Here is a 57,671-nt window from a genome sequence, read left to right on the forward strand (position 1 = left end):
AACGGTCATGAAAAGCAGCTGATATGGATCAAATTATGAGGTCTTTCGTTGATGGTCGATCGATTGCGAATGTATTCCCTGAAGGCGGTCGGCCGACAGGATCCTGGAAGCTGCCGTCATCGGGGAGGTGGGGGAGGTGGCGGCGGCAGTGACCTTTGCATAACGCTGCCGAGAAAGGCAGGTCACTTGGTTCGATGGATAAACTCCTCCCTGATTGCGTTTACACCGGTGCTTCTAATAATCATCCGAAAGCAAAGTATAGCACCGAAACTGCGGCTGTCTACATCTAGCGGTCTATACTGAACAGCGTAACCAAAGTGAATACACTCATGCTTCCGACGGTATGGAGGGGGGGATCAAGAAAGCCAGTGAGAGTGGATTGCTTAGATGCCAGGAAATCTTGATCGGCCGTTACATCTCTCCACAGTGGTACAGATGACTCCTTTTCGGGAAAAACCAACCCGACTTTTCATGGAGGAGGAGGTAAACGGAGTTGTCCGGCACATACGAACAGATCGTGCCGAGGACGGCCTTGAACACTCTTTTTTCCGGATAGGGGTTGGCGTTGAATTCATGCATGGTCCATGCGTTCAAATTAAGGAGCGCTTCGCCCTCCCGCTCGGTCACAAATCGAGAAAGCGCTGCGGGCAGCTTGCGTGCCGCCTCGGGCTGCATCCGTATTTGGGCATAGTCGACATTCCCCGTATACACGTTGAAGGAGAGGGCCGAATCCCAGCGATTTACATTGTTGAAAAGCGGCAGGATTCCGATAAAGAGAAGCGCACCCGCCTGCGGGAGGTTATAGAGAGGGGGCGCATCGAACATTTTTTTAAATGAGAACGGAGGTGCTTTGTAAAAAAGAACCCAGACGAGTACCGCCATCGTCTGGCCCCAGATCCAGGCGCTGTCATTCCAGTCATTTCGGATCGGTCCGATGCAAAAGAAGATCAGCACATGCATCAAGATCGCATCGTAAAGCGCAATGACGCGAAATCGCTTCGTCAGCAGTCCGATTCCGAACAATACTTCGAAGACTGCGGCAAAAACACCGAGGGCCGGCAAATAGGGAATATCGAATGGAAGAAGGTGGGTCAGCGGTTGGACGAACCAGGGGAATTCCTCGTTAAAAAAATGCGGGTTCAGCTTCTGGACGCCGCCCCAGAAATAAATGGCAGCGATGATGAACCGGAATCCGTCGAGGATGCGACGTGCCTCGTCTTCTCCCGCGTCGTTTCTATCAGTCAGCAGAAGGAGAAAAAGGAAAAAGAATTCATAAAACGACGGCCAAAGGCGGCTCTGGTCCTGTAGAAAGAAAAGGGTGAAAGCCGCAACGATCAATCGAACCAATATTTTCGACCGAGGCCAAATGACCAGGGCGAGAAGAAGTGCGGAGAAGAGTGCGAGAAAAAGATAGTCGAACGGATACGGAAAGGCCGGAATGAGCTTAAAGAGAGGAACCAGGGGATAGAGCCGGGTGGAAACCCAGAGTTTCCAGGAGAAACCGAGGCAGAGTAAAACGAACACCGCCAGAAGACGGATCGAAACGGTCAGCCGTTTTTGTTCGCTTGTGAAGATCGACCCGGGGCGCTCCGGCGCCGATCTTTCCCCCCCGCGCGGAGACGACCGAAGTCCCTTCAGAACAAGGCCCGGTTTGCGCCTTGCTTTCATCCTCTGCGATCTCCTCTCTATGATATTGCTGAAAGAATCAAACACCGACCGGGGCAAGGACCACGACGCTGAACCCGACCGCCTTCTCTCTGCCGGTATTCTGGTAAGAGTGGGCTTGGTCTCCGGGAAACGCCAGAACATCGCCGGATCGCACGCAAAAGGCCTCCCCGGCGACATGAACCGTGATTTCGCTTTGAACCACCGTTAGATACTCCTTCGTCCCTCCGACGTGCGGCACCCCGCCGATTCTTCCTCCGAGCGCGATCTCCATCCGGTCCATTTCCATTCCGGGAATGGCGTCGGGAAGAAGTTTGTAAATTGCAGAGACCCCTTGCCGGCTCCGCCGCGCAGGCATTTCGTCCGCCCGAATCAGCTTGCAGTTCGCCCGAGGAGCCGCCAGGAGCTCTTCGACCGAAACCCGCAGCGCCGCCGCAATCCGGACGAGATTGATGAGCGAAGGATTCCCGGCTCCCGATTCCAAATGGGTGACCGTGGAGCGGGGAACGTCTGCCAAGCGGGCGAGCGCCGCCTGGGTCAAGCCTCTCTTGCCCCGTAATGTGACGATGCTGAGGGCAAGATTCTTTGAAACCTGATTCAATCCATTGGCCATATGACAATATATTAGCATAAATGATGACGCACTGCCGGAAATGAGAGAGAATCGGATTCCATAAGGAGGAGAAAAGTATGGAAACCATTTTGAATCAGAAACGGGTTATGATCACCGGTGGAACGTCCGGCCTGGGACGCGCGCTGGCACTGACGCTGGCCGACCAGGGAGCCCGGGTGGCGATCGTCGCACGACATCGCGTCGCCCTCGACGAAACGGTCACGGCGGCGCACCCCGCCGAGCTGATTGCCATTCAGGCCGATGTCTCAGCCAAAGAGGAGGTCTACCGGATCTCATCCGAAGCGATCGCACGGCTGGGCGGGGTCGATCTGTTGATCAACAATGCAAGTTACCTCGGAGTGACCCCGTTAAGGACCCTGCTCGATACAGAATGCGAAGAGTTTCAGCAGGTCCTTGAAACGAACCTCCTCGGCCCGTTTCGGCTGACGAAGGCGATCTTGCCGACGATGCTCCTTCAAGGAGGGGGCCTTGTCATCAACATCTCGAGTGACGCCGCGGAGAGCGCTTATCCAGGCTGGGGCGCTTATGGATCTTCGAAAGCGGCGCTGGCGCATCTCTCCCGGATCTGGGATGAGGAACTCAAAACGCATCGGGTTCGATTTTTTGCAATCGACCCCGGAGAGATCGACACCCCGATGCATGCGGCGGCCCTTCCGGAGGCCGACCCCGCCACGCTCCGGAGCCCGAAAGCGGCGGCGCTGTTGTTGCTGGAGCCGATCTCGAACGCCTTTCAGGAGATGCTGACGGGGGAGACCGATGACCGCCGCTGATACCAAAAGAGGTCCCCGATCGGAGACAAAACTTTTGGCGATCTCAAAGGAGGGGCCCTTCCTCCGAACGCGCCACCTGAACTTCTCTGCGCTTCCAACCTGTCTGCATGCCGGCGATCTGTTGGTCGTGAACGATGCCGCCACGCTGCCGGCCAGCCTCTCGGGGGTTCATTTGCCGACGGGAGATCCCATCGAGATGCGGCTAGGCGGTTCTCGGTCGGAAGCGGTCGAGGACCTTTCCCGGTGGTTTGCAATCTTCTTCGGCGCCGGCGACTGGCGCACCCCGACAGAGAATCGGCCCTTGCCGCCGCCGCTCCGCCGCGGAGATCGACTCGCATTCCAATGCGGGCTTGAGGCCGCTGTGGAAGGTCTCTTATCTCCAGACGGAAAGCTCGCTGAAATTAATTTTCTCGGACCGCCGTCGTCTCTTTGGAGGAAGGTCTATGCAGCGGGAAAGCCGGTCCAGTATTCTCATCTTCGCGAAGATTTGGCGCTCTGGGATGTCCAGACGATTTTCTCCGGCGCGCCCGTCTCTTTGGAGGCCCCTTCCGCCGCTTTCCCGTTCAATTGGGAGAGGATATTCGCGCTGGAGAAAAAAGGGGTCAGGCTGGCCCGGTTGACCCATGCGGCGGGACTCTCCAGCACCGGCGACGAAAGGCTCGATCGACGGCTGCCTTTCCCGGAGCGCTACTCGATTCCAAATTCGACGGCGGCGGCCGTCCGGCGCGCCCGCTCCGAAGGCCGTTGTGTCATTGCGGTCGGAACGACGGTAACGCGTGCGCTCGAAAGCGCGGTGCAACCCGACGGCACGGTCCGTCCCGGAAGCGAAATAACCTCCCTGAAAATTTCGCCGGTATATCGGCGGCGGATCGTGAGTGGGATTCTGAGCGGATTTCATGAAAGCGGCGCCTCTCATCTGAGCCTGCTGGGGAGTTTCATAGAGCCGGAGAACCTTGAAGCAATCTATAATGATGCGGAAGTAAGAGGATACTTCGCACATGAATTCGGAGATGTCTGTCTGCTTCTTTCAGAAAATTTCTAAAAAGATTTGACATCGAAACCTTCACAGATGTATAGTTCACGTATGAATCATATGTCGATATTCTGAAATGAAATACTTCAGCCGGGTGCGGCCTCCGACCTATGAGTGGGAGCCGTTTGCTCGCAGTGATAAAGAAGTATTGAACGAGAACAGTGGAGGCATCTCATGGCGAATGGCATCCCAACGTTGAAACTGATGGCTCTTTTGGCATGCGCCGGAATGGCGCTGGCAGGCTGCGAAAAAAAGGCGGCCTCCGCCCCCCCCCCGCCCGTCCCTGAGGTCGCGGTGGTGACGGTGCAGCCGCAAGCGATGCCGGCGACGTTCGAATATGTCGGTCAGACCGTCGGTTCGCGTGAAGTTGAAGTGCGCGCGCGGGTCTCCGGAATCTTGGAGCATTGGAACTATCGGGAAGGGGCGAAGGTGACGGCGGGAGAGAGCCTCTTCACGATTGACCCCGCCCCCTTTCGCGCCGCCTTGGCGAAAGCGGAGGCCGCCCTGGCGAGCGCCGAGGCGACCCTTTCGATGACCTCGCGCAACGCCGCCCGAATCAAACCGTTGTGGGAAGCGCAGTCGGTGAGTCAAAAAGAATATGAAGACATCCTCTCCGGCGAGCAGATTGCCGCCGCAAATGTAAAGGCGGCTCAGGCCGCGGTTACCGAAGCGCGGCTCAACCTCTCCTACAGCCGGGTCGAGGCGCCGATTTCCGGCGTCACCAGCCGCGCGCTCAAATCGGAGGGGAGTCTGGTAGAGGCGCAGCAGACCTTGCTCACCACGATTTCGCAGAACGACCCGATTCATGTCATTTTCAGCTTCACCGAGGCGGAGCATTTGAAGTTCACCCGCGCCATGTCGGAGGGACGGCTGACCCTGCCGAAGGATGGGAAGTTCGATGTGACGTTAAAGCTGGCCGACGGGAATGATTATGCGCAGGCGGGCAAAGTCGACTTTACCGATGTCCGGGTCGATTCCACCACCGGAACGATCCAAGCGCGGGCCGTGGTTCCGAACCCGCAGCAGATCCTCCGCTCCGGTCAGTTCGTCCGGGTGCGGCTCTCCGGCGCGACCCGTCCCGGCGCGATCGTCATCCCGCAGCGGGCGGTCCTCGAAGGACCGAGCAGCAAGATCGTCCTGACGGTGAACGGACAAGGGATGGTCGAGCCGCGTCCGGTGCAGGTCGGCGATTGGTCGGGCGAAGATTGGCTGATCACCGGCGGTCTCAACCCGGGGGATAAGGTGATCGTCGACGGCATGGTCAAGGCCCGTCCCGGCGCACCGGTGAAGATTGCACCGGCGACCGCAGCACCCCCGGCGCTTGCGGCCGGCGCGGCTCCCGCAAACCCGGAACCGAAAGGGAACAAGAAACCGGACGAGGCCAGAACGCCCTAGATCGGACCGTCTCCCTTTATTCGTCATCCCCACATCAGCGGGAATAATAATAGAAGCGTTCGCTTAGGAGCCGATCATGTTCTCACGGTTTTTTATCAATCGTCCGATCTTTGCCGCGGTGCTCTCCATCTTTATCGTATTGGCCGGATTGGCCTCTATTCGGAATCTGCCGATTGCCCAATACCCGGAGATCGCGCCGCCGGTGGTGACGGTCCGTGCCATCTATCCGGGCGCCTCCTCCGAGGTGCTCGAGCAGACCGTTGCCGCGCCGATCGAGAACCAGATCAACGGCGTCGAGAACATGCTCTACATGAGCTCCAACTCCGGCTCCAACGGCGTCGTCGAGATCAACGTCTCTTTTGAGATTGGCAGCGACGTCGATCAGGCGGCATTAAACGTCAACAATCGGGTCAAGCAGGCGGAGGCCCGGCTGCCGCAGGAGGTTCGCCGGCAGGGGGTCACGGTCGAGAAAAACTCATCGGCCTTTCTCCAGGTGCTTGCGTTTTACTCCCCCGACGCAACGCTCGATGATCTCCGGATCAGCAACTATGTGACGCTGAACATCCTCGATACCCTCAAGCGGATTCCGGGGACAACGAATGTCCAGATCTTCGGCGCGAAAGATTATGCGATGCGGATCTGGCTTCGACCCGATCGGATGGCGCAGCTGAAGCTGACGACGTCCGATCTCCTCCGATCGTTAAACGAGCAGAACGCCCAGTTCGCCGCGGGGAAGGTCGGCCAAGCGCCGACCGGCGGACCGCAGGAGCTGGTTTATACCATCACGACCCGGGGCCGGCTCTCCGAAGCCCGAGAGTTCGAGAATGTCATCGTCCGATCGAACCCCGACGGCTCGGCGCTTCGGCTGAAAGATGTGGCGCGGGTCGAGCTTGCTTCCAAAGACTACGACTTCATCGGCCGGGTCAACGGCAAAGAGGCGGCGTTGGTCGGCATTTTCCTCCAGCCCGGGGCGAACGCCCTCGATGTCGCGAAGGAGATCGGGAAGACCCTCAAGGGGCTCTCGGCGCGCTTTCCGGCGGGGCTGACCTATTCGATTCCGTACGACACCACCCGATTCGTTGAAGTCTCGATCCGGGAAGTGGTCAAGACGCTCGGCGAAGCGATGGTCCTCGTCTTTCTCGTCGTTTTCCTCTTCTTGCAGGACTGGCGCGCCACCCTGATTCCGTTCGCGGCGGTGCCGGTGTCGCTGATCGGCGCTTTTGCCGGCCTTTACCTGCTCGGCTACTCGATCAACACCCTGACCCTCTTTGGGATGGTGCTGGCCATCGGGATTGTCGTCGATGACGCCATCGTGGTCTTGGAGAATGTCGAGCGGATCATGCACGAGGAGCACCTCTCGGCGCGGGAGGCGGCGATCAAGGCGATGGAAGAGGTGACCGGTCCGGTCATCGCGATCGTCTTGACCCTTTGCGCCGTCTTCGTGCCGATCGCTTTCTTGGGCGGGCTGACCGGCCAGCTCTACCGGCAGTTTGCCGTCACGATCACGATCGCCGTCGTCCTTTCCGGGATCGTGGCGCTGACCCTCACCCCCTCGCTCTGCGTGATGGTCCTCAAGCGGAAAAACAAATCGCCCAACCGTTTCTTCGGCGCGTTCAATAACTGGTTCGCCCGGATTACCGGTCGGTATGCCGACGGCGTCGCCTGGATCATCCGCCGGGGCGCCATCGGGATGTTCCTCTTCATCGGGATGGTGGCGATTACCGCCGGGCTCTGGCGGTGGACGCCGGGCGGCCTGGTGCCGGATGAGGACCAAGGCTACTATATCGGCGTCGTCTTCCTGCCGGACGGGGCGACGCTGCAGCGGACCGACAAGGTGGTCGGCGAGGTGGTGAAGGCGGTCCAGTCGAATCCCGACAACGAATTCGTGATCGCGTTTACCGGGATGGACTTCATCGGCGGCGGCTTCCGGAACAATGCCGCGACGATGTTCGTCACCCAGAAACATTGGGATGAACGGAAATCGAATACCCATCAGCTGGTCGGCGAGTATTATATGAAGACCGGCCAGATCAAAGAGGCGTTGGTGCTCGCCTTCGGCCCGCCGCCGATCTTCGGCCTCGGGAACTCGGGCGGTTTCGAATTTTACATTCAGAACCGGGGCGAAGGGGGACCGCATCGTCTGGCCGAGGTGATGGGGCAGTTTCTCGCCGCCGCGAACAAAGACCCGCAACTCGCCGGCGTGCAGACCCTCTGGCGGGTGAACACCCCGCAGCTCTTCGTCGACGTCGACCGTGAGAAAGCGAAGGCGCTCGGTGTCCCGATCAACGACGTGTTCGATACCCTCTCGGCGACCCTCGGCTCGGCCTATGTGAACGACTTTAACCGGTTCGGCCGGACCTGGCAGGTGCTGATGTCGGCGGAGCCGTCGTTCCGGAACCGTCCCGACTCGATCGGCGAGCTCTACGTCCGGTCCGAAAAGGGGGGGATGGTGCCGGTGAAAGCGCTTGCGACAGTCACCCATACCTCCGGTCCCGATTCGATCGACCGGTTCAACAACCTCCCCTCGGTGAAGCTGATCGGGCAGGGGGCGCCCGGCGTCTCCTCCGGCCAGGCGATTGCGGTCGTCGAGCGGATTGCCAATGAGGTCTTGCCGGCCGACTTTAGCTTCGATTGGGGGGGCGCCTCTTTCCAGGAAAAGAAATCGAGCGGGACCTCCGGGATCGCGCTCGGCTTGGCGGTCGTCATGGTCTTCTTGATCCTGGCCGCACAATACGAAAAATGGTCGCTGCCGTTTTCCGTCGTAATGGCGCTGCCGTTCGGGACGTTCGGGGCGTTGGCGGCGGTCTGGATCCGGGGGATGACCAACGATGTCTATTTTCAGATCGGGCTGGTCACGCTGCTTGGTCTCGCCGCGAAGAACGCGATCTTGATCGTTGAATACGCGGTGATGAAGAACCATGAGGGGCTCTCTCCTTCGGCGGCCGCCTTGGAGGCGGCGCGGCTTCGATTCCGGCCGATCTTGATGACCTCGCTTGCGTTCATATTGGGCGTCGTTCCGCTCGCCTTCTCGCACGGCGCGGGGGCGGGGGCGCGGATCTCCGTCGGGACCGGCGTTATGGGGGGGATGCTGGCGGCGACCTTCCTGGCCATCTTTTTTGTCCCGATGTTCTTTAAGCTGATCGCCGACCGGCACCTGACCGAGCGGCGCTCGACGGCGCAGATCCGGGCCGAGATTGCGCAGCACAAAGCGCGCCACGAGATGACGCCGGGCGAGGTTCCGATCGACGGAGCGGAAGCGGTGACCGTCGGAGACGCCGGACCGGCAAGGGAGGGGAAATGAAGAGAGCGATCCACCTGTCAGCGGTTTTTCTGATCTCCCTGCTTGTCCTGCTGGGCGCCGGACGATATACCGAAGCGGCGGAGGGAGAAGCTCCCCTCGAGCTCCGTTTGAGCCTTCATGATGCGATCGCGGCGGCGATGGAGAGCAATCCGACCCTCCAGTTGTCGAGGGAGCGGGCGGAGGAGGCGGAAGGGGTGGTCCAGGTCAGCCGGGGTGCGTTTCTTCCCAATCTCTCCGGAACGGTCAGCCGGACCAATGAAACCATCTTTTTCGGGGCGATCGGCTTGAGCGGAACGTCCGACCCGATCGATCTGTTCGATGCGCGGGTTCAGCTGACCCAAAATCTATTTAGCCTGAGCCTCATTCAGCAGTGGCGGGCCAGCAAAGTCGGGGCGAAGGCCGCCTCGCTCGATGCCGAGGTCAGTCGGCGCGACACGATGGCGCTGATCGGCCTGCTCTATATGGAGGCGCTTCGCGCCGAGGCGGCGGTCAAGGCGAGCGAGGCCAACGTCGATCTCAGCCGGCAGCTGCTGGCTCTGGCACGGGATCGAAAAGCGGCCGGTCTGGCGACCAACCTCGACGTGACCCGTGCGGAAGTCCAGCTGGAGAGCGAGAAGCAACGTCTCCTGGTGGCGCAGAACCAGCAGGACCGGACGAAGTTAAATCTCCTCCGAAGCCTCGGAATCAGCCGGGAAGTCGCCCTCGTCCTGACCGATACCCTCACGCTGGTGGAGGTGGATCGACAATCTCCTGCGGAGGCGCTCGTCGCGGCGCGGGCGCAGCGGGTGGAATTGCAGACGCAGGCGATGCGGGAGAAGTTTGCTTCGCTCACTTTGCGATCGATTCGAAATGAGATTATTCCGTCGTTGAGGTTGAACGCGAACTACGGACGGATCGGGACCCGTTTCGATGACACGGTCAGCACCCGGTTCGTCGGCCTCGTCTTGTCGGTCCCGATCTTCGAGGGGGGATCGCGCCAGGGCCGGATCTCGCAGAGCCTGAGCCGAATTCGCCAGGAGGAGATTCGAACACGCGACCTCGTCCAACAGATCAACCTGGAAGTGCGCGATGCGCTCTTGACCCTCGCCTCCGCGAGACAGCAGGTTGCGGTCTCGGAGGTCGGTCTTCAACTTGCCCTCAAAGAGCTGGAGCTGGCCCGCCAACGGTTTGAGGCCGGTTTTATCAATAACATCGAAGTGACCAATGCCCAGACCTCCGTCGTCCGCGCCCGGGACAATGAGATTGAAGCGCTGTTTAATTTTAACGCCGCCCGGATTAACCTGGCGCGGGCGAAAGGGGAGATTGATACCCTGAACTGAGGCGTAAAAACCGTCACTTGGACACTCAAGAGCCATGGCCACATATCCCGCTCAGTTAGAATTCCGCAGCGTTGTTAAATCGTACTACCGCCTCTCACGTTATCCTGCCGATAGGATTGGCCGAATGGCCCTTCTTCTATTCCGAATCGTCGTTTGTATTTGAGCTTTAATTCGCATTTCGGATGAGCCGTGATGAAACAATAACGGCCGGTTTTATGAAGAAAGCTTTGACCGGCTGGACACGTACCTGAAAGAACTTCAAAAAAAAGAGAAGAAACATGGCCGAAAAAAGAAGTAATCCAGAGGCGCAGGGGGAGCAGGGGGAGATAGAGCCGTTTGTAATCTCGCGGGTGTTCGATGCACCGCGCGATCTCGTTTGGAAGGCCTGGACCGAGGCGGACCGTCTCAAGGAATGGTTTGGACCGAAAGGTTTCACGATGGGAACCTGCAGGCTCGATTTTCGACCCGGCGGGACCTTTCACTACTCCATGCGGGGACCGGACGGCAAAGAGATGTGGGGCAAGTTCGTTTATCGCGAGATCGTCGCGCCGGAGCGGATCGTCCTCGTCAATTCCTTTTCGGATGAAAAGGGGGGAATCACCCGTCACCCTTTCAGCGCCACCTGGCCGTTGGAAATGCTCTCGACGACGACGCTCGCCGAGCATCAGGGAAAGACGACCATGACGATACAGTGGCGCCCACTCCATCCAACAGAGGCCGAGCTCAAAACCTTTGAAGCGGGTCGCAAGGGAATGGAGCAGGGCTGGACCGGCACCTTCGACCAGCTCGCTGAATACCTCGCGAAGGGATGAGGTCTCCCGTGAAATCGTGAAGTGCGCCGACCCACGAAGGAGAAGCACAGATCTGCAAAAAAACAAAAAACTTGCCGAGCCTAATAATAGACTAAAGGAACCGGCATGATGACGCGAAAACATCGGACTCAAACCGCTGCTGACGTAGGGAGACAAGAGATCTTTATCACACGTGAGAAACTGGGATGAGCGGGGTGACACAGACGGTTGACCACCGGAAGCGCTGGCTGGCACTGATGGTCCTCTGCCTTGGAGATCTGATGATCGTCCTCGACAGCACGATTGTGAATGTCGCCCTGCCGTCGATCCGGACCGATCTCGGATTCTCCGAGACGTCGCTCGCCTGGGTCGTGAATGCTTATCTCCTCACCTTCGGCGGGTTTCTCCTGCTCGGCGGTCGTCTGGGGGACCTCTTCGGCCGGCGCCGGCTCTTTCTGATCGGGATTGCCCTCTTTACCCTGGCATCGCTTGCTTGCGGCGTGGCAACCTCGCAGGCGTTCCTCATCGGGGCGCGGGCGGTGCAGGGGCTCGGCGGCGCCGTCCTTTCGGCGGTGGCCCTCTCCCTGATCACCGATCTCTTTGCCGAGCCGGCCGACCGGGCTAAGGCGATGGGTTTTTTCGGATTTGTCTCGGCCGGCGGCGGATCGATCGGCGTCTTGATGGGGGGATTGCTCACTCACACGCTCGACTGGCACTGGATTTTTCTGGTGAACCTCCCGATTGGGGTCGCCGTCTTCGTCCTCTGCTTTTTTTTGCTCCCCGCCGGGCCCGGCGCGGCGGCAGGCGGGCGCCTCGATGTCGCCGGCGCCGTAACGGTGACCGCTTCCCTCATGCTTGCGGTCTACGCCATCGTGAACGGAAACGAGGTCGGTTGGAGGTCGGGCCGGACGATCGGGCTCCTTGCCGCGGCGTCGATGCTCTTGACGCTTTTTCTCTTGATCGAAGCCCGGGTCCGCTCACCGCTCATGCCGCTGGGGCTCTTCCGGCTCTGGAACGTCACGGTGGCAAATGTCGTCAGCATTCTTTGGGCCGCCGCCATGTTCGCCTGGTTCTTCCTCTCCGCGCTCTATCTCCAGTCGGTGCTCGGATACAGCCCGATGCAGGTCGGTCTCTCCTTTTTGCCGGCCAACCTGATCATGGGTGCTTTCTCGCTCGGGCTTTCCGCGAAGCTCGTCACCCGTTTCGGCTTTAGGCCGCCATTGGCGGTCGGGATGCTGCTGGTGGCAGCCGGCCTGGCCCTCTTTGGGCTGACGCCGGTGGAGGGGGGCTTCGTTCGTTATGTCCTGCCCGGCATGACCCTTCTCGGTCTCGGCGCCGGCATCGCGTTCAACCCGGTGCTGCTGGCCGCCCTGAGCGACGTTGCGCCGAGCGAGTCGGGGCTGGCCTCGGGGGTCGTCAATACCGCCTTCATGATGGGGGGAGCGCTCGGCCTGGCCGTCCTGGCCAGCATTGCCGCCGCGCGCACTGACTACCTGCTGGCTTCCGGCGACAGCCGCCTCGCCGCTCTCAATAGCGGCTATCATGCCGCATTCCTCGTCGGAGCGCTCTTCGCCTTGGCGGCGGTCGTTGCCGCCTCGCTTCTCCATCCGACGGCCGCAGCGATTTCAGGCAGCGTCGAGACCGCTTAATCGGGCGGCTCCTGGGTGGATGCACAAGAGAGAGGGTCGGTAGATCGGTTTAAATTTCGGAGGAATCGGTGAGAGGATCTAGCATTATGTCAGGGATCTTTTTGTTCCAAAAAAGAGGGTATCGAATAGCGCGGATGCTTTCTCCAATGAATAACTTAAGGCAAAAACAAAGCAGAGATAGAGAAGGAAAAAGAGATAGAGCGGTTTTCGGAAGAGGATAAAATCGTAATAGACCATGAAGGGGAGATGAATCAGAAATATTTCGAATGAGTACCGTCCCAACCAGATCAGGAATTTTGAACTTACCCCCAACGTGTCGATCAGAGAAGAGATCATGACCAATGCGATAATCATCGGGATCGGCTGAAGGGTAATGACCAAATATGTATAGATCTCAGAATTAATGAGATGGGATAACTTGTAGATGCCTATTCCGGAACAGTAGAGAGATAAGCAGATGCAGAGGGTCAGGAGATAGAGGCTCCGTGCTCTTTTGAAAAAAAGATCAAGAGCGCGCTTCATCTCTTTACTGTAAAGTCCGACGGCGACCGCGATTGGAAATACGATGGTATGCCGAATCCAAAGGCCCATCACCGTCACGCTGGTCAATGAGGGAAAGTTCGAGATGATCCAGGTCGTTCCATAGGAGAGGGCCAGTAAAAGTGTAACGCGCCCCGCGTTCTTGAGCGGGATTTTCGAGACCCAATAATAAAGAAGGTATAAATAGAGTATGTAGGTGATAAACCAGGCCGGCGAGTTCGGGGGATTGGGTGTAATAATTCCTAGAAAATTCAGCGCGATCTTCGTTGCGCTATGCGTCTCCTTCCGAAGGACGAGATCCAACAGATAAAAGACGATCAGCGCGATCCATGTTGCAGGAAGAACCCTTCGAATCCGCTTCAGAAGAAATGTTTTTTCTAAGCCGGTGAACCCATAGGTTTTTATCAATGCAATTCCCGAGATGAACAGAAAGATGGTCACCGCCCAAGTTCCCGCCTCATCAAAGAAGTGATCCCCCTCCACACAAAATTGCCAAAAATGACCCAGGATCAACAGGAGGACTGCAAACCCTCTTAAAAGAAGACCCGTTTCCGGCGTGAGAAACTCCGCGTCGAGAGCGGACTTTTTATCCCGTTGGTGCAAAACAAAGGAAGCAATGAGTACGAGTGTTAAAATACAGAGTAATGCAAGGAGGGCATCATAAACCGGTATTTGATTCTGACTGTTTAAATAGGTGACAAACACGTTTTCCCTCAATGCGCTGCTTCCGTATATGAATGCTGATCAGTGTTAGTGTAGCATGAAGTGCGCTTTAGCGCGGTAGGTATCCAAGCAAAGTTGATGCGGGAAACCTCTGAAAAGGATATGCGATCGAATCGCGGTTGTGGCCGCTTTGATGGATCAAGCGATTGCAACCGAATCGGCCCTCTGCGGGTTGCGTCCTTCGGAAAGATTGTCTTAAAATTAAATCCGGTAAATATAGGGGCGATAAAAGGAGCGAGACGGCCCCGCTCATGAACTTGGAATCTCTCACAAAAGGTGTTGATCGGTGAAAGTTTTTCATTGTGACCATTGTCAGCAGTTGGTTTTCTTCGAGAACACCCGATGTGTCCAGTGTGATCGCCTATTGGCTTTTCTGCCCGACCTCGGCGTCGTTGGATCGCTCGACCCCGCCGGCGGGAACCAATGGCGGTCGCCGCTTCCTGAAGCCGAGGGAAAGGGGTATCGCCTCTGCGCAAACTACAGTCAGGAAAGCGTCTGTAATTGGGCCGTCCCGTCCGACGACCCACATCCGTTCTGCCAATCGTGCCGGCTCACCCAGGTGATTCCGAACCTCTCCCAGCCGGGACACAAAGAGGCGTGGTTCAAGCTGGAGTCGGCGAAGCGGCGGCTCGTCTACAGCCTCGTGACGCTCGGATGTCCTATCAACAGTAAGAGCGACGACCCGGAACGGGGCCTCTCTTATCAGTTTTTAGCCGATCTGGAGACGCCGGGCGCCGATCCGGTCCTTACCGGCCATGCCGACGGCGTCATCACCATCAACGTGGCGGAGGCCGACGATGCAGAACGGGAGCGGCGCCGGCAGCAGCTGCATGAGCCGTATCGTACCCTTCTTGGCCATTTTCGCCATGAGGTCGGTCACTATTATTGGGACCGGCTGGTTCAAAACAGCCCCCGGATCGACCCGTTTCGAAAATTATTTGGAGACGAGCGGAAGGATTACAAGCGGTCTCTCCAAGAATATTATCAGCAAGGTCCGCCGACCGACTGGCAGCAGCGCTTTGTCAGCGCCTATGCCGGCGCCCACCCCTGGGAGGACTGGGCGGAAACCTGGGCGCATTACCTCCATATGACCGACACCCTTGAGACGGCGGCCGACTGCGGGCTGTCGCTCCGGCCGAAGCGCCCAAACGAGCCGGTGCTCAAGGCGACCTTTTCTCCGGCTCCTTCCGGGGAGTTTGATCAGTTGATCGACCACTGGTTCCCCTTAACCTACCTGCTCAATAACCTCAATCGCGGCCTTGGATTGCCGGATGGGTATCCCTTCGTTCTCTCCACCCCGGCGATCGACAAGTTGCGGTTCGTTCATGAGACGATTCGTGCGACATCGATTACGACCGTTCAGCGGTAACAGATCGCCGCTTTTTATGGCGTGTTTTACACAAAAATGTCGTTCAATGTCCCATTTTGGGATTCTCTATTTCGCCCGCTTTTTATTCTAGTTATCGAGGCGATAGGCATTTGTTTCTAAAAATCGATTGAATCGGGTGTGCTCAGCGTAAAAAAGCAACCTCTATCTATTGGGCATACAGTTTGCTCTTTTGAGAAGCAGCGGTGTCGCATTTGATTATGAGCAAGGGCGCTCTTCACTTCAGGGATGTGGGGGCGCTTTTTTATTTCCAAATCAGGATCCCTGCTTTTTCTCCTTTTACGATTGACAGAAAAAATCAATATTGCTACGTTGTGGATCTCTATCGCTGGAATAGATTCAGACCGCCGGCGGTTCCGGTTTAAAAGATTAAGATCGCTCCCCGACCCGGTCGGGCATTTCTTTTTGTATAAGGACCTGGCTCATGAGCATTGATTGGAAGCGTTACGACCCCTGCGGTTTTTATGATGAGATGATCGATTTCCCCGGAGAGCCGCGCACCTTGGCGTCGGGGATGGTTGCCCATCTCCAGTCGCTCAGCTCCGACGAAATCCGCGCCCGTCAAAAGGCGGCCGAATCTGCGATCTTGGAAATGGGAATCACCTTTACGGTCTATAGTGAAGGGTCGAATATCGACCGTGCCTGGCCTTTCGACATCATTCCGCGGATTATCTCCCCGAAAGAGTGGAGCATGACCGAGGCGGGCCTGCAGCAACGGGTGCGTGCCCTCAATCTCTTCATCGGCGACCTTTACGGGAAGCAGCGGATTATCCGAGACGGCATTTTTCCGGCGGAGCTGCTCGCCCATTCCAAAAATTTCCGCCGCGAATGTGTCGGCATCCAACCTCCCCGGGAGGTCTGGGCGCATATTTGCGGCAGCGACCTGATCCGCGACGAGCAGGGAACCTTCTACGTTCTCGAAGACAACCTCCGGGTGCCCTCCGGGGTCTCGTACATGCTGGAGAACCGGGTCCTGACCAAGCAGGTCTTCGGCGAATTGTTCGAAAATTATAGCATTCAGCCGGTAGACGATTATCCAAGCCACCTCTTCGACATGCTCTCTTCGATCGCCCCGCACACCGATGAATTTCCAAAGATCGTCGTCCTCACCCCCGGGATCTATAATTCGGCTTATTTCGAACACTCCTTCCTGGCGCAGCAAATGGGCGCGGAGTTGGTGAGCGGTCCCGATCTGGTCGTCGGCGACGATGACTGCGTCTACATGAGCACCATCGACGGCTGGCAGAAGGTCGATGTCATCTACCGCCGAATCGACGACCTCTTTCTCGATCCGGAGGTCTTCAACAAAGACTCGGTCCTCGGGGTGCCGGGCCTGATGCGTGCCTGGCGCAAGGGGAATGTGGGCCTGGCGAACGCACCGGGCGCGGGGGTGGCGGACGACAAAGTGGTCTACGCCTTTGTGCCGCAGATTATCCGATACTATCTCGGTGAAGAGCCGATCATCCCCAACGTCCCGACTTATGTTTGCCTGAATGACCAAGACCGCAAATATGTCCTCGATTCTCTCGATCAGCTGGTCGTGAAGCCGGCCAATGAATCGGGCGGGTACGGCATGCTGATCGGGCCGACCGCCAGCAAGAAAGAGCTGGCGGAGTTCGCCGAGCGGATCAAGGCCGACCCCCGCAACTATATCGCTCAACCGCTGATCAAGCTCTCCACGGTGCCGACCCTCTGCGAGGATCGTGTGGAGCCGCGTCATGTCGATCTGCGCCCGTTTATCCTGCAGGGGGAGCGGATGTATGTGACGCCGGGCGGACTGACCCGCGTCGCTTTGCGGAAAGGGTCGACGGTGGTGAACTCCTCCCAGGGGGGCGGCAGCAAAGATACCTGGGTGGCGAATACGGAGGCGGTATGATGCTCTCCCGGGTGGCGGAGCGGGTCTATTGGGTGGCGCGCTACATCGAACGCGCCGAGAACAGCGCGCGTCTCGTCAACGCCTGCACCCACCAAATGCTCGATCTTCCCAAGGGGCTGGCGCCCGGCTGGCGGCAGCTCGTCGAGATCATCGGCGGCGGTCCCGGTTTCGAAGAAAACTATCAGACCTACAACGAGCACAATACCGTCAGCTTTTTGGTCGCCGACCGCTTCAGCCCCAGCTCCATCCTCGCGTCGGTCTCCTCGGCCAGAGAGAACATGCGGACCACCCGCGAGCTGTTGCCGACCGAGGCCTGGCTCCATTGCAACGAGCTTTATTTGTACGTCAACACCCACTCGCGCGAGGGGGTGCCGCGCCGCGGCCGCCACGCTTTCTTAAAAGAGGTCATCTTTCGCTGCCAGCAATTAAGCGGTCTCCTGGCCGGCACCATGAGCCACGATGTCGCCTACGACCTGGTCTGCTTGGGACGCAATCTGGAACGGGCCGACATGACGTCGCGCATCGTCGACAGCGCCATCTCCATCCTGATGCCGGGCCGGCGGACACCCGATCGGTATGACTCCCTTCTCTGGGTAAACGTGCTCAAATCCTCGAGCGGCTATCAGATGTATCGCCAACACATGCGCGGCCGGGTGGAGGGGACCGGGGTGGTGAAGTTCCTGCTGCAGGATCGGTATTTCCCGCGCGCCGTCGCCCACACCGTCGCCGCGGCGGAGGTGAATCTGCGAAATCTGCCGCGAAATGAGGCGCCGCTCGACCGTCTCTTGGTTTTGCGGGACCGGATCGATCGGGCCGACATCTATGAGATGAACTTTGTCGAAATGCATGAATTTATCGATCGGCTCCAGCTGACCCTCAATGAGATCCACAGCCAGATTTTTCATACCTGGTTCCATATTCAATACCCCATGCGCCGCGGCCAGACCCAAACGGCCAGGAGCTGATAAGGAGCTGAAATAGATGGCCATCAGGGTCGCACTCAATCACGTAACGTCGTATCGGTATGACCGCCCGGTCCACATTTCTCCGCATGTCATCCGCCTGCGGCCGGCCGTCCATACGCGAACGCCGATCGAGGCCTATTCGCTCCGCATTCGTCCGGAGAAACATTTTATCAACTGGCAGCAGGACCCCTTCGGCAATTATATGGCGCGGGTCGTCTTCTTGGAGCCGGCCGACGAGCTCTCTCTCGAAGTGGATGTCGTCGCCGAGATGACGGTGATCAATCCGTTCGACTTTTTCATCGAGGCCGAGTCGGAATACTATCCGTTCGTCTACCCGCCGCAGCTGCGGAAAGAATTGGTTCCCTATTTCGAAACGGAGGAAGTGGGCCCGCTGCTGCAGCTCTGGCTGAAAAAGGTCAGCGCCGAACGGGAAAAGACGGTCGACTTCCTCGTCCGATTGAATCAATCGCTCCAGCGCGACATCGCCTACCAGGTCCGGATGGAAACCGGCATTCAAAGCTGTGAAGAGACGCTCGGCAAGGCGATCGGATCGTGTCGCGACAGCGCCTGGCTGCTGGTGCAGATCTTGCGCCATCTGGGACTCGCGGCCCGCTTTGTTTCCGGTTATCTCGTACAGTTGGTGCCCGATGTGAAGAGCCTCGACGGGCCGGCCGGTCCTTCGGCCGACTTTACCGATCTGCACGCCTGGGCCGAGGTCTACCTCCCGGGCGCCGGCTGGGTCGGGCTGGATGCCACCTCCGGTCTCTTCACCGGCGAAGGGCACATTCCGCTCGCCTGCACCCCCGACCCGGCCAGCGCCGCGCCGCTGACCGGTTACACCGATCCCTGTAAAGTCACCTTCCACCATCGGAACAGGGTCACGCGGATTCATGAAGACCCGCGCGTGACCAAGCCGTATCGCGAGGAGCAGTGGTCGGCGATCGTGGCCGTCGGCCGTAAGGTCGACGAAGCGCTGACCGCACAGGATGTCCGCCTGACGATGGGGGGAGAGCCGACCTTCGTGTCGATCGACGAGACCAATTCGCCCGAATGGAACAGTGCCGCGCTCGGGGAGAACAAACGTCTCCTCTCCGGCCAGCTGCTCCGCCGGCTGGCGGGACGATTTGCCCCCGGCGCCGCGCTCCATTGCGGCCAGGGAAAGTGGTATCCCGGGGAGCCGCTGCCGCGCTGGGCGCTCGGCTGCTTCTGGCGGAAAGATGGAAACCCGGTCTGGCGGCGCGCCGAGCTGCTCTCTCTCGGGGAGAAGGACCACGGCCATGGAATTAAGGAGGCGCACCGCTTCGCGCTGGCGCTGACCCGGCGACTCGGCGCCGATCCGGAACATCTGTCGCCCGGTTATGAGGACACGTTGTATCACCTTTGGCGTGAGAGCGCCGTGCCGGTCAACCTCGACCCCCTCAAGGCGACCCTTCGCGATCCGCTGGAGCGCCGCTCCCTCGCCGGGATCTTGTCGCGCGGCCTCGACACACCGGTCGGGTATGTTCTTCCGCTCCATTGGGACCACGACAGTCAGGGATGGGAGAGCGCCCGGTGGACCTTCCGCCGCGAACAGCTCTTTTTGTTGCCGGGTGATTCCCCGATGGGGCTTCGGCTGCCGCTCGATTCCCTGCCGTGGGTCGCCAAAGAAGCGCGCGAAAAGCCGCGAGAGCGGAGCCTCTTCGAGCCCCCACCGCCGCTGAAAGAGTCCTATGGGAGCGGGGCCGGCCGCGGCAGGGGGGCGTCTTCCACCCCTCCGCCGGCGGCTGAGAGGGTGAATGAGAACGAAACCGATCGAGCGGCTGCGGTGCCGCATACCGCTCTCTGTATCGAGCCGCGGGGGGGCGGCCTCCATCTCTTTTTGCCGCCGCTGGAATATCTCGAGCATTATCTCGATCTGCTCGCTTCGATCGAGGAGACGGCGGGGGAGTTGGGCCTCCCGGTCGTGCTGGAAGGATATGATCCGCCCCGCGACCTCCGGCTGCAGCGGCTTCAGGTGACCCCCGATCCCGGCGTGATCGAGGTCAACATCCATCCCGCCCAATCGTGGGACGAGCTGGTCGCCCACACGACGGCGCTCTATGAAGAGGCCCGCCTCACCCGGCTCGGCACCGAGAAGTTCCTGCTCGACGGCCGGCACACCGGGACCGGCGGAGGCAACCATGTCACCCTCGGCGGGGCGACGCCGGCCGACAGCCCCGTCTTGCGGCGGCCCGATCTGCTGCGCAGTCTGGTGAGCTACTGGCAGCACCACCCGGGGCTCTCCTATCTCTTCTCCGGAATGTTCATCGGCCCGACGAGCCAGGCGCCCCGGGTCGACGAGGCGCGCGATGAGCTGTTGTATGAATTGGAAATCGCCTTTCAACAGATGCCGAAGGAGGGCGCACCCCCCCCTCCGTGGCTCGCCGATCGTCTGATGCGCCATCTGCTGGTCGATCTGACCGGCAACACCCATCGCGCGGAGTTCTGCATCGACAAGCTCTACTCTCCTGACTCGGCGCACGGCCGCCTCGGGCTGGTGGAGTTCCGCGCTTTCGAGATGCCGCCGCACAGCCGGATGAGCCTCGTGCAGATGTTGCTGCTGCGCGCGCTGGTCGCGCGCTTCTGGCGCACCCCCTATAAGAAGAAATTGGTCCGATGGGGAACGGAGCTCCATGATCGCTTCATGCTGCCGCACTATGTTTGGGCCGACCTGGGAGACGTGATCGGGGAGTTGAATGAGGACGGTACCCCCTTTCAGGGCGAGTGGCTCGATCCATTTTTTGAGTTCCGCTTCCCCCACTACGGCACGGTGACGATCCGGGACATCCGGCTGGAGCTGCGGATGGCGCTGGAGCCGTGGCCGGTGTTGGGCGAGGAGGTGACCGCCGTCGGCACGGCGCGCTACGTCGACTCTTCGGTCGAGCGCCTCCAGGTCAAAGTGACCGGCCTTACCGACGGGCGGTATCTGGTCGCCTGCAACGGCCGGCGGGTTCCCTTACATGGAACCGGGACCCACGGCGAATATGTCGCCGGCGTCCGCTATCGGGCCTGGCAGCCTCCTTCCGCGCTCCATCCGACGATCGGAATCCATGCGCCGCTGGTGTTCGATCTTATCGACAGTTGGAACGGGCGGTCGATCGGCGGCTGCACCTATCATGTCGATCACCCCGGCGGGCTCGGCTATACCGTCCTTCCGGTCAACGCTTACGAAGCCGAAGCGCGCCGCGCGACCCGGTTCTGGGGCTACGGTCACACCCCGGGCCCGCTGCAGCCGCTGCCCGACTTCGTTGCGCTGGGGCGGTTTTTCTCGGAAGGCGATCCCCCCGCCCCGATGGCTCCCCCGGCGGAGGAGCGCAATCGAGAATATCCCTACACGCTCGATTTGCGCCGGGCGCCGCTGTAGATGTCAATGTGTGATGAGAATGCAGCGTAAAGAAACAGAGATCCCGCACTATCAGCCTTATATGGCCGGGTATGATGAAATGTGCATGCCCGATGGGGAGGTCCGTCCGCATTGGGCCTATCTCGCGCGCGTGCTCGCCGGACTGAATCAAAGCGAGCTCGATCAGCGGCGGGCCGAAGCGAACCGGCTGCTGCGGGAAAACGGCGTCACCTATAATGTCTACGGGGATCCGGCGGGAGGCCAACGTCCCTGGCCGCTCGATCTCATCCCTTTTTTGATCCCGAGCGAGGAGTGGCGCCGGATCGAGTCGGGCCTCGCCCAGCGGGCCGAGGTGCTCAACCTTTTACTGCGCGATATTTACGGACCGCGCGACCTGATCCGCCGCGGCCTGCTGCCCTCCGAGCTGGTCTATGGCCACCCCGGCTTTCTCCGGCCCTGCTCTCCTTTGACCGGTCGCAAACCGCACGCGCTCATCCTCTATGCCGCCGATCTGGCGCGGGGCCCCGACGGCCGGATGTGGGTCTTGAGCGACCGGACTCAGGCGCCCTCCGGCACCGGCTATGCCCTGGAGAACCGGACGGTCCTGTCGCAGGTCTTCCCGAGTCTCTACCGCGATTCCCATGTCCATCGTCTCGCCGTCTTCTTTCGGGAGCTGCGGGCGAGCCTCGCCGGATATGCGCCGGCGGGGACCGACGAGCCCCGCGTCGTCATCCTGACGCCGGGCCCGTTGAACGAAACCTATTTCGAGCATGCCTACCTCGCCAACTATCTCGGTTACAACCTCGTGCGGGGGGACGACTTGATGGTGCGCAACGGACGGGTCTGGATCCGCTCGCTGAAACGGCTTGAGCAGGTCGACGTCATCTGGCGCCGTGTCGATGACACTTACTGCGATCCGCTCGAGCTCCTTCCCGACTCCGATCTCGGTATTCCGGGCCTGGTGGAAGCGGTGCGGCAAGGCCATGTCACCGTCGTCAATCCGCTCGGCGCCAGCGTGCTGGAGAACCCCGCGCTCAATGCCTTTCTCCCCGGCATCGCACAATATTTTCTCGGTCAACCGCTGGAGCTGCCGACGGTGGCGACCTGGTGGTGCGGGAGAGCGCGGGAGCGCCGTCATGTGCTCGCCCATCTCGACCGGATGGTGGTCCGGACGATCCACCGGCGGGTGGGGGCCCGGCCGATCTACGGCCCCCTCCTAAGCAGTGAGGAGCGGCGGGAGGTCGCCCACCGGATCCAGACGCAGCCCCACCTCTATGTCGGCCAGGAACAGATCGCCCTCTCCTGCGCGCCGACCCTGGTGGAGGGAAAATTGGCGGCGCACCATGCGGTTCTCCGGGCCTTTCTCATCGCGCGGGATGACGGCTATGTCGTCATGCCGGGCGGCCTGACCCGGGTCGGCTCCTCGGGGGACAACCTGATCGTTTCGAACCAGGCCGGCGGCATCGCCAAAGACACCTGGATCATCGCGTCGGAGCCGGAGAAGCAGACCTCTCTGTTGCCGCCGGCGACCGCCGCAATCGTGTCGACGCAGCCGCCGTCGCTTCCCCCGCGCGCGGCGGACAATCTCTTCTGGTTCGCCCGTTATGCGGAGCGGGCCGAGCAGAGCATGCGCTTGATGCGGACGGTTCTGACCGCTTATCAGAGCAGCACCCGATTTGAAGAGCCGCACCATCCGGAAACGCTGGAAGCGCTGCGGCAAACCCTCAGTCGGGTCACCGGCCTCTTGCCGGGCGGGATGCCGGTGAGCGACTCCGCCTCGGAGCTCCTCGCAATCCTGGCCGATTCTCAGCTGCGCGGCGGGATTGCTTTCAATCTTAGGGTGATGTTGGAGGCGGCCCAGGGGGTCCGCGACCCTCTCTCCAGCGATGCCCGGCAGCTGGTCAACGACCTGCGGGAGCGGCTGACAACCCTTGAACGGCTTTCCCTCGACCAGCTCGTGGAAGCGGAGGAACATCTGAACCATCTGGTTACCGCGCTGGCGGGGTTGTCGGGTCTGGTCATGGAGAGCATGTTTCGGGGCGAGGCGTGGCTCTTTTGGGAGATCGGCCGCCGGCTGGAACGAGGACTATCACTGGTCTCGCTGTTGCGCGGCTCCCTCGTTCCGGCGCGACCCCGTCCGGTGGAGACGAACGTGCTGGAGGCGGTCCTCCGGACCTGCGACAACCTGATGGCTTATCGGCGCCTTCATAACGGCGCGCCGGAAGTCCTCCCCACCCTTGCCCTGTTGCTCCTGGATGAATTGAGCCCACGGTCGCTGAAATTTCAGCTCTCTCGCCTGGAGAAACATACCCTGGCGCTTCCCCGCGATTCCGACCCGCTCGAACTCAGCGAAGAGATCCGTTGCGTGCTGGAAGCGGCCGCTGCGATGCGACTTTTAGACCTCACGCTGCTGGCCTCGCCCGATCCGGCCATGGGGAGACGACAGGCACTCGATGAATTTCTTCGCCAAATCGAGCGTCTGCTGCGCGCCACTTCGGATGCCCTCAGCCGGGACTACTTTACCGACGGCCGCGGTCCCCGGCAACTTCTCCGGGCGGAGATGCCGACATGAAATACCGGATCATCCACGCCACCACCTATACGTACGAGCAAGCCGTCATCAGCTGTCAAGACGAAGCGCACCTCATCCCTCGCAACAGCCCGGACCAACGCCGTCTTCGCTATCAGGTCGAGATCGATCCCAAGCCGGGCTGCCTTACCGAACGGGACGACTTCTTCGGCAATCGGGTCCTCTATTTCGCCATTGATGAGCCGCACGAGCGGCTGGTGGTCACCGCCACGAGCGAGGTGTCGGTGGAGGAGAAACCCGCTCTGAGCGCGTTGTATATCGGTGTGTCGTGGCAGGAGGGGGTGCGCCGCCTCCACGCAGAGCGGAGCGCCGCCCATCTGGAGGCATGTCAATATCTGCCCGACTCGCCGATGATCACCATCACCCCCGAGATCCGGCGCTACGCGGCCCCCTCGTTTCGGAAAAACCGCCCGATGGCGGAGGTGGTGCACGATCTGATGGCGCGCATCCATCGCGATTTTACCTATGAGCCGGGGTCGACCACCGTCGCCACCCCCCTCTCGACCGTCTTGAAACACCGCCGGGGGGTCTGTCAGGATTTCTCCCACTTTGCGATCGCCTGTCTCCGCAGCCGCGGTATTCCGGCGCGCTATGTCTCCGGTTATCTCGAAACGATGCCGCTTCCCGGACAGACCAAGCTGCAGGGGGCCGATGCCTCGCACGCCTGGTTTTCCGCTTACGACTCGGCCTTCGGCTGGATCGATTATGATCCGACGAACAACCAGCTGCCGACCGTTCGCCACATCACGACCGCCTGGGGCCGCGATTATTCCGATGTGACCCCCCTCAAAGGGGTGATCTACGGCGGCGGCAAGCATCGTGCCGAGGTTGCGGTCGACGTGGTTGCCCTGTCGGCGACCCCCTAGCCAGACCGGACCTTTCAGCACGTTGCGTCGGGCCTCTTTCCTATTGTATCGACCTTGCGGATAGATCGATTCCGACCGCTCTATTCCCCTTTTTCCCATCCGCCCTCCGCCATTCATCTATTTTGATGTTTTCATGCAGTGCTTTGGTATCGATCTTTTCCAGCGGCTTGATTTTCAGATTTAAATGATGTGAATCTAGAGGAAGGACCAACCGGCGCAGGAAACAAGGGATCGGGCGAGAGGGGTAAAACGATGTCGGGCGAATCAATGCGGATTCTCACGATCAACAGCGGCTCATCCAGTCTGAAGTTCGCCCTTTATCGGACCGGCTCCTCCGAAACGTTGCTGCAAGCGGGAAGGATCGAGCGGATCGGTCATCGCCCCGCGCTCTTTCGCGTTCGGGATGCTGCCGGCCAGACCTTGATTGACGAATCTCCTTCCATGCCGGATCATGACGCTGCATTGAACCGGCTCTTTGAGTGGTTGAAAAGCGGCGGCCCGGCGCCCGATTTAGAGGCCGTCGGACACCGGGTTGTCCATGGCGGAATGCAATACGATCGGCCCCATCGGATCACGTCGTCCCTCTGCGACGTGCTTGAAGCGCTGCGGCCGCTCGCGCCGGATCACCTTCCCCACGAGATCAAAGCGATCCGGTCGGTGGGGATCGCGTATCCCACGCTCCCTCAGGTCGCCTGTTTTGATACCGCTTTTCATCGGCAGATGCCTCCGAGCGCGCAGCACCCGGCCCTGCCGCGGGAGCTTTGGAAAGAGGGGGTCCTTCGCTACGGCTTTCACGGCCTCTCCTACGAGTACATCGTCGATGCGCTGAGGAGGGAACGAGGAAAAACGGCCGACGGCCGCCTCGTTATTGCCCATCTCGGAAATGGCGCGAGCATGGCGGCGGTCGATCATGGCAGAAGCGTCGATACCACGATGGGAATGACCCCCACCGGCGGACTGGTCATGAGCAGCCGCTCGGGCGATCTTGATCCGGGAATGCTCCTTTATCTTCTTCAGGAGAAAGGGATGAAGCCGGCTGAGGTCGATGAGATGGTCAACCAGAAAAGCGGGCTGCTCGGAATCTCGGGAGCCTATTCAGATATGCAGGAGCTCCTCGATCGCGAGCAGGAAAATCCCCACGCCGCAGAGGCGGTCGCGCTCTTCTGCTACCAGGCGAAGAAGTTCTTGGGCGCGCTGGCCGCCGTTTTAGGGGGGGTTGAGACGCTTGTCTTTACCGGAGGGATCGGTGAGAACGCCCCCGCCGTTCGAGAGCGGATCTGCGCCGGAATGGGATTTTTGGGGATCGCGCTCGATCCGACGCGGAATCGGGCGAACGCTTCGGTGATCTCCCAAGAGGGGAGTCCGACGCAGGTCTTGGTGATGAAGACCAACGAAGAGCTGATGATCGCAAGACAGACGCATGCCCTGCTTCGCGGGGGAGAAACAAAGGAGACGGAATAAAAATGACAGATCTCGATTCTGATGCATTTGTTTTTTTCGGCGCCACGGGGGACTTGGCCTACAAGCAGATCTTCCCGGCCCTTCAGGCGATGATCCGGAGGGGGCATTTCAATATCCCGATTATCGGTGTCGCCAAATCGACCGAAGGGCTCGATGCCCTGCGGGCCCGCGCGCGGGAGAGCGTCGAGGAGCACGGCGGAGTCGACCGGCGCGCATTCGAGGTCCTTTCGTCCAAGCTCCAATTCGTCAATGGGGATTACAACGCGCCGGAGACCTTCCGTCAGCTGCGAAAGGCTTTGAACGGCGCGTCCCGGCCGCTCTATTACCTGGCGATCCCGCCCGATCTGTTTGCAACCGTCGCCCAAGGGCTGAGCCACTCGGGATGCGACACCGGCGCGCGCCTCGTCGTAGAGAAGCCGTTCGGCCGGGACCTCGCCTCGGCGCAGGCGCTCAGCCGGACGCTGCATCAGGCCTTCCCGGAATCGTCCGTTTTCCGGATCGATCATTTTCTCGGCAAGGAGCCGGTCCAGAATCTCCTTTATTTCCGTTTTGCCAATTCATTCCTGGAGCCGATCTGGAACAGCAACTATGTGCGGAGTGTTCAGATTACGATGGCGGAGAACTTCGGCGTGCAGGGCCGCGGTTTTTTTTATGAGGAGGTCGGCGCGATCCGCGATGTCGTCCAAAACCATATCTTGGAGATCGTCGCGCTGCTGGCGATGGCGGCACCGAGCGGCCGTGATCCAGACGCGTTGCGGGACGAGAAGAAGCGGGCCTTTCGCGCGATGCGTCCGCTCGTGCCGACCGACGTCGTCCGCGGCCAATTCCGCGGCTACCGAAGCGAAAAAGGGGTGGCGCCCGATTCCCAGGTCGAGACCTTCGCCGCGATCAAGCTCTCTATCGACACCTGGCGATGGGCCGGGGTTCCCTTCTACATCCGGACCGGGAAGCGGATGGCGGTGACGGCGACCGAGGTCTTGGTCGAGCTCAAGCAGCCGCCCCTGGCCGTCTTCGATCCAATCAGCCAGGAGCATGCGAACTATTTTCGCTTCCGCCTCGGTCCCGATGTGTCGATCTCTCTCGGCGCCCGCGCCAAGCTGCCGGGAGAAGCGATGGTCGGGGAGGGGATCGAGCTGATCGTCCGGCAAGCCCCCGGCGATGAGATGACGCCGTACGAACGGCTCCTGGGCGACGCCCTCCGGGGGGATCGGATGCTCTTTGTCGACGAGGAGAGTGTGGAGGCGGCGTGGAATGTGGTCGATCCGATCCTGGGGAACGCGACGCCGGTCCATGAATACGCGCCGGACAGCTGGGGGCCGGCGGAGGCCGATCGACTCATCGCGGGGGATGGCGGCTGGCACAACCCCCAGCCGTCGGCGGAAAAGCCGCCGGTCTAAGACGAACTGCTTTCGCTGTTGTAGAAATAAATCAGGAGGAGAGCTGCCATGAATAAATCGGCCACGCACCTGTCGGATACCGCCCTCGGAGAAACCCCCCTCTCTAGCGAAGCGCTTGACCGGATCGATGCCTACTGGCGCGCGTGCAACTATCTCTCCCTCGGGATGTTGTATCTCCAAGAAAATCCGCTGCTGCGGGAGCCGCTCAAGGCCGAGCATATCAAACGCCGCCTGGTCGGCCATTGGGGATCGGACCCCGGTCAGAGCTTTGTCTGGGTTCACCTCAATCGGCTGATCAAGAAAGACGACCTGAACATGATTTATCTCTCCGGCCCCGGACATGGCGCCCCGGCGGTGCTCGCAAATGCGTATCTCGAGGGGCGGTACTCCGAAGTCTATCCCGAGAAGAGCGAAGATCTGGAAGGGATGCGGCGGTTCTTCAAGGAATTTTCTTTTCCGGGCGGGGTCGGCAGCCATTGTACCCCCGAGACGCCCGGGTCCATCCACGAAGGGGGCGAGCTCGGGTATAGTGTCTCGCACGCGTTCGGCGCCGCCTTCGACAATCCCGACCTGATCGCCGCGGTCGTCATCGGGGATGGTGAAGCCGAGACCGGGCCGCTGATGGGATCGCTCCACTCCAACAAATTTCTCAATCCGATTCGCGATGGCGCCGTCTTGCCGATCCTTCACTTAAACGGCTACAAGATCGCCAACCCGACGGTCCTGGCGCGGATCTCGTCGGAGGAGCTGCATCAACTCTTTTCCGGGCTCGGCTGGAGCCCTTCCATTGTCGCGGGAGAAGATCCTCTGATCATGCACCAGAAAATGGCGGCGACGCTCGAAGCGTGCATTGGTCAAATTCGCTCTATTCAAGCGGAGGCGCGCCGGAGCGGCACCCCTACCCGGCCGCGGTGGCCGATGATCGTCCTCCGGACCCCGAAAGGCTGGACCGCTCCCAAAGAATTAGACGGTCACAAGCTTGAAGGCTCCTGGCGGGCGCACCAGATCCCGATCGCCGATGTCGCGACGAATTCGGCCCATCTCAAAATCCTGGAGGATTGGATGCGGAGCTACCGGCCGGAAGCGCTGTTCGATGAGAAGGGAAGGCTTGTGCCGGAGCTGAAGGCGCTCGCCCCCGCCGGCAATCGGAGAATGAGCGCCAATCCGCATGCGAACGGCGGGCTGCTGCGAAGAGCGCTTCAGCTTCCCGATTTTCGGAGCTATGCCGTAGCGGTCTCCCGGCCGGGCGCGCTGGAGGCCGCGCCGACCTACCTTCTCGGACAATTTCTGCGCGACGTGATGCGCCGGAATACCGATAACTTCCGGCTCTTCGGGCCGGACGAAACGGCCTCCAACCGTCTGGAGGCGGTTTATGAAGCCACCAAGAAAACCTGGCTGGAGGATTACAGACCGGAGGATGCCGACGGGGGGGAGCTCTCTCCCGACGGCCGCGTGATGGAGATACTGAGCGAGCATACCCTCGAAGGGTGGGCGGAGGGGTATGTCTTGACCGGCCGTCACGCCCTCTTTGCCTCTTATGAAGCCTTTCTCCATGTGATCGACTCGATGGTCAATCAGCATGCGAAGTGGCTGGAGAAATGTAAAACCGAGGTCGCCTGGCGCGCCTCCATCCCTTCGTTGAACTTCTTGGTCACCTCGACCGTCTGGCGGCAGGACCACAACGGCTTTACCCACCAGGACCCCGGCTTTATCGATGTCGTCACCAATAAAAGCGCGACGGTCACCCGGATCTATCTCCCGCCCGACGCGAACTGCCTTTTGAGCACGGCCGATCACTGTTTGAGGAGCGTCGATTATATCAATCTGATCGTGGCCGACAAACAGTCCCATCTGCAATATCTCGACATGGAAGCGGCCGTAAAGCATTGCGAAAAGGGGGTCGGCGTCTGGTCCTGGGCGAGCAATGATCAGGGGGGCGAGCCGGAGGTCGTCATGGCGAGCGCAGGGGATATCGTCACCGCGGAAGCGCTGGCGGCCACCGCCCTTCTGCGCGAGAAGTTCCCCGATCTAAAGATCCGCTTCGTGAACGTCGTCGACCTCTTCCGGCTCCAGCCCGACACCGAGCACCCGCATGGGCTATCGGACGACGACTTCGATACCCTCTTTACGACCGATCAGCCGGTGATCTTTGCCTTTCACGGCTATCCCGCGCTCATCCACAAGCTCGCCTATCGCCGCGCCAACCACGACAACATGCATGTGCACGGCTACAAGGAAAAGGGGAGCATCAATACCCCGCTCGGGCTGATGATCCTAAACCAGGTCGACCGATTCAGCCTGGCGATCGACGCGATTAATCGGGTTCCCCGATTACAGGCCTCCGGCGCTTCCGTAAAAACCTGGCTGGAAGACCAAATTCGTCAGAATCTCGATTACATCAACGGATACGGCATCGACCAGGAGGAGATCCGGAAATGGAAGTGGCCCGGTGTGTAGCGGACGGCTATTGTGAAGCGGGGCGCAATAAGGCGGCGAGGTCGTAGTCGATCAGGTCGGAAATTTGATCGATCGTAATGTCCGCCGTGGGATAAGCGGCGGTCACTTGCGGGTCGAGCGCGTAATGTCCCTGGCGCGGCCAGACGGTCGTCAGTTTTTCCTTCCAGATCTTTTTCATTGCCGTCAAAATCCGTAGCTTATCATCGACCATAATATAATGATGCGCGGGAAAACGGCGCTCAACGTCATCCAACATCTCTTCTTTGTGGATGTAGATCAGCACCCGCCCTTCGGTCGCCTCCCAAAGCCCCGCGCGCTGCACTTTCCGCGGCTGGAAGACGACATCTCCATCCGACAGGATGACCGTCGGACCCCATACCCGCAGACGCTCCAGGACGTCGAGCGCGCCGGGGTAGAGTCGATTCGCAAAGGGGTAGTCGACCAGGAACGACGAAACGAGAAGGAGCCGCGGGTCACACTTCGCTTCGAGCCGATAGCGCTGTAAGGCGCCGAGATAATCGGCATAACCGAGCTCGGCGCGCAGCGCTTCGAAGATCGCACGGTACCGATCCCGGTTCTCCGCCCCGAATGCGCGTTCGAGGTGGTTCAGCAGATCGTCATTGACCCGGTCGTTGTTGAGCAGGGTGTTGTCGACATCGAAAAGAAAAACCACCTGATTCGGCTGTCTCATCTCACCTTTCCATCATCTCTTCCGCCATCGTCTTCCGCAGCACCGAGAGAGATCTCTTGCGTTAAGCCGAATGTATCAAGAGTGACCCCCCATAAACAACGGAAAAAACGATCGGTTCTTGTTTAGCCGGTTTGACTCAGCCAAATTAAATCCCATAAAATAATTCTAACCAGATTAAGTGAAGGTGGATACATGAGAAGCGCGCCATCCATAGGGGGAATCTGCCTCGCCGGTGGGCTCGGCCGGCGCATCGGCGGCCGGTTCAAGGCCTTTCTTCCCCTTCAAGAAGAGAGGATCTTTGATCGGCTCTATCGACTGCTCTCCTCCCTCTTTGACGAGATCGTGGTCGTCACCGATCGGTCGGAGGCCTTTGCTCCTTTTGAGGTGAAGGCGGTCTCCGATCGTCTGAGAGGAATCGGACCGCTCGGCGGGATCGATGCCGGATTGAGATCGCTGAAAAGCGATAAAGGATTCGTTGTCGCATCCGATATGCCGGGGCTCTCCGCCGATGCGATTCGGTGGATGATGGCGCAGAGCGGCCCCGAAGAGGTCTTGGCGCCGGTATTTCAAGGCCGGCCGCAGCCGCTGCATGCCATTTATGCGGTTGGATGCGCGCCGCAGATCGAGCCGTTTGCTGCCCGGGGTGGAAGGGCGCTCCACCGTTTTCTCTCTGAGGTTCGGACCACTTATCTCCCCCCAGAGGCCTTTCCCGCTGAAATCGATCTGAGCCGGGCTTTTTTCAACGTCAACACCCCTGAGGATCTGGAGGGGTGGCAGCGCCGCTGATTTTGTTCGGCCTCTCCTCGGGACCGAACGACCGGTTCCGTTTGAAATGGGTGATGAGGGATCAAGATGAAGCAGACACGGGACAGCATTGCAGATGTTTGGGGTCCTCGGACGCCGTATCGTGGAAGCTGGCCGGTCCGGGTCGATGAGCATCTCGTCGAGGCGCCGGAGCGCTGGGTGCAGTCGGCTTGTGTCCTCTGCTCCAATGGATGTGCGCTGGACATCGGCGTAAAAGGGGGGAAGATTGTCGGCGTCCGGGGGAGGGGAGCCGACCGGGTGAACCACGGCCGGCTTGGCCCGAAAGGATTGCATGGCTGGGTGGCGAACAGCAGTGCCGACCGGTTGACCCGGCCGCTGATTCGAAAAGAGGGCCACCTGCAAGAAGCCTCCTGGGAGGAGGCGATGGCGTTGATCGTCCGGCGCTCGAAAGAGATCCGCGATCAGCATACCAGCGGCGCCATCGGTTTTTACACGAGCGGACAGCTCTTTTTGGAAGAGTATTATACCCTCGGCGTCATCGGGAAGGCGGGCCTCGGCACACCGCACATGGATGGGAATACCCGGCTCTGCACGGCGACGGCGGCCGCGGCCCTCAAAGAGAGCTTCGGCTCCGACGGACAGCCCGGCTCTTACACCGACCTCGATACAACCGATGCGATCTTCGATGTCGGACACAACATGGCGGAGCAGCAGACGGTCCTCTACATGCGGCTTCTCGATCGGCGGCGCGGGCCGAATCCCCCTAAATTCGTCATCATTGATCCTCGGGCGATTCCCGCCGCCAAAGAGGCCGATGTCCATCTGCAGCTGAAGGTCGGGAGCAATGTGGCGGTGATGAACGGCCTGCTCCATCTGATTATCAAAAATAAATGGATCGACTCGGGATACATCGGGGCGCATACGATCGGCTTTGACGACCTCGAGAAGACGGTGCAGGCCTGGACCCCGGCGCGGGTGGAGCAAATTTCCACCGTGCCGGCCAAGAAACTCCAAGAAGCAGCCGAGATTCTCGGGACGGCGCCGACCCTCGTCTCGGCCGTCCTCCAGGGGTTTTACCAATCGATGCAGGCGACCGCCGCATCGTGCCAGGTGAACAACCTCCATCTGATCCGAGGATTGATCGGGCGCCCCGGCTGCGGCATCTATCAGATGAACGGCCAGCCGACGGCGCAGAACACCCGGGAGTGCGGCGCCGACGGCGATCTGCCGGCGTTTCGAAATTGGGACAACCCGAAGCATATCGACGAGCTCGCCCGTCTTTGGAACGTCGATCGGGGGATCATTCCGCACTGGACCCCGCCGACCCACGCGATGCAGATCTTCCGATACGCCGAGCAGGGATCTATTAAAATGCTCTGGATCAGCGCCACCAACCCGGCGGTTTCCCTGCCCGACCTGTCTCGCGTCCGGCCTATCTTAAAGAAAGAGGGGCTCTTCGTCGTCGTTCAGGATGCTTTTATGACCGAGACCGCCGCGCTGGCCGATGTCGTCCTCCCGGCGGCGATCTGGGGGGAGAAGACCGGCTGCTTTACCAATGTCGATCGGACCGTTCATCTTTCTCAAAGGGCGATCAAGCCGCCGGGTGAGGCGCGGGCCGACCTCGATATTTTCCTCGATTATGCGCGGCGAATGGATTTTCGCGACAAAGACGGCGCGCCGCTGATTAAATGGAAGACACCCGAAGAGGCTTTCAATGCCTGGAGAGAGTGCACGCGGGGCCGCCCCTGCGACTACACCGGAATCAGCTATGCCAAGCTGACCGGCGGGTCGGGGATTCAGTGGCCCTGCAACGAGGAGCACCCCGACGGCGCCACCCATCTTTACGCCGGAGGAGTATTTGCCACCGATCCGGAGCAATGTGAAACCTACGGGCATGACCTGCTGACCGGGGGGGCGGTGACACCGGAGAAGTATCGCGCCAAGGAGCCGAATGGGCGGGCGTTTATCAAACCGGCGGAATATCTTCCCCCGCACGAAGCGCCCGATGAAGCGTATCCCTTCTGGTTGACGACCGGCCGGATCATCTACCATTTTCACACCCGGACGAAGACCGGCCGCTCCAAGGCGCTGAACGATGCGGCGCCCGACGGCTTCGTCGAGATCGCGCCGACCGATGCCGAGCGGCTGGGGATTCAAGAGGGAGATTGGCTGGAGGTGACCTCCCGCCGAGGAAGGGTTCAGGAGCGGGCCCGGATCACCGGCATTCATCCGGGGCACCTCTTTATTCCTTTTCATTATGGATATTGGGACGAGCCGGGCCGACCGCGCGCCGCCAATGAATTAACCCTTACCGAGTGGGACCCGGTCAGCAAGCAGCCGCAATTCAAGTATGCCGCGGTCCAGATTCGGAAAATCGAACCGCCGGGGGAAGGAAAGCCAGAGGGCATCATCGGCAAAGCGGCCTCGGCGATCAAAGAATCGGCGAAGGAGATCAAGGAGACCTTGACGCCCGACCTGTCTAAGCGGGACGAACAAGGGCTGCATGTCGGCAATTACCTCGGCCTGCTTCATGGCAGCGAAGGGCAGCTCGCGCAGGCATTGTTGACCGTCGCGGAGCACCATCGCGACGAGCCCGATGTCCATTCTGAATGCAAGCTGCTCGCCGCTTGGTCTCATCAACACACCGCGGCGCTCCGTCCATTGGTACAGCGGTATGGCGAGGAGAAAAGCAGCGCGCCGGAGAATCTTCAGAAAGCGCTCTTTCATGGGCCTCGGACCGGCGGGATCGGCCTGCTGCGCGACCTGCATGACCTCTGGCTGCTCGCCAATGAGGTCCATCTCTGTTGGACCGTTCTGCTGCAGGCGGCCAGGGCGCTCCATGATGAGGAGTTGAAATCGGTCTGCAAGAAGCTCGACGGCGAGACCGAGCGGCAGATCGCCTGGCTGCTGACCCGAATCAAGCAGGCCGCCGCCCAAGCGCTCGCGGTGAAATAAAAAGATCAAAAGAGAGGGTGATTAGAAAATGAAAACCGAGAGGTTATCAGAGAACAGCGGCGGCAGGGGGCGCCGGTGAAAAAGGGGGTTGCCGCCCTTCCCGATCTGGTCTGGGCCCCGGTCGGCGCGGCCGTTCTGACCCTGATCGTCGGCCTTGCAGGGTTGGCGGTGGGTCAGCCGTGGCTCTTTCCGAGCCTGGGGCCGACCGCTTTTTTGCAGGTGGAATATCCGGAGCTTCCCTCTTCCCGCTTTTACAACACGGTGGTCGGCCACCTGGTCGGATTGGCGGCCGGCGTGGTGGCGGTGGTTCTGCTCCATGCCGGCGCGGCCCCGCCGGTCCTCTCGACAGGAGCGCTTACGCCGGTTCGCGTACGGCGCGGCCGTACTCGCCACCGGACTGATGTTGCTCGGCGTCCTCTTGCTGCGGGCCTCTCATCCCCCCGCCGCAGCAACGACCCTGCTGGTGGCCCTCGGCGGATTCAAGGTCTCCCTGCATACACTCACCGTGGTTGTCTCCGGCGTTTTAATCGTCGCGCTGGTGGGGGAGGGGCTCCGGCGCCTCCGTCTCGGAAGCCATTTATTTAGAGGAAAGGGCTGATTCAGGCCGTTTGCTCTTCCGGACGCCGGCGACGCGGCACGGACCTTCCTGTCCCTCGGTCTCCTCCCTTTGATGTCCGTCCGCTTCAATTCACTCTCCGAACGCCTTATCCCTTCGTATGATTTTGTTGCCCGATCCCGTTTCTCTACAATGGAAGAGGCGTCTCCAATAGGTGCGTCCTCTCAGAACGGTCGATCCCGTTGCGAAGAGGACGAAAAATAGGGATCTCATGAAGAGGGCGATTGATGTACAAACCGGATGAGGACAAAACGGATAGAAGAACGATTCATCGACCTCTCCCTCGGACGGCGCGCAAGCCGCTGGGGTTAGGTGTGATTACGGGGGCGGCGGCCGATGATCCGGCCGCCATCGGCGTCTTTGCCAGTGCAGGCGCGAAGATCGGCCAGAGACAAATAATAATGCAAATATCCTTCCATAATGAGCTCCGGCAAAATCGAGGTGAAGCGGGGGCTTGTAAACCCCGGTCCGATTATCTATCATTAGGATAATGAATGATGATCCTAAAATAAATATTTTAATCGTCGACGATCATCCTGAGAATTTGCTCGCTCTGGAAGCCACCTTGGAATCCCCCTCGTATCATTTAATCAGGGCGAGTTCCGGACAGGAAGCGTTAAGGCAGGCGAGAAGTTACAACTTCGCCGTCATCCTGATGGATGTGCAGATGCCGGGCCTCGACGGATTTGCCACCGCAAGACTGATCAGAGAGTTAAAAAACGCCGAGCACACCCCCGTTATTTTTATGAGCGCCATTCATAAGGCCCACCAGCATATCTACAAGGGGTACTCGGCCGGCGCGGTCGACTATCTCTTCACCCCTTTTGATCCAGATATCGTCCGATCAAAAGTGGCCGTCTTCGTCGATCTGTTTAAAAAAAGCGAGCAGATCGCACAGCAAGCGCATCTCTTGCAGCAGCGGGAGCAGAGTAACTTACTAGAGTTGGATCTGGCGATCGAGCGGCGCCGGAACTTGGCCGAGGCGATGCCGCTGATCGTCTTTACCGCCCGGCCGGATGGGACGATTGATTACATCAATCAAAAGTGGTTTACCTATACGGGGCTCACCTTTAAAGAGAGTGTGGGGTGGGAGTGGACGAAGGCGATCCACCCGGACGATCTTCAAAAATGTCTGGATCGATTGACGGAGAGCATCCGGATCGGAGGGGGGGCCGACATGCGATGTCGGCTGAGAAACAAAGAAGCGGTCTACCGCTGGCACCTCATTCAAACGACCCCCGAGCGGGACCCCTCAGGGGAGATCATCGCCTGGCTCGGCTCCGCGCTCGACATCCATGATCAGAACCAGGAAGGGGAGAGGCCTGTAGAAAAGAGTGAAGCGTCTCCATGAAATTGGACTTTCCCAAAGGACTAGATCGTTCTTTCGAATAATCTCCCGAGAAGAAACGAAAGCTCCCAGTCGTCAAACGGCTTTTTCAAATAATCCGATGCCCCCATCTTAACCGCTTGCACAATCGTGCCGGTCTGCCCAATGGCAGAGAGAACGATAATCGGCACCGTCTTATCGATCTCCCTTATTTTTCGAAGCGTCTCGAAGCCATCCACCCTCGGCATCATAATATCCAAAATAACGGCATCCGGGGAGACCTTCTGCTTGATCTGGGCGAGCGCCTCCTCTCCGCCGGAAGCCAAGCAGACGGCGTATCCCTCCGAAGAGAGCAGGTCGGCCAAGTAGTGCCGAATGGACGGATCATCATCGACGACCAAGATCATTTTTTTCTGCTCGGATTCCATATGAATGGCTGCTCCCGGTTGGATAAAGATCGTTTATCGTTTCTTCTCTTGGCGTTCCGCCGCCTGAATGAATCGGCAACGTTCGATCGGTGAATTCATTTGTCCTAGAATCTACCCAGCTAAAATAGCGTATCATATCTCGACGCCTCGACGGAAACAAGAAAATATCGATTCAAGAGGGCCGGAATATTTGTTAACGGGGCTGGAGCCCGAGGAGCCAACCCGTTTATTATGACCCGCCCGATTCCGCGTTCAAGCGCGTGAACGGATCACTTGGTTTGAAAGGTTGATTTGGGTATGCGTTTGATCGAGGAAAGGGGACCCTGCCAGAGGTGCTGGAGATCAATACAAATGAAAAGAAGGAATCAGGGAGGAACCTCTGAGACTGTATCGTTGACCGGGTTATACGCTTCGGATGATCATCTGCCGTAAACCGGTTGTGAGATTGATCAGGACGCCTTTGTTTTCAAGGTATTCTAAACAGTTGAGCATCTCTTTTGTCTGAGAGAGTTTCTCTCGAAGGTCGCTGGTGTCACTCCCTTTTTGAAAACGATTCGGAAACAAACGTCGTGCTTCCCGGATGATTCTAGCTTCATCGATCGTTCTCGATTCTCTCCAGACGACCTCGACAAAATCATAAAATCGGCATGCGTCGTGTGGATGCGTCGGGGGGGTGTTCCACCATTCGGGTCGGAGCCACTTCTCAAGCGCCATTTCGATGTTCCGTGTGAATTTCACCTGTTACCCTCCGAACGATTTCCAGAGATTATACCATAAAAGGATACGATGTCGATCGACTCCTCGGAGATTGCAGAGGGGACCTGCGGGTCCTTTCCCCTCCGGAGGGCTCTTGCCTCCGCGTCCAGATCCCGGCCTCGGCTTGCGATGCCATTGAAATTTTATCGGGGGAAGGATTATGATGCTGCAATGTCGATGGAGTGGAGATGGAACCCTCTTTTTCAAAGGGGCAACCCCGAACAGAGCGCATTGGCCCCGGCCTTCTTCTGCAGATAAACCTTCTGGGACCGTTTCAGATATTGCTTGATGGAAGGTCTGTTCCCGCCAAGGTGTGGGACCGCCGTCAGACCCCCTCGCTGCTGAAGCTGCTCCTCACCGCACCCGGAAAAGCCTTTTCGTCTCAAGAGATCATCGATCACCTCTGGCCGACCCTGACGCCCGAGGCCGCAGCCAAGAGTCTGCGGGCAACGGTGAGCAAGCTGCGCAAGGTTCTGGAGCCCGATCTTCTCCAGGGGCGCCTTTCCAAATATATCGAGACCGGCGCCGCCGGTTATACCTGGGTCGGCTCGGCGTCTGTCTTGGATACCGATGCGGTCCGCGCCGCGCTCGAAGAGGGAAAGGCGAACCGGCAGGCCCATCGGTGGGAGGAGGCGCGGGCCGACTATCAACGCGCCCTGTCCTATTTTCGCGGGGAGTTTCTCTCCGACGAGCCGGAGAGTGATTGGACCGTTGCGCCCCGTCAGCATTGGCGCGCGGTTCAACAGGCCCTCCTCTTTTCAAAGGGGGAATGCCACCTTTCGCTCGGCCAGTACGCTTCGGCGATTGAGAGTTTTCAGGCGATGGTCGAAAAGGACCGATGCCATGAGGAAGCCTATCGGCAGTTAATGCTCTGTCATTATTTGAGCGGACACTTCAATGAGGTGGCCCTCCTTTTTCGGCAATGCGGTCAGGCGATGAAGGAAGAACTGGGGGTCGAGCCCTCGGAGGAGACGGCTCGGCTCTATGAGCAAATTCTCCGGCGGCGCGTTCCCGGAATCGATAAAACACCCCGGTCGCCGCTTCCGATCAAAAAGCCTCCTTATTCTTTAGGAAGGATGGCGTTTATCGGTCGAAAAGAAGAGGTCGGGGTCATTGCCTCCTACATCGAAGAGGCTTTGAATCGGAAAGGGGGGATCATCGCGCTCGGCGGAGCACCGGGGATCGGGAAGACGCGGCTTGCGGAGGAGATGCTCCTCTATGCCCGAAGCCGCTCCTGCTTGACCGCGGGAGGGCGATGTTACTCGCCGCAGTGGCGACGGCCGTATGAGCCGTTCGCCGAAATTTTTCGACAGATTCTGAAAGGGCCGGGCCGGGATGCGCTTCTGGCCCTCTCTCCCTTTTGGCTTGCCTGTGCATCCCAGATCGTTCCGGAGCTTGCCGCGCCGAAGGATGGACCGATCCCGCCGGCAGTCCCTCTCGATCAAGAGAAACAGCGCCTCTTTGAAGCAGTCATCCGCTTGCTGATCGATTTCTCGATCCAACATCCGCTTGTTCTCCTGTTCGATGACCTCCATTGGGCCGACGATGAAACATTGCAGCTCCTTCACTATTTTGTCCATCAAATTTCGAGCGAGCCGATTCTGATCTTGATGACCTATCGGGCGGAGGAGGGAGCTTCCAACCGTTTCTTGGTTCAGTTGCTGACCGCCCTCCAGCGGCTCTCTTCCCGGAATCTGGTCCTCCCCGAGCTTCCGACCGAGTCGCTGCTTACCTTGTTTCGGAAGATGAGTCCGAAAGAACAACTCCCTCCGGGGATGGAGCAGCTGGCGCTCCGCATTCACCGAGAGGCGCAGGGAAACCCGCTCTTTATGGTGGAGCTCCTTCAATCACTTCTTGAAAAAGGGATCTTTAAAGTAAATAACCGTGGAAAGTGGATCGACACCCAGGAAGAGGGGAAGTCGGTCGCCTCACACCACTGGGAGATCCCTCGCGGGATTCGGCAGGTGATCCGTTCCCGGTTGGAGCGAATTGCGCCCGACCGGAAGCTTGCCCTGGAAATGATTTCCACGTTAAGCCAAGGGTTTTCTCAACACTTTTTGGAAAAGGTGCTCGAAGGAGAAAAAGGGAGCGCCTCGGAAATTTTAGACGCGCTGATGAGGCTCGGGTTTGTTCAAGAGGAGCCTCAGGTCAAAGGGATCTATCGATTCGCTCATGAAAATATCCGGCAGACGATTTATGAAACGTTAACATCGGGGCGGAAGAAAGACTTCCATTTAAGAATCGGAGAGACCTTAGAAACGCTCGGCGGAGCAGATCGCCCGCTCCAGGCGCTGGCGCACCATTTTTTCATGGCGGAGGCCTGGAGCCGGGCCTATCCGTATACCATGCAAGCCGCCGAGGGGGCGCAGCGCACCTATGCTTTCGGCTCGGCCCTCCTCTTGCTCGATCAAGCCGAGCAGATCTTAACGTTGCACGGTGCCGGTTTTCTGATCCCGTCGGACCTCCTGCGGGAGAAGCTCAGACTTTTGCAAATTAAAGATCATGTTTTAGACGGGCAAGGGGATCTTAAGAAAAGAGAGAAGGTCGTGGCCGAGCGGGTGCGGTTAGCGAGGAGCCTCTCCGATCCGGTGGAGCTCGCCTCAGCCTATCTGGCCCTCTGCGGTCTTCATGAAGCGAGCCGAGGATGGTCCGAAGCGTCCGATCTTGCAAAACAGGCGTTGGCGCTGTATGAAACCGAAAAGGACAGAGGGGGAATGGCGAGGGGGTATCGCGAGCTCGGGTATATCTATTGGCAATCGAATCAATTTGAGAAGGCGCTGGTGGCGAATCAAAAGGCGCTTGCACTCCATGAGGAGACGGAAAACGTCAGCGGTGTCGCCGGTGATCTACACAACCTGGGGCAGGTTTATACCAGCATGGGAGATTTTGAGAAAGGGCTGGAATATTATCGGAAGGCGCGAAGTGCGTTCGAAAAGGTGGGCGGACACCAATCCCGCACGCTGAATATTTTTTCGAGGATCGCCCGACTGACCGGCAATTTAGACGATGCCCTCTCCAGCACGCTGCAGGCGATTGAGTCGGCCCATGAGGTGGGGCATCACTTTGGCGAGTGGCACTATCTGATGAATGCCGCCTCGCTCTGGTTTACGATGGGGAAGCGCGATCGTGCGCTCGAGGCATACCGCTCGTCTATTGAAGCGATAAAAAAAACGGGGGGGAACCCCGGCTGCATCGGACACTCTCTGCGCGGAATGGGGATTGTTTATAAAGAGGAGGGGAGTGCCGATCAGGCGGCCGCCTGCTTTACAGACGCCGCCGCCCTCCTTTTGGAGTCGGGGGAGCTGCCGGCCTGGGCCGAGGTCTGCCGGCGTCTCGGCGAATTAATGATGGAGGCCTTCCAACAAGGGGAAAAAGCGCTCCACTATTACCGGAGCGCCCTCTCTCATTACCGAAAAGAAGGGCCGTCGGAGGCGATTGCCCCGCTTCTAAACCGGATCGGCTATGCCGCCTGGAGCTGTGGCCGATCGGAAGAGGCGATTCCGTTCTACCTTGAAGCGCTGGAGTCGGCCCGAGAGAAAGGGGACCGTGCCATGATCGGGGCGACACTCGCCCAGCTCGGCGTCGTCTACCGGGAGACCGGCCGATTTCAAAAGTCGCTCGAATGCACCCTGCAAGCGCAGCTCGTCGCCCAATCGCTTGCAGATCGTGCTGCGGAAGGATATATTGCATCGAGCCTCTGCGAAACCTATCTTTCGCTGGGGAAACTTCCGGAGGCCGAAGCGGCCGCCCGGGCGGCGCTGGCGCTCCGCTCCGGTTCTCGCTCCGATTTCGGAGCGGCGCAGGAAGATCCCTGGGCCCACTTTCGCCTCGGAAAGGTCCTCCTTCGGGGAAAGAAGAAATCGGAAGGACGGCTCCATTTGGACAGAGCCCAATCGTTGGCCGAAACGTCGGGCGACCGGGCGCTTCTCGAAGAGATCGCGGCACTTAAATCGAAAGCTTAAACAGAGAGGGGGGTATTATGCCGAAATTTATTATTGAAAGAACCGTCGGAAAGCTGACCGAGGCGCAAGTGACCGAAGCGTTCGGGCGGGCGCAGGCCGCACTGACCCAGCTTCCGCAGGTGAAATGGATTCGCACCTACTATGCCGACGCCGAAGGCAAAATGTATTGCGAATACGAAGCGCCTCATATCGATATGATTTATGAGCATGCGCGGCTGGCGAAGATCCCCGCCGACTCGGTCCGGATGGTCACCGAGCTGCAGCCGGCGATGTTCCGCTGATGACGGGCGGGTCGGCCGGTCTTGTCTTGCGGCGGGTGTAAGTGTTAAGCGTCGGCCTTCTATGATTTGAAGGAAGGCACGGATTCATCGATGATTCCTTGGCTTAAATTTTTAAGTGTTGCCTCCCATTTTATCTCTGTTCCGTCTGGCGGGAATTTACTTCCTCCGGCACCTTGAAGCCTTCCTCCCTCAATACATGCGACCCATTGAACGGCTGGCTGTCCGTCCGTCCATAATCAGCGCCTCAGTTCGATAGGGACGCTGATTTCCCTGAAAGTTCCTTTTCATTTACTCCAAGCGCGCACGGCGTTTCTTCTTCAGATGATCAAATACCCCAGCTATTGCATCTTTCTCTTTTCGACGAACCTCTCCGGTAGGACATTTACAGACAGCGATTTTTGCTTCCAATCCGGCGACCGCAACATTTCCGCAACCTCCCTTTGTTAAAGTCACCCCATCGAACAGAGAACTCTAAAATGTCTGTTCGACCACAGAAAGGGGGTGAGAATCATGCCGAAGTTTGTCGCAACCTGGGCCGCTACGCCCGACGCGGTTCAGCAAACCATCAAGCGCCTTCCGGAGCGGGCCGATCTGGGCAATGGAATCCGTCAGTATGCCCATTTCTTCTCCGGAAGCGGGAAGATGTGCTGTGTCTTCGAGGCGCCGAATGAAATGGCGATCGAGCGCTTTCTGAAAGAGAAGCAGCCGAATGATCTCTATCGGGTCGATTACGAGTGGGATCGCGCCACGGGGAAATTCATTGAAGGATAAACAAATCGGATCGGTCCTGGTTGAACGCCGGGCGGATCTACAAAATAATGGAGGATGAAATGAAAAAGAAAATCATGTTTGCGTCCATCACGGTTCTGATACTCGGCTTGACCACGTTGGGAATGGCTGACGAAGGGCACAAAATGGTAGCGCCGGCAACAGGAGGAATCCGAGCGGCGTCGAAGGAGGAGCAAATGAAGGTTGCGCTCAGCGCGGCGCCGGCGCCGATTGCGCAGGGAGCGAGCGTAATGGTCTACGGTGAAGAGGGAAAGTTGGTCGAGGCCAAAAAGGGGACGAACGGTTTTACCTGCATTCCGGACATCAGCGGGCTGCCGACCCCCGATCCGATCTGCAACGATCCGGCCGGCACCCAGTGGTTCAACGATATGCTGAGCGGCGCCCCCAAGCCGACGAACACCCTCCCCGGGATCTCCTACATGGCGAGCGGGGGATGGCATTTTGAGAAAGAGGGAAAGGTTGTGATGCAAGACGGCCACGGCGTCAAGAAAGTTCAAGAGCCGCCCCACTGGATGTTCCTCTGGCCGTTCGATCAGAAAACGACCGGTCTCCCTCAGCTTCCGACCAACGCATTGGGGACCTATGTGATGTTTGAGGGAACGCCGTATGCGCACTTGATGGTTTATCAGAATCCGAAGGGAATTCAATAAGCCGCTTCTTTCTTCAAATTTCTTCAAAGCATGGGCCCGCCGCTCACCGCGTTATGAAGCGCGAGGGCGGCGGGCCAAGTCGTTTAGGAGCGCTCTGGAGGGACCCTTTAAGGGAAGAAGATAGAGGGGGGGATTAGTTTTGAAATATGATAATTCGAATCACCTTCAATCGTTGCACACGATCCCAGAACGGACCCGTCGGCCAGTTGCGTGAAGTTCGCACGGTGCGGATCCCCGCTCTGGAAAATCAGCGTCTCATTTTGCCATGTATATCCGTTATCATACGAAAGTCTGATATAGAGGCTTCTGGTTCCAAGCGCAGGTGGAGGGGCGCTTGTATTGGAGCCGACCGAATAGGAGAGAACAAGATGGCCGTTCTCGAGCCGTAGGAGGTTCGCGTCGTTCACGCTCGGAGCGCCGACATTTCCTCGAATGTCTGTTGCTGCACTCCAGGTCGATCCTTTGTCGATGGATCGGACCATCTGCACACCGCTAAAATTTCCGGTATTCATGAAGGAGACCAGCAGATCACCGGTAATGGTCTCGGCGATCGACGGATCTCTCAGGATGTCGGGTTGATTCGACAGGATCATCTCGCCGCTCCAGGTATTGCCGCCGTCGATGCTTCGGCGCCCGACGATATTTCCGTTATTGCTATAGGTCAGATAGAGGTCTCCCGTCGACAGCCGCTTTAGATCCGGATGGGGATCGTTCCCGGTCTGGGTTGCAATGGTTGTCGGAGGGCCCCAGGTTTTTCCGCGATCAACGGATTTCTTTGTCCGGACATTCGCGCCTGCACCATAGACGATCAGGAGTGTCCGATTCGGATCGGTGAGCTGTGTGAAGGCTCCTTCATAAATATCGATTCCCGACTCTTGGGCCACCGTGACCTGGGTTGCCGCCGGAAAGTTCGCTGCTCCCGCTATAGATCGAACCAACTTGTAATCAAATTCGGCGGAATCTTCATTCGTAGTGAATCCCAGAAGGAGGTCGCCATTGTCGAGCTGAAACGGTTTCGGATGGGAGTAACGGTGAATTCCGTCGACGATGGGAGCCGCAGTCCACGGTTCGGCGGCCGTTACAGACAGCTTCATTTGAGAGGTCCCGATGGCGCCCTGGTTATCGGTGACGCTGAGCGTGACCGTAAAGGTTCCGGCAACAGGATAAATATGATCAATAATGGCACCGCTTGCGGTGGTCCCGTCCCCTAAATTCCAGCGATAAGAAGTCAGCGTGCCATCGGGATCGGAAGAAGCAGATCCGTCAAGATGGGCGATGAAAGGGGCCATTCCCGATGGAGGATCGGCAGTGATGCGAGCCGAGGGAGGCCGGTTCGGGGACGAAGCAGGGGAGGCTTTGAAATTATCAAAGTAGGTGGTTTTAGACGCGTTCGTATGGGAGCGAATCCCGCTAAAGCTGCCTGTACTCAGCGTGCGATCGACCGCCGTAATTGCAGGGGTCCCCTCTCCGTCAAAATAGGCGGAGATCGCCGTCCCCTTTACCACAAGGAGCAGGCGGTAGAAGGTGTTGTACGTTAATATCCGGCCGGCCATTCCCAAGCGTGTATAAACGCCATTGCTCTTTTTAAACAGTGCAATGCTTCCCAAGGCGGGATTTAATTGAAGATAATAAAAGTTATTTGCGTCAAACCAACGCGCCATGAGCCCGCACTCATTGCCGGCCGCGGTCACTTTGCAATCGACCGCCACCTGCTGGTCGATACCGAGGGACGAAGTGAAATAGGCCTCTTGATCCTTCTTATTCTTATTTCGAATTTGATGATCAAAAAGTTCAAAATTAGGAAGGTATTCGCTCCAGTTTGAACCGAGGCTCGGACTGTTCGGTCTGTCAAAGAGATCCTCGGCCGCATACGCAGGCAGAGTGATGAGCAGCACGGAGAAAGCCCAGAGGAACATTCGATTCATCAGATCCCCTCTTAAGAAGATTGATTTCGTTTGCTCTTCCGTGAGCAGGAGAAAGACGAATGGATGAGAACTCTGTTCAAGTGGCAGGTAGGCCAGTAGATCAAGTAATATTGCTGAATTATTCCCTGGTGCCCTTTAAGAAGTCAATAAAAATCCTCAACCCGCCGACGCGTTCGCGCGCGGGTTCATGGTTCGGCGGGCAGTTCGCTGAGTCGTCGTTCGAGGAACCGCCGCTCCGCCCCCTGCTGCGTGAGACCGAGCGCCCTTTGATAGGACGCCCGGGCTTCTTCCGTCCTCCCCAGCCGTCGGCAGAGATCGGCCCGCGCCGAGTGCGCCAGGTGGTAATCGCGCAGATCGCCCTCTGCCAACAGGGCGTCGACCAGGGCGAGACCGGCTGCGGGGCCGTCGCGCATCGCCACCGCGACGGCGCGGTTCAGCGCGATCACCGGCGACGGCTCCACCCGCATCAGCACTTCATAGAGTCCGACGATTTGCGCCCAGTCGGTCGCCGCAGTGCTCGGTGCCTCGGCATGGACCGCCGCGATCGCCGCTTGGAGAGAGTAAGGACCGAACCGGCGCGACGACAGGGCCTGCTCTACCAAGCGAATCCCCTCGGCGATCTGATCCCGATTCCAGAGCGAGCGGTCTTGTTTATCTAACAGGATCAGGTCCCCTTCTCGGGAGGTCCGGGCCGCGCGCCGCGATTCCTGCAGCAGCATCAGCGCCAGCAGGCCGATCGCCTCGGGCTCCGGCAGCAGGGCGACGAGGAGTCTTCCCAGTCGGATCGCCTCTCCCGAGAGGTCGTGCCGGGTCAGCGAGGCGCCGGAGGAGGCCGAGTAGCCTTCATTAAAAACCAGATAGATCACCCGGAGGACGGCGTCGAGCCGGTCCGGCAGCTCGCGCTGCGACGGCACCTGATAGGGGATGTGGGCGTCGTGAATTTTCCGCTTGGCACGGACGATCCGCTGGGCGACGGTGGGGGGGGTGGTGAGGAAGGCGCGGGCGATCTCCTCCGTGGTCAGGCCGCAGACCTCCCGCAAGGTGAGCGCCACCTGGGCATCCGAGGCGAGGGCGGGGTGGCAACAGGTGAAGACCAGACGAAGCCGGTCGTCCTCCACCGCCTCCTCATTCCATCCCGAGGTGTCGTTCGCTGCAGCGGCGAGTCGGTTTGCGATCTCACCGAGCGATGCATCGAAGCGGGCGCGGCGGCGCATCGCATCAATCGCTTTGAAGCGGCCGGTCGAAATGAGCCACGCCGCCGGATTCTTCGGCACCCCCTCCCGCTGCCACTGCTCGACCGCCGCGATGAAGGCGTCGTGCATCGCCTCTTCGGCCAGCTCGAAGTCGCCGAGCAGCCGAATGAGGGTGGCGAGGACGCGACGCGAGTCGGAGCGGTAGATATCGTCTACCGTGCCGCGTATATCATCGGCTGCACCTTCGCTCATCCGTAAACGATCCGGTGTTCGGTCATCATATTTCTTGAAAATCGATCGCGCGGACCTCAACCGAGCCGCCGAGAGGGAGGGTCGGGATGCGGTTCGCGATCCCGACCGCTTCGTCGAGATCTTGACACTCGATCAAGTGATAGCCGCCGAGCTGCTCTTTGGTCTCCGCGAACGGACCGTCGGTGATCGCCGGCTTGCCGTTCTTTTTCCGAATTGTAACGGCGGTCGCGCTCGGCCGCAGCTTCGCGCCGGCCTGGAGATGGCCGCTCTTCACCAGATCCTGCAGCAACGTGTGGTAGTCCTTCATGACCTTGTCCCGCTCCGCTTCCGGAATCTTCTCCCACTTTGCCTCATCGAAGCAACACATCAGCAGATATTGCATTGCGCTCCTCCTTATGGAAGGTCACAAACCGGAACTTTGAATCCGCCATCCTCCGCTGGCATTTAATTTTTTATCAGGAGCACGATCGACTCCCCGCGCGTTCACGATTCGGATTCAAAGCGGTGTGACCCGGTGGATTTTATCACCTTCGATCGGCCGATTCAATTTCTTGAGATCGCGAACCATAAAAATGGGGTGATTTTTTGCGATTTTGGCATCTCGATCTCCTTCTCGGCGGATCATTTCTTAGAGAATTATTTCTTTGCTTTTTCCCAAAGGGTGATGGCATTTCCTTCCGGATCGGTGAAATCGGCCATAAAGCCCCACTCTCCGATGGCATGTTTGGGGGTCGCGATCTTCCCGCCGGCTTTCTCGATCGCCTGAAGCGTCTGGTCGATCGATTCGGTCTCCACGCCGAATGACGGCTGGTCGTTTTTGGATTTCCGTTTGTAGAAACCGCCGTTGATGCCGCCGAGCTCGGTCGGATTTTGATCTTCATCGATCGCCGTTGTAAACGCCATCGCCCCTTTGTCCTCCCAGACCTCCACCTTCCAATCGAAGACCGTCTCATAAAATGTTTTTGCCTTGCTCATATCCGAAGCGGGAATTTCAAAAAAGACCACTTTGTTCTTCATGATGGATCCTCCTTTGTGAGTGATTGCTCCGCTTGCTAAATAGGGTCTCGAATGCCGCCGTTCTTATTGGGCGTCCCGATAGCGGCCGTTTTCTTTCAGCGCTTCCTCGATCGGCCGGACCTCGATACTTCCCAATCGCGCCGACGGCCATTGGGAGGCGACCTGGATCGCCTCGTTCAGGTCCCGCGCCTCGATCAGGAAAAAGCCGCCGAGCTGCTCCTTGGTTTCGGCGAAGGGGCCGTCGGTGATCGAGACTTTGCCGTTGCGGACCCGCACGGTGCTGGCGGTCTGACTGCTTTGGAGCGCCTCCGCGGAGATCATCTGGCCTTTGTTGCGGAGCGCCTCGACATAGTCCAGCGTCTCCCGTCGGAGGAGGTCCCACTCGCTCCTCGACAAGATGTTGAGCTTGTTCTCTTCTTCGTAGGCGAGACAGAGATATTTCATCGTTCCTCCTTGTTACGGGTATACGGGCCAGGCCGCTTTCATGATCTCGTGCGATGACGTTTACTTTGGAAGGTCCATTTTCTGAAACCGCTCCACCGCTTCGCTGGGGGCGAAGTCTTCCAGCTCGAAGAACCGGCGGACCTCGATTTCGGCCTCTGTCCCTTCGCCGTGCGGATTGGGGAAGCGTTTGGCCCACGCGATCGCCTCTTCTTTTGATTTCACCCGGATGATCGTATAGCCGGCGATCAGCTCTTTCGCCTCGGTGAACGGTCCATCGACCACGGTCCGCTTGGCTCCGGAATATTTCACCTTAAACCCCTTGGAGCTGGCCTGCAACCCGGAGGCATCGACGAGGATCCCGGCCTTCACCAGCTCCTCGTGGTAGGCCGCCATGGCGGCGATCAGTTTCTCCTCCGGCATCACGCCCGCTTCGCTCTCTTTGCTCGCCTTCACAATCATCATATATCTCATCTTCGTTCCTCCTTTGGGTTGGGGTTGGGAGCCTCCACGCTACCGTTTACATAAGATAGTCGTCCGGCGGGGCCAAAATCGACATGGAACCGATAAAATTCTTCCAAAAGTCGCCGCGGCTTGCGTTCCGCTTCTAACGGTCGGGTGGGACGAAGGGGACCTTGTTAAGAATTCTGTTCATTAAAAGAGCGTTCTCCTTTTAAAATCAAAGAGAAGAGGGAATGGGAGGGCATTCCAGCTGTTGCCCTCCGGGTGATCTCCTCGGCCGATCGGTCTTTTTCCGCCGGCTCAAATCTAGTAATTCTGCTCAAAACATGTTTTAATATCGGATTGGAAACGGCTGTTTTGAAGCAACCCGCCGCTGCGACATGAATAGAGACCGGCGGGTCTTCACAAACGATGACTTCTAAATTCCAAGGATGGTTGGCAAAGGATAATTTGCGAATAATATGATTGATAGGTTAATAAATAGATGACGAAAGTTGAATCAAAGAAACCGACCCGTAAGAAAAAAACGACGGCTTCCAAAGTAAAAACTCAAGCGCTGCTGGTGATTAATCAGGCGCCGATTAAGAAGAAGGCGCTGAGCGAGTTCAAGCAATCGAGAAAAGCATTATTGAAGATCCGCGCACAGCTGGATCATCATTTGAATGTGGTGCGACCTTCCTATTTGCGATGGGTCACCCATATTGCCGGAAATAAAATGCAACGGATGAATGAGCTGAAGCGGCTGATTAAAGAGAAAGCGGGCCTGTTGCAGCGGATTGAAGAGCTGATTTATGAAGAATATCTCTCTCCTCGCAGCGCCTATGAATATGCCGAGGAAGAGCAAGCGAGAGCCCGTGCTCGGGAGGAGGGCCGCAAGGACGAGGAGGAACCGTTCAGCACGGAGCAGGAACAAGAAGAGGCCTTCGAGGAGAGAGGCGCATTCGACGGGCGTGATGCCGGTTGGGGCCCCGGGAGCAACGGGGAGGAGGGGCCGGGGAGCGCTCCCGAGATCGATTCGGACTCGGATCGGCCCGAGGTTGAAAAAAAGGTAAACCGCACCCATCAGATCGTCAGCCTCTATCGGAAGATGGCGCGCCTTCTCCACCCCGATACGGCGGTCCAGCTGAATGAGGCCGCTCGGGAGCTCTGGAGAGAGGTCGTCGAGGCCTACCAGCATAAAGATCTGGCTCGGCTTGAGAAGCTCTGGATCTCCGTCCAGTTACTCTCCGATCCGAAAGGGGAGGGCATCGCCCTCTCCGATTTGAAGCAACTGACCGCACACCTCAATAACGAGATTGAGGATTTAAAGGACAAAATGCGGGAGTTGGCACGAACCGATCCTTCCTGGCGTTTTGAGGGTAAAGATCGCGGCGAGCTCGCCTCGGGCATCCTCTCGGATCTTGTGGTGGGGGAGAGAGAGCTGTTATTGATCCTCGGTAAGATTGAAATGAAACTTGGGCAATATCAGACCTGGGGCCGATCCCGGACGCGCAACCGGCAGCCGTCCTACTCTAAATGAGGCCGATTCGACAGGGATCTCCTATCCCCGTCGGAGGCTGATCTCCAAAGGTCGATTCGGTTCTCGATCCTCTTCCTCTCGGCAAATGAAATTATCTGACGGCTGATGAAGTCATTTCTGTTAAAGTCTCGACGTATCGATAGAGGATTGGGTGATTGCGCTTCATCTCATCAAAGCGGATTCCGATCCCAAAATCTCCTCTGCGCTGCAGAGGGCCGACCCAGACAATCTCGCCTTCAATCAATTCTGTGAGCGTATGATAGCCGTTCAGCAGTGAAAGCCGTACCGAGACGAGGTCTCCTCTTCGGAAGAGCTTCCTCCGATAGCAAATTCCAATTCCGTGTGTTGAGATGTCTCTGATGAGGGCTCGGATCTCTTCCGAGCGTTCTTGAAGGGTCAGGCGGGCGATGGAGGTGATTGGAATTCTTTGATGCGTTCTTCTCTCTTCCATAGGAGACTTTCACAGTATGAAATGGAGCGCTTCTCGCTTCTATGGAAGACTAAGGTAGCAGGGATTTTATCTTTGTCAATGACGGTAGGATTCAGAAAGAAAGATGCGTTGAGCGTCCGTATTTTTCCGGCAGGCCCACCACGAGGTGGAAGAAGAGAAGGCGAGAGGACAAAGGATCCTTCGGCCGCGACCATGAGCGCTCCCCCGCCGAAATCTCCGCCGCCGCAATGCACGCTCTCTTCTGGACGGCGGTTCTCAATGGGATCCTCCCCCCTCTCTTCCTCAAATTAATGATGTTAAGATGCACGAAGCCGCAAGGTGATGGGAGCGCCGCCGATCGGTTCACTGCGAGCTTCTGCCCCTGGTCCTAATAGGGAGAATGGGGACCTCTATTGTTCATTTAACGAGATCCTTGACTGAATTCAGGATGTTCTTGTTCGAGCTGTTGGATGATCTGCTTCCCTTCTTGTATTTTTCCCTCTCCTTTGTCAGCGTCTGCTTTTCCCCTTGCCATCAGGTTCTCCGCCTCCTGCTGCTCGTGTTCTCCTTGTTTCACCTGCGCTTCTCCGGACCTAATGAGGTTGTTGCCCTTATCCCATTCGGTGGCAGTGTTGCGTGCTTGGTCGGCAAACGTCGACTCTTGTCTGCTGGTGGCACACCCGGCAGCGAGGAAAAGAATAAATGCTCCCGCTAAATAGGTGATTCCTTTCATCGTTCTTCCTCCAATCGTTGAAATGAACTCCGGTCTGTTGCTGCACTTTGAAAAGCGTCAGATCGTTCGGAGCTCTCGTCCCTCCCTCCTCATCTTTGAGGCAGGGAGCCGTACCGTTACTGGACTGAAAAGTGATTGAGGAAAATCAGCGCCCTTCCCAGATAGCGTCAAAGGAGTCGGAGAATCCGAAGTCTTCTTCCGAGTCTCGATAATCGCGTCTGGACTCTTTCGTCAGGCGGTGATAGCGTCTGGAACTGCGGTTCTCTTCATCATCTTCGCAGAAGATCTTATCTTCCATCTGAATCTCCTCCTGATAGGTTTTTTTAACGTGAGTGCTTACAGTTGATGGGATTACAATACGCAAAATAGGTGCCGGGTCGAGATTGAGCTTTATCGAATCGGTGTCGCAATAAAACAGCCCTGTTTCCCCCTCACGCTATAAGTCGTCTCTGAGACTTTAAGAAAAACCTTGCACTTTTCGCGCAGAAATGTATCCGCTGTTACATCTCGTTGCTCCGATATCAAGCCGGTTTTTTAGATAAATATATTTAGTGTACTTACTATGTAGATCGCCATTACATTGTAATTACGCGCGATTAACGCTATTTATCGTTTTTTATATTTATAATTGGTTCTGCTGGAGCAGCAATACAGCCGGCTTAATGCAGTCGGCTGACTATTGTGATCTTTATCACAGTGATAAGATGAGGGGGATGTGGAGGAAAGAGAATGGGATATAAAATTTTGGCTGTCGACGACAATAAGGACATGATTGCCATTCTCTCTTTATTACTGAATAAGGAAGGCTATCAGGTGATCACCGCCATGGATGGGCTCGAGGCAATTCAGAGGGCTGAGCAGGAGCAGCCTGCGCTGATTTTGCTGGATGTGATGATTCCTAAAAAAGACGGGTTTGAAGTATGTCGGGCGATTAAAGAGAACGCCAGAACAAAGGAGATCCCGGTCATTTTTATCACCGCCAAGATCGATCTCGCTACGCATCGGCAAGGCTTGGCCTTAGGCGGATGTGAATATCTCACCAAGCCGCTGAATCCAAGAGAGATCTTACAGACGGTGAAGAAGCACCTTCCTTCTGAGCCTCCTCTGTCTTCCGGGGTCCCGGCGATCTCTGTCGTGCAGGGGGTTGCCGCCTTTCTTTCAGCTTGTATTGCGGCGGTGCAGCACTTCTTATTGATATCGCCAAACGACCTGGAGACCTATACCTAGTGAAGGAAAGGGCGAGAGGATCTGAAGCAGATGATCAAGGCCAGCCGGATCCCGCACGCAGTGGGAAAATACATGGTGTGATGGAATAGGTAGGAAAAGAGTCATCCGTCTTGGCAGGCCAGCTGCTCCGCTCGAATTTGATGACTTCGCAGCCGGCCTGCCAATTCTAGAGAAGAGACGTCGATCCTGTAGATTTAATTCTCAGAGAAGTGTTTTAAATCGGAATCAGAGCGATATCCGCTCTGCCGCCGTTGTTGCATAGGCAGGCAGTCTGCTTGCCTACATCTCTCTATGATGGGTATCAGGCTCTTTTTCTACCGGCCTGATTTTTCCTTCCACTGCTCTGGCCGCTGCCCTGGCCATTTCTGCCGGCCATATTTTCTCTGCCTTGTTTCCCTGTGAGCAACCAGTCGGTGCTAACCCGGCCCATCCGAGCAATCCGTACCAGCAGATCGGGTGAGGGGATTCTTCCACGCTCATAGCGACTGATGTAGTTTTGTTTTTTTACGCCAATCGCCTCCGCAAATTCGGTCTGCGTTCGCTTGCCGCGCACCGAGCGGATTCGCTCACCTACTTCCATCGGGGAAATCTTTTTCATTGTTCGCCTCCATGCATGATTAATAATGACTTCCGATCATCATTTCAACTGATACAAAGAATGTATGTTAAGTCAAGAAGAGAAGTCAAGAAGAGAAGTCAAGAGAGGTATCTCCTGATCACATCAACGGGTGGCAGGAGATCGGATCGGTTGATTCATTGTGATGAAGCAAACCGTAAACTCTCTTACTCTCAGTGGATATCGTTTCAGGGGGTGTGGTCAGAACGAACCCGTTCTTGCTGTCGTTACGCGTCATCCCTTCGTTAGGGAGAAACGAACAGAGGGAGGTATTTTTCAATTTCTGACGACATCCAAAATCGTTATGTCCAAAATTGCCCGACTTTAAAGATCTCTTTCATCTCGTCGGCAGGCACCGGTTTGCTGCAGACGTAGCCTTGTATCTCGTCACATTTTAGAGAGCGTAAAGATTCGAGTTGGTCTAAATTCTCCACCGCCTCCGCGATGACCTTCATCTTTAGACTGTGGGCCAATGTGATGATGGCGGTGACGATCGCAACATGATCCAGATCGGTTGCAACATTACGGACAAAATTTCGTTCGATTTTGAGGCTGCTGATCGGGAAGCGACTTAGATAACCTAATGGGGAGTGGCCGGTTCCGAATCCATCGATTGAGATTTTTACCCCCCTTCCATTCAATTCCCGCAGGGTGATCACAGTGGCTTCGGCGTTTTTCATAACCACGGTCTCCGTCAGCTCCAATTCCAGGTATTGAGGGTCGAGATCGGTTTCATCAATAACCTTGAAAATCGTGTCGATCAAATTCTGCTGGTGAAATTGACGAACCGAGAGGTTAACCGCGATCCGTATGGGAGGCAGTCCTACCGCTTGCCAAGTTTTATTTTGAACGCAGGCGGTCCGCAGCACCCACTCTCCGATTGGGACAATGAGCCCTGTTTCCTCAGCGAAAGGAATAAATTCTAATGGGGGGATTAAGCCCAGTTCCGGATGTTCCCACCGAACCAATGCCTCCACTCCAACGATCTTTCCCGTGGCCAAATCGACCTTCGGTTGGTAATGCAGCCGGAATTCTTTCCGCTCGATCGCCCGCTGCAGATCGGTTTCCCGTATCGGCTTGTGGGAGACCTTGGGAACGAACTCCGGGGAATAAAATTGAAAACTGTTTTTCCCTTGCTCCTTTACGCGATACATGGCGGCGTCGGCATTCTTCAGCAGGGTCTCAACATCTTCCCCATCATTCGGGTAGAGGGCGATGCCAATGCTGGCCGAGATAGAAAACGCCTGTTCTTCGATCTGGATCGGCTTCGACAATTCTTGCAGAATTTTTTGGACGATTTTTGGGACATCTTCCGGCACTGCGATATCGGTTAGGATTAAGACGAACTCGTCTCCTCCCAAACGGGCCACTGTATCTCCATCCCGGACACACAGATTCAGTTTTTCTGCAACGGTCTTAAGTAGTTGATCGCCGACCGCGTGTCCCATGGTGTCGTTGATCACTTTAAACCGGTCCAGGTCGAGGAATAGGAGGGCGACCAAGCGTTTATTCCAAGGGGCTCGCAATAAGGTCTGCTGAAGGCGGTCGGTGAATAGGAAGCGATTCGGCAGGTTCGTCAAAGGATCATGATCAGCCAAATAGTTGATAATTTTTTCAGTTTGTTTTTGCTCCCGACGCATTTGAGCATGGTGCAATTCCCGCTCGATGGCCGGTTTAAGCCGCATCAGGTTATCTTTTAAAATACAATCATGTGCCCCTTCTCTCATGAGCGCGACGGCGGTCTCCTCCCCGATGGAGCCGGATACAATAATAAACGGGACGTCTAGTTCGCTGTTTTGGACCAGCTTTAAGGCGGCATGTGCGTCGAAGCGAGGCATGAAGTAATCGGAAAGGACAAGGTCCCACTGCTGTCGCTCAAGCGCAGCGCTCATCGTTTCAACGGTATCGACCCGTTCAAACTCCGGTTCATATTCTCCTTGCCGCAGGGTTTGCAAGAGCAGTGTCGTATCTTCTTCCGAATCTTCAACGATCAAGACACGAAGAGGGATGCCCATATGGAGCCCGTTGGTTTCGAGAAAGATTTATTGAAGGTAAGCCGATGGCGCTCGGTTGCCATACGGCATCTCTCTTTGAGAGCTTCAAGGCGAGCAATACAACCTGCCTCATCGTAATCGCAGCGATACCAATACCGAAATAGTAAAGAGGAATGGTCGATCTCTGTCATAAAAAACCCGAGATTCCTATTTGGAATCGTCGGGTAATTCGAGTCCAACCAGAGTTCATGGTAGGACCTGCGCCAGCACGGAAGAGAGTGTCTTCAACCTCCAGTATCCCTTCTATTATGATGATGTTTGAAACCGAAAAATGATTCCTCTCAGGCTCCGATATCTGTGCCAGTCTATACCGAATAAAAATTAACTTGTCAAGGTTAATATTGCTGTAGGAATAAGATATTAGTTATTTCTTAGCTATAACTTCTGCCTACTTGACGTCGTAAGATTTTTTGAAACCTTACCTAGAAGTCGGTGGTATCTATTAAATAAAGAGCAGCGCGCATGCACCTTTAACAGTACGTTTTATCTTTGATTCTTATTTCAGGGGTAGGTGCTATAATTAATTCATACTATATTAGTATATCCCCGCACTTGGAATCAGCGGACCGCTATCTGTAGATCCCTCCTGCATAACTGGGAAACATTATTACGAAGTTACGGTTCTCGATTTTTCCGTTTCACGCTTGATAGAGAATGGAAGGAGCGTTTCTGATGGGTGAGATGATTCGGGTCTTGATCATTGAAGATTCTCAAGAGGATGTGGAACTGTTGGTCGCAGAGCTGATCAAGGGGGGGTATGATCCTACCTTCCTGGTCGTGGATACCGCAGAGAAGATGGACGAAGCATTGGACCGACAGTCCTGGGATATCGTTTTTTCCGATTACAGCATGCCGCATTTCAACGGCGCCCAAGCATTGGTGCTATTAAAAAAAAGAAATCCCGATCTGCCGTTTATATTCGTCTCCGGGACAATTGGAGAGGATTTGGCGGTCGCGGCGATGAGGAAAGGTGCCAATGACTACTTTATCAAAGGAAATTTGAAGCGCTTGGTCCCAATGGTGGAGCGAGAACTGGATCAGGTCCGATTGCGTCGAGATCACCGCCAGTCCGAGGAGATGGTGAAACACTTGGCGTATCATGACGCATTGACCGCCCTTCCTAACCGGACACTCCTCCAGGAACGACTGCAAGCGGCCATTGTCGCTGCCGAGGTCGGACAATATCCGATGGCCCTCTTGCTGATGGATTTGAATCGATTTAAGGAAATTAACGATACCCTCGGACATCATCGGGGGGATTTCCTCTTACAGCAGGTCGGCCTGCTACTATCCAATATCTTATTTGAACCGAATCTCGTCGCGAGGCTCGGCGGAGACGAGTTTGCAGTCCTCCTGCCGAAACTGACAGACAAAGAAGAGGTCCACGCGGTCGCTCATAAAGTGCTCCAAGCTTTGGAAAGACCGATGATAGTCGAGGATCTGCCCATCGGGGTAGAGACCGGGATCGGAATTGCGATCTATCCCGATCATGGCGCAAATGCTGAAATGCTGCTGCAGCGAGCCGACGTAGCGATGTATATCGCTAAAGAAACCGGAAGTGGCTATACGATTTATGAAGATAAGCTAAACCAATACAGCCCCCGTCGGCTTGTCCTTCTGGGAGAGTTGCGGCAAGCCATTGAAAGGAACGAGCTGCTGTTGCACTTCCAGCCTAAAGTAGACCTTCAGGCGCGCCGTGTGGTCGGCGTGGAGGCACTCGCCCGTTGGCAGCATCCGGAACACGGCTTTATTCCACCGAATGAATTTGTCATTCCTGCAGAGAAAAGTGGATTAATCAAACCTTTTACTCAGTGGGTTCTGAATGCCGCACTTCGACAGTGCTATTCCTGGCAACAGCAAGGGATCGAGATCAACGTCGCCGTCAACCTGTCACGGCGGAACCTCCAAGATCCGCAGATGCCGGACCTCATTGCAGAGATGTTATCGGCCTATCACCTTGAACCGACCTGTCTGGGATTGGAGATTACAGAAAGCGCCATCATGGCAGATCCCGCAAATGCAGTGGAAGTACTAAACCGCTTAAGCAGGATGGGAATTAAGATTTCGATCGATGACTTCGGTACCGGCTATTCATCCCTGTCTTCCCTGACGGAGCTACCGGTCAGCGCGCTTAAAATCGATAAATCCTTCATTTTAGGTATGGCTCAAAATAAGAATGCCATGATTGTGCGCTCGACGATTGGATTAGCCCATCATCTTGGCCTCAATGTCGTCGCCGAGGGGGTAGAGAGCGGTGTCCTATTGGAGAAGCTCACTGCCTTCGGTTGTGATGAAGCGCAAGGCTACTTTATCAGCCGGCCGATTCCCGCAGAGGAGTTGACCCGTTGGTTGGGTGAATCCTCGTGGCGATCAAAATGGCGTTAAAATAAAAACCGGTTTGG

General features: G+C 57.7%; 45 protein-coding genes. 27 read left to right on the forward strand and 18 right to left on the reverse strand.

What is annotated here, in order from left to right; translation table 11 throughout:
- Positions 1-411 precede the first annotated feature (411 nt).
- Positions 412-1,668 (reverse strand): hypothetical protein, encoded by a 1,257-nt coding sequence (locus HY282_04915; protein MBI3803085.1) that lies wholly within the window; start codon positions 1,666-1,668, stop codon positions 412-414.
- A gap of 37 nt (positions 1,669-1,705) precedes the next feature.
- Positions 1,706-2,278: a helix-turn-helix transcriptional regulator gene (locus HY282_04920; GenBank protein ID MBI3803086.1), complete on the reverse strand. Its 573-nt coding sequence runs from the start codon at positions 2,276-2,278 to the stop codon at positions 1,706-1,708.
- A 77-nt stretch (positions 2,279-2,355) separates the two neighbouring features.
- On the opposite strand from HY282_04920, the gene HY282_04925 reads away from it, so the two are divergent.
- The 7 genes from HY282_04925 to HY282_04955 all read left to right on the forward strand — a co-directional run bounded on the left by HY282_04925 (position 2,356) and on the right by HY282_04955 (position 12,557).
- On the forward strand, positions 2,356-3,069 hold the full coding sequence (locus HY282_04925; GenBank protein MBI3803087.1) for an SDR family oxidoreductase: 714 nt from the start codon (positions 2,356-2,358) through the stop codon (positions 3,067-3,069).
- Complete coding sequence (locus tag HY282_04930) at positions 3,056-4,111, forward strand: S-adenosylmethionine:tRNA ribosyltransferase-isomerase (protein ID MBI3803088.1); 1,056 nt, start codon at positions 3,056-3,058, stop codon at positions 4,109-4,111. The genes HY282_04925 and HY282_04930 overlap by 14 nt, the downstream gene beginning before the upstream one ends.
- Before the next feature lie 165 nt (positions 4,112-4,276).
- Positions 4,277-5,497, forward strand: a complete 1,221-nt coding sequence (locus HY282_04935; GenBank protein ID MBI3803089.1) for an efflux RND transporter periplasmic adaptor subunit — start codon at positions 4,277-4,279, stop codon at positions 5,495-5,497.
- A gap of 76 nt (positions 5,498-5,573) precedes the next feature.
- Positions 5,574-8,798, forward strand: a complete 3,225-nt coding sequence (locus HY282_04940) for a multidrug efflux RND transporter permease subunit (GenBank protein ID MBI3803090.1) — start codon at positions 5,574-5,576, stop codon at positions 8,796-8,798.
- Positions 8,795-10,117, forward strand: a complete 1,323-nt coding sequence (locus tag HY282_04945; GenBank protein MBI3803091.1) for a TolC family protein — start codon at positions 8,795-8,797, stop codon at positions 10,115-10,117. The genes HY282_04940 and HY282_04945 overlap by 4 nt, the downstream gene beginning before the upstream one ends.
- Positions 10,118-10,395: 278 nt before the next feature.
- Positions 10,396-10,929 carry an SRPBCC domain-containing protein gene (locus HY282_04950; protein MBI3803092.1) on the forward strand — a complete coding sequence of 178 codons (534 nt, stop codon included), beginning with the start codon at positions 10,396-10,398 and terminating at the stop codon, positions 10,927-10,929.
- Positions 10,930-11,123: 194 nt separating this feature from the next.
- Entirely contained in the window at positions 11,124-12,557 is a 1,434-nt protein-coding gene (locus tag HY282_04955; GenBank protein ID MBI3803093.1) for a DHA2 family efflux MFS transporter permease subunit, read from the forward strand.
- Positions 12,558-12,641: 84 nt separating this feature from the next.
- On the opposite strand, the gene HY282_04960 is transcribed toward HY282_04955, so the two are convergent.
- Positions 12,642-13,814: an acyltransferase gene (locus tag HY282_04960; protein MBI3803094.1), complete on the reverse strand. Its 1,173-nt coding sequence runs from the start codon at positions 13,812-13,814 to the stop codon at positions 12,642-12,644.
- Between the two features lie 292 nt (positions 13,815-14,106).
- On the opposite strand from HY282_04960, the gene HY282_04965 reads away from it, so the two are divergent.
- The 9 genes from HY282_04965 (at position 14,107) to HY282_05005 (ending at position 30,180) form a co-directional block, all read left to right on the forward strand.
- Positions 14,107-15,189 carry a putative zinc-binding peptidase gene (locus HY282_04965; protein MBI3803095.1) on the forward strand — a complete coding sequence of 361 codons (1,083 nt, stop codon included), beginning with the start codon at positions 14,107-14,109 and terminating at the stop codon, positions 15,187-15,189.
- A gap of 442 nt (positions 15,190-15,631) precedes the next feature.
- Complete coding sequence (locus HY282_04970; GenBank protein MBI3803096.1) at positions 15,632-17,083, forward strand: circularly permuted type 2 ATP-grasp protein; 1,452 nt, start codon at positions 15,632-15,634, stop codon at positions 17,081-17,083.
- The gene (locus tag HY282_04975; GenBank protein MBI3803097.1) at positions 17,083-18,048 is read left to right on the forward strand and encodes an alpha-E domain-containing protein; all 966 of its coding nucleotides are present in this window, start codon (positions 17,083-17,085) and stop codon (positions 18,046-18,048) included. The genes HY282_04970 and HY282_04975 overlap by 1 nt, the downstream gene beginning before the upstream one ends.
- 16 nt (positions 18,049-18,064) lie before the next feature.
- Entirely contained in the window at positions 18,065-21,430 is a 3,366-nt protein-coding gene (locus HY282_04980; protein MBI3803098.1) for a transglutaminase family protein, read from the forward strand.
- Positions 21,431-21,449: 19 nt separating this feature from the next.
- Positions 21,450-23,981, forward strand: coding sequence for a circularly permuted type 2 ATP-grasp protein (locus tag HY282_04985; GenBank protein ID MBI3803099.1), 2,532 nt, complete (start codon positions 21,450-21,452; stop codon positions 23,979-23,981).
- Positions 23,978-24,865: a transglutaminase family protein gene (locus HY282_04990; GenBank protein ID MBI3803100.1), complete on the forward strand. Its 888-nt coding sequence runs from the start codon at positions 23,978-23,980 to the stop codon at positions 24,863-24,865. The genes HY282_04985 and HY282_04990 overlap by 4 nt, the downstream gene beginning before the upstream one ends.
- Before the next feature lie 252 nt (positions 24,866-25,117).
- Positions 25,118-26,326: an acetate/propionate family kinase gene (locus HY282_04995; GenBank protein MBI3803101.1), complete on the forward strand. Its 1,209-nt coding sequence runs from the start codon at positions 25,118-25,120 to the stop codon at positions 26,324-26,326.
- Between the two features lie 2 nt (positions 26,327-26,328).
- Positions 26,329-27,723: a glucose-6-phosphate dehydrogenase gene (gene zwf / locus HY282_05000; protein ID MBI3803102.1), complete on the forward strand. Its 1,395-nt coding sequence runs from the start codon at positions 26,329-26,331 to the stop codon at positions 27,721-27,723.
- A 48-nt stretch (positions 27,724-27,771) separates the two neighbouring features.
- Complete coding sequence (locus tag HY282_05005) at positions 27,772-30,180, forward strand: phosphoketolase family protein (protein ID MBI3803103.1); 2,409 nt, start codon at positions 27,772-27,774, stop codon at positions 30,178-30,180.
- A 7-nt stretch (positions 30,181-30,187) separates the two neighbouring features.
- On the opposite strand, the gene HY282_05010 is transcribed toward HY282_05005, so the two are convergent.
- The gene (locus tag HY282_05010) at positions 30,188-30,871 is read right to left on the reverse strand and encodes an HAD family hydrolase (protein MBI3803104.1); all 684 of its coding nucleotides are present in this window, start codon (positions 30,869-30,871) and stop codon (positions 30,188-30,190) included.
- A gap of 192 nt (positions 30,872-31,063) precedes the next feature.
- On the opposite strand from HY282_05010, the gene HY282_05015 reads away from it, so the two are divergent.
- Positions 31,064-31,657, forward strand: a complete 594-nt coding sequence (locus HY282_05015; protein MBI3803105.1) for a molybdenum cofactor guanylyltransferase — start codon at positions 31,064-31,066, stop codon at positions 31,655-31,657.
- A 66-nt stretch (positions 31,658-31,723) separates the two neighbouring features.
- Positions 31,724-34,591, forward strand: coding sequence for a nitrate reductase (locus HY282_05020; GenBank protein ID MBI3803106.1), 2,868 nt, complete (start codon positions 31,724-31,726; stop codon positions 34,589-34,591).
- A 21-nt stretch (positions 34,592-34,612) separates the two neighbouring features.
- On the opposite strand, the gene HY282_05025 is transcribed toward HY282_05020, so the two are convergent.
- The gene (locus HY282_05025; GenBank protein MBI3803107.1) at positions 34,613-34,909 is read right to left on the reverse strand and encodes a hypothetical protein; all 297 of its coding nucleotides are present in this window, start codon (positions 34,907-34,909) and stop codon (positions 34,613-34,615) included.
- Here HY282_05025 and HY282_05030 point away from each other — a divergent pair.
- Both HY282_05030 and HY282_05035 read left to right on the forward strand, forming a co-directional pair.
- Complete coding sequence (locus HY282_05030; GenBank protein MBI3803108.1) at positions 34,908-35,189, forward strand: HPP family protein; 282 nt, start codon at positions 34,908-34,910, stop codon at positions 35,187-35,189. The genes HY282_05025 and HY282_05030 overlap by 2 nt on opposite strands.
- A gap of 508 nt (positions 35,190-35,697) precedes the next feature.
- Positions 35,698-36,558 (forward strand): response regulator, encoded by an 861-nt coding sequence (locus tag HY282_05035; protein ID MBI3803109.1) that lies wholly within the window; start codon positions 35,698-35,700, stop codon positions 36,556-36,558.
- 20 nt (positions 36,559-36,578) lie between these two features.
- Here HY282_05035 and HY282_05040 read toward each other — a convergent pair whose 3' ends face one another.
- Together HY282_05040 and HY282_05045 are read right to left on the reverse strand one after the other, a co-directional pair.
- Positions 36,579-36,962, reverse strand: coding sequence for a response regulator (locus HY282_05040; GenBank protein MBI3803110.1), 384 nt, complete (start codon positions 36,960-36,962; stop codon positions 36,579-36,581).
- A 402-nt stretch (positions 36,963-37,364) separates the two neighbouring features.
- On the reverse strand, positions 37,365-37,700 hold the full coding sequence (locus HY282_05045; protein ID MBI3803111.1) for a hypothetical protein: 336 nt from the start codon (positions 37,698-37,700) through the stop codon (positions 37,365-37,367).
- Between the two features lie 206 nt (positions 37,701-37,906).
- Here HY282_05045 and HY282_05050 point away from each other — a divergent pair, with 206 nt between their 5' ends.
- From HY282_05050 to HY282_05065, 4 genes are all read left to right on the forward strand, one after another.
- The gene (locus tag HY282_05050) at positions 37,907-41,680 is read left to right on the forward strand and encodes a tetratricopeptide repeat protein (protein MBI3803112.1); all 3,774 of its coding nucleotides are present in this window, start codon (positions 37,907-37,909) and stop codon (positions 41,678-41,680) included.
- Between the two features lie 17 nt (positions 41,681-41,697).
- Positions 41,698-41,961, forward strand: a complete 264-nt coding sequence (locus tag HY282_05055; protein MBI3803113.1) for a DUF4242 domain-containing protein — start codon at positions 41,698-41,700, stop codon at positions 41,959-41,961.
- Between the two features lie 510 nt (positions 41,962-42,471).
- Entirely contained in the window at positions 42,472-42,732 is a 261-nt protein-coding gene (locus HY282_05060; protein ID MBI3803114.1) for a hypothetical protein, read from the forward strand.
- A gap of 59 nt (positions 42,733-42,791) precedes the next feature.
- Positions 42,792-43,400, forward strand: coding sequence for a hypothetical protein (locus tag HY282_05065; GenBank protein ID MBI3803115.1), 609 nt, complete (start codon positions 42,792-42,794; stop codon positions 43,398-43,400).
- 107 nt (positions 43,401-43,507) lie between these two features.
- Here the strand turns inward: HY282_05065 and HY282_05070 are convergent, their stop codons facing one another.
- The 6 genes from HY282_05070 to HY282_05095 all read right to left on the reverse strand — a co-directional run bounded on the left by HY282_05070 (position 43,508) and on the right by HY282_05095 (position 48,702).
- A complete protein-coding gene (locus HY282_05070) occupies positions 43,508-45,325 on the reverse strand; it encodes a PKD domain-containing protein (GenBank protein MBI3803116.1) in 1,818 nt (605 codons plus the stop codon).
- 185 nt (positions 45,326-45,510) lie between these two features.
- Positions 45,511-46,770 carry an RNA polymerase sigma factor gene (locus tag HY282_05075; GenBank protein MBI3803117.1) on the reverse strand — a complete coding sequence of 420 codons (1,260 nt, stop codon included), beginning with the start codon at positions 46,768-46,770 and terminating at the stop codon, positions 45,511-45,513.
- 25 nt (positions 46,771-46,795) lie between these two features.
- Positions 46,796-47,152 carry a YciI family protein gene (locus HY282_05080; GenBank protein MBI3803118.1) on the reverse strand — a complete coding sequence of 119 codons (357 nt, stop codon included), beginning with the start codon at positions 47,150-47,152 and terminating at the stop codon, positions 46,796-46,798.
- Between the two features lie 254 nt (positions 47,153-47,406).
- Positions 47,407-47,787 (reverse strand): VOC family protein, encoded by a 381-nt coding sequence (locus HY282_05085; protein MBI3803119.1) that lies wholly within the window; start codon positions 47,785-47,787, stop codon positions 47,407-47,409.
- A 63-nt stretch (positions 47,788-47,850) separates the two neighbouring features.
- Positions 47,851-48,231: a YciI family protein gene (locus HY282_05090; GenBank protein MBI3803120.1), complete on the reverse strand. Its 381-nt coding sequence runs from the start codon at positions 48,229-48,231 to the stop codon at positions 47,851-47,853.
- A gap of 60 nt (positions 48,232-48,291) precedes the next feature.
- Entirely contained in the window at positions 48,292-48,702 is a 411-nt protein-coding gene (locus HY282_05095; GenBank protein MBI3803121.1) for a YciI family protein, read from the reverse strand.
- Between the two features lie 472 nt (positions 48,703-49,174).
- On the opposite strand from HY282_05095, the gene HY282_05100 reads away from it, so the two are divergent.
- The gene (locus HY282_05100; protein MBI3803122.1) at positions 49,175-50,209 is read left to right on the forward strand and encodes a J domain-containing protein; all 1,035 of its coding nucleotides are present in this window, start codon (positions 49,175-49,177) and stop codon (positions 50,207-50,209) included.
- A gap of 91 nt (positions 50,210-50,300) precedes the next feature.
- Here the strand turns inward: HY282_05100 and HY282_05105 are convergent, their stop codons facing one another.
- From HY282_05105 to HY282_05115, 3 genes are all read right to left on the reverse strand, one after another.
- Positions 50,301-50,660 carry a PilZ domain-containing protein gene (locus tag HY282_05105; GenBank protein ID MBI3803123.1) on the reverse strand — a complete coding sequence of 120 codons (360 nt, stop codon included), beginning with the start codon at positions 50,658-50,660 and terminating at the stop codon, positions 50,301-50,303.
- A gap of 400 nt (positions 50,661-51,060) precedes the next feature.
- A complete protein-coding gene (locus HY282_05110; protein ID MBI3803124.1) occupies positions 51,061-51,372 on the reverse strand; it encodes a hypothetical protein in 312 nt (103 codons plus the stop codon).
- 145 nt (positions 51,373-51,517) lie between these two features.
- The gene (locus HY282_05115) at positions 51,518-51,670 is read right to left on the reverse strand and encodes a hypothetical protein (GenBank protein MBI3803125.1); all 153 of its coding nucleotides are present in this window, start codon (positions 51,668-51,670) and stop codon (positions 51,518-51,520) included.
- 431 nt (positions 51,671-52,101) lie between these two features.
- Here HY282_05115 and HY282_05120 point away from each other — a divergent pair, with 431 nt between their 5' ends.
- The gene (locus tag HY282_05120) at positions 52,102-52,599 is read left to right on the forward strand and encodes a response regulator (GenBank protein MBI3803126.1); all 498 of its coding nucleotides are present in this window, start codon (positions 52,102-52,104) and stop codon (positions 52,597-52,599) included.
- Between the two features lie 301 nt (positions 52,600-52,900).
- Here the strand turns inward: HY282_05120 and HY282_05125 are convergent, their stop codons facing one another.
- Both HY282_05125 and HY282_05130 read right to left on the reverse strand, forming a co-directional pair.
- Positions 52,901-53,197, reverse strand: a complete 297-nt coding sequence (locus tag HY282_05125) for a helix-turn-helix transcriptional regulator (protein ID MBI3803127.1) — start codon at positions 53,195-53,197, stop codon at positions 52,901-52,903.
- Between the two features lie 320 nt (positions 53,198-53,517).
- Positions 53,518-55,230 (reverse strand): EAL domain-containing protein, encoded by a 1,713-nt coding sequence (locus HY282_05130; GenBank protein MBI3803128.1) that lies wholly within the window; start codon positions 55,228-55,230, stop codon positions 53,518-53,520.
- A gap of 711 nt (positions 55,231-55,941) precedes the next feature.
- Here HY282_05130 and HY282_05135 point away from each other — a divergent pair.
- Positions 55,942-57,654, forward strand: a complete 1,713-nt coding sequence (locus tag HY282_05135; protein ID MBI3803129.1) for an EAL domain-containing protein — start codon at positions 55,942-55,944, stop codon at positions 57,652-57,654.
- Positions 57,655-57,671: the final 17 nt, after the last annotated feature.

The organism is Candidatus Manganitrophaceae bacterium, assembly GCA_016200325.1.
Classification (GTDB): Bacteria; Nitrospirota; Nitrospiria; order SBBL01; family Manganitrophaceae; genus Manganitrophus.

Coding starts and splice junctions, on each gene's coding strand:
- HY282_05050 (MBI3803112.1), top strand. CDS start 37,907: ATGGAACCCTCTTTTTCAAAGGGGCAACCCCGAACAGAGCGCATTGGC.
- HY282_05080 (MBI3803118.1), bottom strand. CDS start 47,152: ATGCAATATCTGCTGATGTGTTGCTTCGATGAGGCAAAGTGGGAGAAG.
- HY282_04945 (MBI3803091.1), top strand. CDS start 8,795: ATGAAGAGAGCGATCCACCTGTCAGCGGTTTTTCTGATCTCCCTGCTT.
- HY282_04970 (MBI3803096.1), top strand. CDS start 15,632: ATGAGCATTGATTGGAAGCGTTACGACCCCTGCGGTTTTTATGATGAG.
- HY282_05085 (MBI3803119.1), bottom strand. CDS start 47,787: ATGAAGAACAAAGTGGTCTTTTTTGAAATTCCCGCTTCGGATATGAGC.
- HY282_04915 (MBI3803085.1), bottom strand. CDS start 1,668: ATGAAAGCAAGGCGCAAACCGGGCCTTGTTCTGAAGGGACTTCGGTCG.
- HY282_04995 (MBI3803101.1), top strand. CDS start 25,118: ATGTCGGGCGAATCAATGCGGATTCTCACGATCAACAGCGGCTCATCC.
- HY282_05105 (MBI3803123.1), bottom strand. CDS start 50,660: ATGGAAGAGAGAAGAACGCATCAAAGAATTCCAATCACCTCCATCGCC.
- HY282_05095 (MBI3803121.1), bottom strand. CDS start 48,702: ATGAGATATATGATGATTGTGAAGGCGAGCAAAGAGAGCGAAGCGGGC.
- HY282_04990 (MBI3803100.1), top strand. CDS start 23,978: ATGAAATACCGGATCATCCACGCCACCACCTATACGTACGAGCAAGCC.
- HY282_05025 (MBI3803107.1), bottom strand. CDS start 34,909: ATGGAGCAGAACCACCGCCACCACGCCGGCCGCCAATCCGACCAGGTG.
- HY282_04930 (MBI3803088.1), top strand. CDS start 3,056: ATGACCGCCGCTGATACCAAAAGAGGTCCCCGATCGGAGACAAAACTT.
- HY282_05030 (MBI3803108.1), top strand. CDS start 34,908: ATGCCGGCGCGGCCCCGCCGGTCCTCTCGACAGGAGCGCTTACGCCGG.
- HY282_05010 (MBI3803104.1), bottom strand. CDS start 30,871: ATGAGACAGCCGAATCAGGTGGTTTTTCTTTTCGATGTCGACAACACC.
- HY282_04940 (MBI3803090.1), top strand. CDS start 5,574: ATGTTCTCACGGTTTTTTATCAATCGTCCGATCTTTGCCGCGGTGCTC.
- HY282_05135 (MBI3803129.1), top strand. CDS start 55,942: ATGGGTGAGATGATTCGGGTCTTGATCATTGAAGATTCTCAAGAGGAT.
- HY282_05125 (MBI3803127.1), bottom strand. CDS start 53,197: ATGAAAAAGATTTCCCCGATGGAAGTAGGTGAGCGAATCCGCTCGGTG.
- HY282_04950 (MBI3803092.1), top strand. CDS start 10,396: ATGGCCGAAAAAAGAAGTAATCCAGAGGCGCAGGGGGAGCAGGGGGAG.
- zwf (MBI3803102.1), top strand. CDS start 26,329: ATGACAGATCTCGATTCTGATGCATTTGTTTTTTTCGGCGCCACGGGG.
- HY282_05040 (MBI3803110.1), bottom strand. CDS start 36,962: ATGGAATCCGAGCAGAAAAAAATGATCTTGGTCGTCGATGATGATCCG.
- HY282_05065 (MBI3803115.1), top strand. CDS start 42,792: ATGAAAAAGAAAATCATGTTTGCGTCCATCACGGTTCTGATACTCGGC.
- HY282_05100 (MBI3803122.1), top strand. CDS start 49,175: ATGACGAAAGTTGAATCAAAGAAACCGACCCGTAAGAAAAAAACGACG.
- HY282_04980 (MBI3803098.1), top strand. CDS start 18,065: ATGGCCATCAGGGTCGCACTCAATCACGTAACGTCGTATCGGTATGAC.
- HY282_05060 (MBI3803114.1), top strand. CDS start 42,472: ATGCCGAAGTTTGTCGCAACCTGGGCCGCTACGCCCGACGCGGTTCAG.
- HY282_04985 (MBI3803099.1), top strand. CDS start 21,450: ATGCAGCGTAAAGAAACAGAGATCCCGCACTATCAGCCTTATATGGCC.
- HY282_05055 (MBI3803113.1), top strand. CDS start 41,698: ATGCCGAAATTTATTATTGAAAGAACCGTCGGAAAGCTGACCGAGGCG.
- HY282_05130 (MBI3803128.1), bottom strand. CDS start 55,230: ATGGGCATCCCTCTTCGTGTCTTGATCGTTGAAGATTCGGAAGAAGAT.
- HY282_05020 (MBI3803106.1), top strand. CDS start 31,724: ATGAAGCAGACACGGGACAGCATTGCAGATGTTTGGGGTCCTCGGACG.
- HY282_04975 (MBI3803097.1), top strand. CDS start 17,083: ATGCTCTCCCGGGTGGCGGAGCGGGTCTATTGGGTGGCGCGCTACATC.
- HY282_04925 (MBI3803087.1), top strand. CDS start 2,356: ATGGAAACCATTTTGAATCAGAAACGGGTTATGATCACCGGTGGAACG.
- HY282_05070 (MBI3803116.1), bottom strand. CDS start 45,325: ATGAATCGAATGTTCCTCTGGGCTTTCTCCGTGCTGCTCATCACTCTG.
- HY282_05120 (MBI3803126.1), top strand. CDS start 52,102: ATGGGATATAAAATTTTGGCTGTCGACGACAATAAGGACATGATTGCC.
- HY282_05090 (MBI3803120.1), bottom strand. CDS start 48,231: ATGAAATATCTCTGTCTCGCCTACGAAGAAGAGAACAAGCTCAACATC.
- HY282_05015 (MBI3803105.1), top strand. CDS start 31,064: ATGAGAAGCGCGCCATCCATAGGGGGAATCTGCCTCGCCGGTGGGCTC.
- HY282_05005 (MBI3803103.1), top strand. CDS start 27,772: ATGAATAAATCGGCCACGCACCTGTCGGATACCGCCCTCGGAGAAACC.
- HY282_05075 (MBI3803117.1), bottom strand. CDS start 46,770: ATGAGCGAAGGTGCAGCCGATGATATACGCGGCACGGTAGACGATATC.
- HY282_04935 (MBI3803089.1), top strand. CDS start 4,277: ATGGCGAATGGCATCCCAACGTTGAAACTGATGGCTCTTTTGGCATGC.
- HY282_05110 (MBI3803124.1), bottom strand. CDS start 51,372: ATGAAAGGAATCACCTATTTAGCGGGAGCATTTATTCTTTTCCTCGCT.
- HY282_05115 (MBI3803125.1), bottom strand. CDS start 51,670: ATGGAAGATAAGATCTTCTGCGAAGATGATGAAGAGAACCGCAGTTCC.
- HY282_04920 (MBI3803086.1), bottom strand. CDS start 2,278: ATGGCCAATGGATTGAATCAGGTTTCAAAGAATCTTGCCCTCAGCATC.
- HY282_05035 (MBI3803109.1), top strand. CDS start 35,698: ATGAATGATGATCCTAAAATAAATATTTTAATCGTCGACGATCATCCT.